This window comes from Dokdonia pacifica (genome assembly GCF_900188275.1).
Classification (GTDB): domain Bacteria; phylum Bacteroidota; class Bacteroidia; order Flavobacteriales; family Flavobacteriaceae; genus Dokdonia; species Dokdonia pacifica.
This window is the reverse complement of sequence record NZ_FZNY01000001.1, coordinates 1,557,131-1,614,801: the sequence shown is the minus strand read 5'-3', so window position 1 is coordinate 1,614,801 and position 57,671 is coordinate 1,557,131. Positions and strand designations below refer to the sequence as shown.

General features: G+C 34.1%; 54 protein-coding genes (1 of these 54 cut by a window edge). 29 read left to right on the top strand and 25 right to left on the bottom strand.

Going from position 1 to position 57,671, the window contains the following annotated elements; genetic code table 11:
* Both CHB80_RS07255 and rseP read right to left on the bottom strand, forming a co-directional pair.
* Positions 1 to 1,280: part of an Ig-like domain-containing protein coding region (locus CHB80_RS07255; RefSeq protein ID WP_143337064.1), annotated on the bottom strand (this coding region is incomplete at its 3' end). 1,683 nt of the annotated region lie to the left of the window's left edge; the window shows 1,280 of its 2,963 annotated nt.
* 827 nt (positions 1,281 to 2,107) lie between these two features.
* The gene (gene rseP / locus CHB80_RS07245) at positions 2,108 to 3,418 is read right to left on the bottom strand and encodes an RIP metalloprotease RseP (RefSeq protein WP_089370726.1); all 1,311 of its coding nucleotides are present in this window, start codon (positions 3,416 to 3,418) and stop codon (positions 2,108 to 2,110) included.
* 156 nt (positions 3,419 to 3,574) lie between these two features.
* Between rseP and CHB80_RS07240 the strand changes: the two genes are divergently transcribed.
* From CHB80_RS07240 to CHB80_RS24585, 5 genes are all read left to right on the top strand, one after another.
* Entirely contained in the window at positions 3,575 to 4,276 is a 702-nt protein-coding gene (locus CHB80_RS07240) for an SCO family protein (RefSeq protein WP_089370725.1), read from the top strand.
* An 88-nt stretch (positions 4,277 to 4,364) separates the two neighbouring features.
* Positions 4,365 to 4,595: a FeoA family protein gene (locus tag CHB80_RS07235; RefSeq protein WP_089370724.1), complete on the top strand. Its 231-nt coding sequence runs from the start codon at positions 4,365 to 4,367 to the stop codon at positions 4,593 to 4,595.
* A gap of 4 nt (positions 4,596 to 4,599) precedes the next feature.
* Positions 4,600 to 6,699, top strand: coding sequence for a ferrous iron transport protein B (feoB, locus tag CHB80_RS07230; RefSeq protein ID WP_089370723.1), 2,100 nt, complete (start codon positions 4,600 to 4,602; stop codon positions 6,697 to 6,699).
* A gap of 56 nt (positions 6,700 to 6,755) precedes the next feature.
* Positions 6,756 to 6,899 carry a hypothetical protein gene (locus CHB80_RS24870; protein ID WP_194410393.1) on the top strand — a complete coding sequence of 48 codons (144 nt, stop codon included), beginning with the start codon at positions 6,756 to 6,758 and terminating at the stop codon, positions 6,897 to 6,899.
* Positions 6,900 to 7,133 (top strand): hypothetical protein, encoded by a 234-nt coding sequence (locus CHB80_RS24585; RefSeq protein ID WP_089370722.1) that lies wholly within the window; start codon positions 6,900 to 6,902, stop codon positions 7,131 to 7,133.
* A gap of 9 nt (positions 7,134 to 7,142) precedes the next feature.
* On the opposite strand, the gene CHB80_RS07220 is transcribed toward CHB80_RS24585, so the two are convergent.
* The 11 genes from CHB80_RS07220 to CHB80_RS07170 all read right to left on the bottom strand — a co-directional run bounded on the left by CHB80_RS07220 (position 7,143) and on the right by CHB80_RS07170 (position 16,429).
* Entirely contained in the window at positions 7,143 to 7,547 is a 405-nt protein-coding gene (locus CHB80_RS07220; protein WP_089370721.1) for a hypothetical protein, read from the bottom strand.
* Positions 7,548 to 7,598: 51 nt separating this feature from the next.
* The gene (locus CHB80_RS07215; RefSeq protein ID WP_089370720.1) at positions 7,599 to 8,759 is read right to left on the bottom strand and encodes a metal ABC transporter permease; all 1,161 of its coding nucleotides are present in this window, start codon (positions 8,757 to 8,759) and stop codon (positions 7,599 to 7,601) included.
* A complete protein-coding gene (locus CHB80_RS07210; protein ID WP_089370719.1) occupies positions 8,759 to 9,871 on the bottom strand; it encodes a metal ABC transporter permease in 1,113 nt (370 codons plus the stop codon). The genes CHB80_RS07215 and CHB80_RS07210 overlap by 1 nt, the downstream gene beginning before the upstream one ends.
* A gap of 49 nt (positions 9,872 to 9,920) precedes the next feature.
* Entirely contained in the window at positions 9,921 to 10,289 is a 369-nt protein-coding gene (locus CHB80_RS07205) for a four helix bundle protein (RefSeq protein WP_089370718.1), read from the bottom strand.
* A gap of 39 nt (positions 10,290 to 10,328) precedes the next feature.
* Entirely contained in the window at positions 10,329 to 11,063 is a 735-nt protein-coding gene (locus CHB80_RS07200; RefSeq protein WP_089370717.1) for a metal ABC transporter ATP-binding protein, read from the bottom strand.
* Between the two features lie 44 nt (positions 11,064 to 11,107).
* Positions 11,108 to 12,025 carry a metal ABC transporter solute-binding protein, Zn/Mn family gene (locus tag CHB80_RS07195; protein WP_089370716.1) on the bottom strand — a complete coding sequence of 306 codons (918 nt, stop codon included), beginning with the start codon at positions 12,023 to 12,025 and terminating at the stop codon, positions 11,108 to 11,110.
* Positions 12,022 to 12,810, bottom strand: coding sequence for a transporter (locus CHB80_RS07190; protein ID WP_089370715.1), 789 nt, complete (start codon positions 12,808 to 12,810; stop codon positions 12,022 to 12,024). Before CHB80_RS07190 ends, CHB80_RS07195 begins: the two co-directional genes overlap by 4 nt.
* A gap of 26 nt (positions 12,811 to 12,836) precedes the next feature.
* Positions 12,837 to 13,490, bottom strand: coding sequence for a metal-dependent transcriptional regulator (locus tag CHB80_RS07185; protein WP_089370714.1), 654 nt, complete (start codon positions 13,488 to 13,490; stop codon positions 12,837 to 12,839).
* A gap of 69 nt (positions 13,491 to 13,559) precedes the next feature.
* A complete protein-coding gene (locus CHB80_RS07180; RefSeq protein ID WP_371874984.1) occupies positions 13,560 to 14,039 on the bottom strand; it encodes a regulatory protein RecX in 480 nt (159 codons plus the stop codon).
* A gap of 77 nt (positions 14,040 to 14,116) precedes the next feature.
* On the bottom strand, positions 14,117 to 15,661 hold the full coding sequence (locus CHB80_RS07175) for an Rne/Rng family ribonuclease (protein WP_089370713.1): 1,545 nt from the start codon (positions 15,659 to 15,661) through the stop codon (positions 14,117 to 14,119).
* A 480-nt stretch (positions 15,662 to 16,141) separates the two neighbouring features.
* The gene (locus CHB80_RS07170; RefSeq protein ID WP_089370712.1) at positions 16,142 to 16,429 is read right to left on the bottom strand and encodes an HU family DNA-binding protein; all 288 of its coding nucleotides are present in this window, start codon (positions 16,427 to 16,429) and stop codon (positions 16,142 to 16,144) included.
* 130 nt (positions 16,430 to 16,559) lie between these two features.
* Here CHB80_RS07170 and mutY point away from each other — a divergent pair, with 130 nt between their 5' ends.
* Complete coding sequence (gene mutY / locus CHB80_RS07165; protein ID WP_089370711.1) at positions 16,560 to 17,603, top strand: A/G-specific adenine glycosylase; 1,044 nt, start codon at positions 16,560 to 16,562, stop codon at positions 17,601 to 17,603.
* Here the strand turns inward: mutY and CHB80_RS07160 are convergent.
* Positions 17,590 to 18,462, bottom strand: a complete 873-nt coding sequence (locus CHB80_RS07160) for an AraC family transcriptional regulator (protein WP_089370710.1) — start codon at positions 18,460 to 18,462, stop codon at positions 17,590 to 17,592. The genes mutY and CHB80_RS07160 overlap by 14 nt on opposite strands.
* Positions 18,463 to 18,677: 215 nt before the next feature.
* On the opposite strand from CHB80_RS07160, the gene CHB80_RS07155 reads away from it, so the two are divergent.
* The 5 genes from CHB80_RS07155 to CHB80_RS07135 all read left to right on the top strand — a co-directional run bounded on the left by CHB80_RS07155 (position 18,678) and on the right by CHB80_RS07135 (position 22,710).
* The gene (locus CHB80_RS07155) at positions 18,678 to 19,037 is read left to right on the top strand and encodes a hypothetical protein (protein WP_089370709.1); all 360 of its coding nucleotides are present in this window, start codon (positions 18,678 to 18,680) and stop codon (positions 19,035 to 19,037) included.
* 192 nt (positions 19,038 to 19,229) lie between these two features.
* A complete protein-coding gene (locus CHB80_RS07150) occupies positions 19,230 to 19,700 on the top strand; it encodes a single-stranded DNA-binding protein (protein ID WP_089370708.1) in 471 nt (156 codons plus the stop codon).
* 27 nt (positions 19,701 to 19,727) lie between these two features.
* A complete protein-coding gene (gene gldE, locus CHB80_RS07145; RefSeq protein ID WP_089370707.1) occupies positions 19,728 to 21,050 on the top strand; it encodes a gliding motility-associated protein GldE in 1,323 nt (440 codons plus the stop codon).
* Entirely contained in the window at positions 21,047 to 21,613 is a 567-nt protein-coding gene (gldD, locus tag CHB80_RS07140; protein ID WP_089370706.1) for a gliding motility lipoprotein GldD, read from the top strand. Before gldE ends, gldD begins: the two co-directional genes overlap by 4 nt.
* A 212-nt stretch (positions 21,614 to 21,825) precedes the next feature.
* Positions 21,826 to 22,710: a DMT family transporter gene (locus CHB80_RS07135; RefSeq protein WP_089370705.1), complete on the top strand. Its 885-nt coding sequence runs from the start codon at positions 21,826 to 21,828 to the stop codon at positions 22,708 to 22,710.
* A 384-nt stretch (positions 22,711 to 23,094) separates the two neighbouring features.
* On the opposite strand, the gene CHB80_RS07130 is transcribed toward CHB80_RS07135, so the two are convergent.
* A complete protein-coding gene (locus CHB80_RS07130) occupies positions 23,095 to 23,772 on the bottom strand; it encodes a YiiX family permuted papain-like enzyme (RefSeq protein ID WP_089370704.1) in 678 nt (225 codons plus the stop codon).
* A gap of 3 nt (positions 23,773 to 23,775) precedes the next feature.
* Complete coding sequence (locus tag CHB80_RS07125; protein ID WP_089370703.1) at positions 23,776 to 24,408, bottom strand: SanA/YdcF family protein; 633 nt, start codon at positions 24,406 to 24,408, stop codon at positions 23,776 to 23,778.
* 87 nt (positions 24,409 to 24,495) lie between these two features.
* Between CHB80_RS07125 and CHB80_RS07120 the strand changes: the two genes are divergently transcribed.
* On the top strand, positions 24,496 to 24,639 hold the full coding sequence (locus CHB80_RS07120) for an SsrA-binding protein (protein ID WP_089370702.1): 144 nt from the start codon (positions 24,496 to 24,498) through the stop codon (positions 24,637 to 24,639).
* Positions 24,640 to 24,942: 303 nt separating this feature from the next.
* Here CHB80_RS07120 and pckA read toward each other — a convergent pair whose 3' ends face one another.
* Positions 24,943 to 26,556, bottom strand: coding sequence for a phosphoenolpyruvate carboxykinase (ATP) (pckA, locus tag CHB80_RS07115; protein WP_089370701.1), 1,614 nt, complete (start codon positions 26,554 to 26,556; stop codon positions 24,943 to 24,945).
* A 74-nt stretch (positions 26,557 to 26,630) separates the two neighbouring features.
* The gene (locus CHB80_RS07110; protein WP_089370700.1) at positions 26,631 to 27,020 is read right to left on the bottom strand and encodes a DUF423 domain-containing protein; all 390 of its coding nucleotides are present in this window, start codon (positions 27,018 to 27,020) and stop codon (positions 26,631 to 26,633) included.
* A gap of 63 nt (positions 27,021 to 27,083) precedes the next feature.
* On the opposite strand from CHB80_RS07110, the gene CHB80_RS07105 reads away from it, so the two are divergent.
* The 17 genes from CHB80_RS07105 (at position 27,084) to CHB80_RS07025 (ending at position 48,992) form a co-directional block, all read left to right on the top strand.
* Positions 27,084 to 28,460, top strand: coding sequence for a saccharopine dehydrogenase family protein (locus tag CHB80_RS07105; protein ID WP_089370699.1), 1,377 nt, complete (start codon positions 27,084 to 27,086; stop codon positions 28,458 to 28,460).
* Between the two features lie 83 nt (positions 28,461 to 28,543).
* Positions 28,544 to 30,292: an FG-GAP-like repeat-containing protein gene (locus CHB80_RS07100; RefSeq protein WP_089370698.1), complete on the top strand. Its 1,749-nt coding sequence runs from the start codon at positions 28,544 to 28,546 to the stop codon at positions 30,290 to 30,292.
* A 64-nt stretch (positions 30,293 to 30,356) separates the two neighbouring features.
* Positions 30,357 to 32,450: a DNA helicase RecQ gene (gene recQ / locus CHB80_RS07095; RefSeq protein ID WP_089370697.1), complete on the top strand. Its 2,094-nt coding sequence runs from the start codon at positions 30,357 to 30,359 to the stop codon at positions 32,448 to 32,450.
* A gap of 133 nt (positions 32,451 to 32,583) precedes the next feature.
* Positions 32,584 to 33,246 carry a Crp/Fnr family transcriptional regulator gene (locus CHB80_RS07090; protein ID WP_089370696.1) on the top strand — a complete coding sequence of 221 codons (663 nt, stop codon included), beginning with the start codon at positions 32,584 to 32,586 and terminating at the stop codon, positions 33,244 to 33,246.
* A gap of 623 nt (positions 33,247 to 33,869) precedes the next feature.
* Entirely contained in the window at positions 33,870 to 37,418 is a 3,549-nt protein-coding gene (locus CHB80_RS07085) for a metallophosphoesterase family protein (protein ID WP_089370695.1), read from the top strand.
* A 34-nt stretch (positions 37,419 to 37,452) separates the two neighbouring features.
* Entirely contained in the window at positions 37,453 to 39,060 is a 1,608-nt protein-coding gene (locus CHB80_RS07080; RefSeq protein ID WP_089370694.1) for a glutamate synthase-related protein, read from the top strand.
* A gap of 4 nt (positions 39,061 to 39,064) precedes the next feature.
* Positions 39,065 to 39,805 carry a hypothetical protein gene (locus CHB80_RS07075; protein ID WP_143337063.1) on the top strand — a complete coding sequence of 247 codons (741 nt, stop codon included), beginning with the start codon at positions 39,065 to 39,067 and terminating at the stop codon, positions 39,803 to 39,805.
* A 50-nt stretch (positions 39,806 to 39,855) separates the two neighbouring features.
* A complete protein-coding gene (locus CHB80_RS07070) occupies positions 39,856 to 40,248 on the top strand; it encodes a hypothetical protein (protein WP_089370692.1) in 393 nt (130 codons plus the stop codon).
* Between the two features lie 5 nt (positions 40,249 to 40,253).
* On the top strand, positions 40,254 to 42,203 hold the full coding sequence (locus CHB80_RS07065) for a thiamine pyrophosphate-dependent enzyme (RefSeq protein ID WP_089370691.1): 1,950 nt from the start codon (positions 40,254 to 40,256) through the stop codon (positions 42,201 to 42,203).
* Positions 42,204 to 42,207: 4 nt separating this feature from the next.
* The gene (locus tag CHB80_RS07060) at positions 42,208 to 42,426 is read left to right on the top strand and encodes a hypothetical protein (RefSeq protein WP_089370690.1); all 219 of its coding nucleotides are present in this window, start codon (positions 42,208 to 42,210) and stop codon (positions 42,424 to 42,426) included.
* Positions 42,423 to 42,842, top strand: coding sequence for a hypothetical protein (locus tag CHB80_RS07055; RefSeq protein WP_089370689.1), 420 nt, complete (start codon positions 42,423 to 42,425; stop codon positions 42,840 to 42,842). Before CHB80_RS07060 ends, CHB80_RS07055 begins: the two co-directional genes overlap by 4 nt.
* Positions 42,833 to 43,864: a Rieske 2Fe-2S domain-containing protein gene (locus CHB80_RS07050; RefSeq protein WP_089370688.1), complete on the top strand. Its 1,032-nt coding sequence runs from the start codon at positions 42,833 to 42,835 to the stop codon at positions 43,862 to 43,864. The genes CHB80_RS07055 and CHB80_RS07050 overlap by 10 nt, the downstream gene beginning before the upstream one ends.
* A gap of 10 nt (positions 43,865 to 43,874) precedes the next feature.
* The gene (locus tag CHB80_RS07045) at positions 43,875 to 44,672 is read left to right on the top strand and encodes a hypothetical protein (protein ID WP_089370687.1); all 798 of its coding nucleotides are present in this window, start codon (positions 43,875 to 43,877) and stop codon (positions 44,670 to 44,672) included.
* A 51-nt stretch (positions 44,673 to 44,723) separates the two neighbouring features.
* Positions 44,724 to 45,965, top strand: coding sequence for a cation:proton antiporter (locus CHB80_RS07040; protein ID WP_089370686.1), 1,242 nt, complete (start codon positions 44,724 to 44,726; stop codon positions 45,963 to 45,965).
* A 6-nt stretch (positions 45,966 to 45,971) separates the two neighbouring features.
* Positions 45,972 to 46,853 (top strand): DUF6268 family outer membrane beta-barrel protein, encoded by an 882-nt coding sequence (locus tag CHB80_RS07035; protein WP_089370685.1) that lies wholly within the window; start codon positions 45,972 to 45,974, stop codon positions 46,851 to 46,853.
* Between the two features lie 4 nt (positions 46,854 to 46,857).
* On the top strand, positions 46,858 to 47,493 hold the full coding sequence (locus CHB80_RS07030; protein WP_089370684.1) for a Pycsar system effector family protein: 636 nt from the start codon (positions 46,858 to 46,860) through the stop codon (positions 47,491 to 47,493).
* A gap of 56 nt (positions 47,494 to 47,549) precedes the next feature.
* On the top strand, positions 47,550 to 48,992 hold the full coding sequence (locus tag CHB80_RS07025; RefSeq protein ID WP_089370683.1) for an SLC13 family permease: 1,443 nt from the start codon (positions 47,550 to 47,552) through the stop codon (positions 48,990 to 48,992).
* 37 nt (positions 48,993 to 49,029) lie between these two features.
* On the opposite strand, the gene CHB80_RS07020 is transcribed toward CHB80_RS07025, so the two are convergent.
* The 7 genes from CHB80_RS07020 to CHB80_RS06990 all read right to left on the bottom strand — a co-directional run bounded on the left by CHB80_RS07020 (position 49,030) and on the right by CHB80_RS06990 (position 57,626).
* Positions 49,030 to 50,784, bottom strand: coding sequence for an FG-GAP-like repeat-containing protein (locus tag CHB80_RS07020; protein WP_089370682.1), 1,755 nt, complete (start codon positions 50,782 to 50,784; stop codon positions 49,030 to 49,032).
* A 123-nt stretch (positions 50,785 to 50,907) separates the two neighbouring features.
* A complete protein-coding gene (locus tag CHB80_RS07015) occupies positions 50,908 to 51,375 on the bottom strand; it encodes a hypothetical protein (protein ID WP_089370681.1) in 468 nt (155 codons plus the stop codon).
* A 449-nt stretch (positions 51,376 to 51,824) separates the two neighbouring features.
* On the bottom strand, positions 51,825 to 53,078 hold the full coding sequence (locus CHB80_RS07010; RefSeq protein WP_089370680.1) for a hypothetical protein: 1,254 nt from the start codon (positions 53,076 to 53,078) through the stop codon (positions 51,825 to 51,827).
* Between the two features lie 136 nt (positions 53,079 to 53,214).
* Entirely contained in the window at positions 53,215 to 55,167 is a 1,953-nt protein-coding gene (locus CHB80_RS07005) for a tetratricopeptide repeat protein (RefSeq protein WP_089370679.1), read from the bottom strand.
* Positions 55,168 to 55,602: 435 nt separating this feature from the next.
* Positions 55,603 to 55,857, bottom strand: coding sequence for a peptide methionine sulfoxide reductase (locus tag CHB80_RS07000; protein WP_089370678.1), 255 nt, complete (start codon positions 55,855 to 55,857; stop codon positions 55,603 to 55,605).
* 4 nt (positions 55,858 to 55,861) lie between these two features.
* Positions 55,862 to 56,572, bottom strand: a complete 711-nt coding sequence (locus CHB80_RS06995) for a LytR/AlgR family response regulator transcription factor (protein ID WP_089370677.1) — start codon at positions 56,570 to 56,572, stop codon at positions 55,862 to 55,864.
* Entirely contained in the window at positions 56,565 to 57,626 is a 1,062-nt protein-coding gene (locus tag CHB80_RS06990; RefSeq protein WP_089370676.1) for a sensor histidine kinase, read from the bottom strand. Before CHB80_RS06990 ends, CHB80_RS06995 begins: the two co-directional genes overlap by 8 nt.
* Between the last annotated feature and the right edge of the window lie 45 nt (positions 57,627 to 57,671).

Below are 57,671 nucleotides of genomic sequence, written 5' to 3'. Positions count from 1 at the left end.
CCTGCACCATCTGGATCAAAGCTATATAAGTCGCTCTGAGAAACAAATTCTGTACTGTTTAAATCAAATGTTTGTCCTAATGCCACAGGATCTGGAGAACAATTAAGTTCGTCTACATCTAAAATCCCATCGTTATCATCGTCGTCATCAGCATAATCAAATACACCATCACCATCAGAATCTGTAACAACTGTAATTTCTAATAAAGCAGTATTTGAAGAAGTTCCTAGATCATCTTCGACTCTAAAATTAATATTAGCAGAACCTGTATAACCCGTTGCTGGAGTATAGGTTACATTACCCGTAGCATCTACTACATAAGTACCAACACCAGGTATTACTAAAGGACTTCCAACCGTACCAATATTTGTAGGGTCATTAGGATCTATTAACGTTACAGAAGAAACATCCAAATTCCCATCAGGATCTGAAGAGCCCGTTAATACATTTATAGGCGTATTTCCTGTAGAGTTTACTTCTACAACATTTCCAAAATTATCTACAACCACTGGAGGCTCATTAGTAACAACAACTGCAGGGTTTCCAAATACGACTTCTCCTAAAAATCCAATAGAGATTTGTCTTGTTGTAAAAGGATCAGCATTTGTTCTTCCTAATGTAAAATTTATCGTATTTGTGTTTACATAATTCAAACGTATTATAGATCTTGTATTTAATTCACTAACCCCTGGATCTGTAACATTAAAACTATCAAATCTTATCGTTCCTCCTGTTGGTGCTCCAGCCACAATTATAGAATTAGGAAATCCTCCAGCTTCTAATTCATAACTTGCAGGGGTAGTTGCAATAACAAATTCACCAGCATCATTATCTATCACCTCCATGGTAAAAGAATCTAGAGGTATTGGAACTGCATCTGCCAGATTAGGCTCTGAAGAATCTGCCACAATAAATTGGATACTCCAACTTACTGCTTCATTAGCTGTATCATATGTTATAGAAGGTTCAAATCTATTTAGAATAGCTGTCGTTCCATCTACCGTATTTACGGTAGGTGTTCCTGTAAAGCCTACAAGTGTTACAAGAGCATCTACATCTATTGTCCCGCCGTTTACTGTTAAAGAAACATCAGAGAACCTATAAACAGATCCTGGCTGGTTTATAGTACCAGATACCAGCACTTGATTATTAGGAAAAATAGGTGTTTCTTGACTGTACGCAGGTATAGTCGCAAACAATGTTAAAACACAAAGCACACTATACGTATATATAGTATGAATTTTGTTTAAAATGGTTGAGAATCGAGTATTGATTTTCATACGCTTCTTCTTTTAACACTTGAATTAATCAAGTGTATATTATTTTGATGTTGGATTAGTGTATATATATTGTATGTACGTAAAAAAGAACTCAATAGCCTTTTGAACGTATTAGCATTCATTTCAATAAAAATTAATAAAGCACCAAGTACACTTACAGCAAGGAAATTGCTGTTTTGTTGAAGAAAAATTAGAAACACACAATTGAATAGCAGTATCAATACTGATATGCTTTTTAGGATTGCGGACGTTTCTGACAACAAGGCGAGGGCAACCTTATTATTCATAGCTTTTTTTTGGTTTGATTATTACTTATTCAAATTTTAGGGATCTCTTATACAGTAGGGAACTATATAAAAGAATGAACATTCTAATCATCTAGCTAAAATAAAAATTAACATTTTAACTAATTTTTAAGATTTTGAAAAATCGAACATGATCGATGAAAAGCTTAAAAACATCGGCAAAATACATAATCTTATTCACATAGTTATTAACAATGCATATTTTTTTATGGAAAAACCGTAAAAATCACAGATTTAACCGTAAAAAAATATATTTAAATAAAAAAGTACAAGTAAAAAGTATTCAATTAGAAATACTCAAAAAAGTTTATCCGATTTTTAAGAAAAAAGATAAATCCAAAATTAAAGACGTTTTAAGAGGTTTATTTTAGTAAAAATATAGTAGAGGCAACCCCTATTCAAAAAAAGGTCTTAAACTCACATTAAAAAGAGCTGTAAATTTACAATCATAATAAAAAATTATAATTATAAGTTTTTAGATAAGATTTTACTATTATACGCTTTCGCGAAAGCAAAAGAAGTTTATTTAAACAAATTCCAGATATCGTTCCCAAAAATAACGAGCATTAGTCCCATCACAATGATAAATCCAATTATTTGTCCACGTTCTAATGTTTTTTCTGAAGGTGCTTTTCCAGAAATCATCTCATATAGCAAGAACATCACATGTCCTCCATCTAATGCTGGTATAGGTAAAATATTTACAAATGCTAACCAAACCGAAAACATTGCAGTGAAAGACCAAAAAGCAGTCCAGTCCCAAGTAGGTTCCATCATTTCTACAATACCAATTGGGCCTTTTACATTTTTGTACCCTTGCACTTCGCTATTGAAAATAAGTTTAAACTGTTTTATCTGGTTTTTAAGAACACCTATAGTCTGGTTCCACCCTTCAGGAATAGATGAAAAAACGCCATATTCGTCAGTTTTAGAATACCCCTTCGTATCTGCAAAGATTCCAAAAGTTCCATTTGTTGGTAGATGAACAAACTTATGAGAGAAATTTCCATTAAGTGTATATTTAATTTCTAGAACACCTCCCTTACTATCTTGTATAGCATTGTGCACGTCACTCCAGAAATTAACTTTCTTATTATTCATACTAATAATCTCTGAGCCAACTTGTAGTCCCAGTTTTTCAGCAATACTTTCTTCATCTATATCTCCTACTTTAGGTGCGAATGCTGGAGCGATAAATCGTCCTCTTTCAGCATTAAGTACTAGTTTCTTTCCAGAGTCTTTAATCGGAAACGTCATTTCTTGATCTCCTCTTAACACCGTTACCTCATCACCCAAAAGCACATCCATTGGTAAAAACTTATCAAATCGCTTTACGGGTTTTCCATCTATAGCAAGAATCTGATCGCCATTTTTAAAACCTAGGCCTTCACCAGCTTCACTTACATCAATTCCATACTTTAAATTATTAGCTGGGATATATGTATCGCCATTTACAACAAGCATTGTACTATAAATAAGCCAAGCTAATAGCACATTTACTGTCACTCCTCCTACCATTACAATAAGACGTTGCCAAGCTGGTTTTGATCTAAACTCCCATGGTTCTGGATCTTTTTTCATTTGCTCTTTGTCCATGCTCTCATCTATCATCCCAGCAATTTTCACATAGCCTCCTAATGGCAACCACCCTACACCGTACACCGTTTCACCTATTTTCTTTTTAAAAAGGGCAAACTTCACATCAAAAAACAAGAAAAACTTCTCTACTTTAATTCCAAACCAACGTGCTGGCAAGAAATGACCAAACTCGTGTAAGATTACTAAAATAGAAATGGCAAGAACAAATTGTGATATCTGTATAAATAGCTCCATGGCTGTTGTAAGTCAAAATTTAAAACGCACAAAAGTAACCTTTTCACATGGCATAAGAAAGCAATTACTACTTTGTACGTGCCTTTTCACTTTTTTTTAAGGTAAAAAAGCATATCAACTCAAATTCCAGTCGTAATTTTGCAAAAAATGAGTTGTATGCTGCACTTTTTTAAGCGATATAAAATATTTGCCATTGTAATGGCTGTTTTATCTGTCATTATTATTACGATGATTTATACGTTATTAAAAGTTCCTAAAAAATTACCCATTTATCAACCAGAAATGGTAGATAAAGAACTTGTAGATAGCACCATTCAATATGTGAAAAAATATCACAAAATTGCCCCTTTCAAACTCCTTAATCAAAATGGAGATACTATTACCCAAGACGATTATAAGGATAAAATTTATGTAGCAGATTTCTTTTTCACCACTTGTCAAGACATTTGTCCTATAATGACAGAACATATGGTAGAAATACAGAAAGAACTCAAGGAAGATAATGAGGTACTTTTACTATCTCACTCTGTTATTCCAGAATACGATACTCCAGAAATATTAAAAGCATATGCCCTTAAGAAAGGGGTAGATGATACACGATGGAATCTTGTTACAGGATCTAGAAAAGAAATCTATACGCTTGCGCGAAAAAGCTATCTGGCTGTTAAAGATATTCCAGGGGAAGAAGATGCTATGGTTCATACAGAAAACTTTATGCTCGTAGACAAAAAAGGACAAATAAGAGGATATTATGACGGAACAGATTCCGATGCCATAGAAGTCCTTCTAGAAGATATTGAAATTCTGAAAACAGAATATGAACCCAAACAAGGATGGCTCAAAAAACTATTCAATTAATCCCATCTATTTTCTTAACAAAAATTATCTTTTCACTTTAATAGAAATGGCGTACTTTTGCCTTGTTTAAATTTAATCTAAATAAGCATTGAAGAAAACAGTCGCTCACTTACAGAAAGGAGAAAAAGCTATTATTAAAGATATAGCTACAGATAATGTTCCTCTAAAGTTATTAGAAATGGGCTGTCTTCCTGGTAATGAAGTGCAACTTTTACAATTAGCTCCCTTTTCTGACCCGATGTATATTAATGTAAATGGCAGTCATCTTGCTATACGTAAAGAGACCGCTTTACACATCTTAATAGAAACGCCATCGTAACATTATGGCAAAACAACTCAATGTAGCACTTATAGGAAATCCAAATACAGGAAAGACCTCTGTGTTTAATCATCTTACAGGACTTAATCAGCAAGTAGGGAATTATCCTGGTATAACTGTAGAAAAAAAGGAAGGAATTTGTAAGCTAGCAAGAGGTGTAAAAGCCCATATCTTAGATCTTCCAGGCACCTATAGTCTTAATGCTTCTTCACTAGATGAAAATGTAGTCATTGAATTATTACTCAATAAAAAAGATAAAGATTTTCCAGATGTTGCTGTCGTCATATCTGATGTAGAAAATTTAAAAAGAAATTTACTTCTCTTTACCCAAATAAAAGACCTTGGTATTCCTACAATTCTAGCTATTAATATGGCTGATCGTATGAAACGAAAAGCTATCAGTTTAGATATTCCAAAAATGGAAGAACATCTAAATACAAAGATTGCTTTAATAAGTAGTCGAAAAAACCAAGGCATTGATTACCTCAAACAACTTATATCTGACTATAAAACTATCTCTACAAAACCTTGTGTAAATGCCTCTGTGATTGCACCAGAATATTTTGATAGATTACGCAAAGCATTTCCAAATCAAGACTTATATAAATTATGGCTTGTCATTACACAAGATGTAAACTTTGGAAAAGTAGAACGTAATGAGATGAAAACCATTGCTTCTTTTAAAACAGAATCTGTTAGCAATCTTAAACGCTTACAGCAAAAAGAAACAATTATACGGTACAAATTTATCAATGATGTTTTAAAAGAAACATTAACGATAGATACTGCTAATGCAAAAGACTTACGAACTCGTTTAGATAGAATATTAACCCATAAAGTTTGGGGGTATGTCATTTTCTTTGCCATACTCATGCTTATTTTTCAAGTGATCTACAATTGGTCTCAATATCCTATGGATTTTATTGACGCTAGTTTTGCCTCTTTAAGCGAATGGGTGAAAGATACACTTCCATCGGGAGCGCTTACAAGTCTTATAGCCGAAGGGATCATAGCTGGATTAGGAGGTATTGTTATTTTCATACCTCAAATAGCCTTTTTATTTTTATTTATTTCTATTCTAGAAGAAAGCGGTTATATGAGCCGTGTTGTATTTCTTATGGATAGAGTCATGCGACGTTTTGGATTGAGCGGAAAAAGTGTTGTCCCTCTAGTTTCTGGGACTGCTTGTGCCATTCCAGCTGTAATGGCAACACGTAATATAGAGAGTTGGAAAGAACGTCTTATTACCATACTGGTTACTCCATTTACGACCTGTTCTGCTCGATTACCTGTGTATCTTATTATTATATCATTGGTTATTCCAGATGAGAAGTTTTTATTCTTTAATTTACAAGGACTCACGCTTATGCTGTTATATCTTCTAGGGTTTGGAACAGCTATAGGATCTGCATGGTTACTCAATAAGATTTTAAAGATTAAGAGCAAGTCATTTTTTGTAATAGAAATGCCTAACTACAAACTTCCGTTATTCAAAAATGTTGCGATCAATGTTTTAGAGAAGACAAAATCGTTTGTCGTAGATGCTGGTAAAATCATTCTTGCCATTTCTATTGTTTTATGGGTGCTCGCATCGTATGGCCCTACCAAAGAATTTTCAAATGCAGAAGCTATTGTGACTGCTCAAATGGAGGAGGGCGCTTTCGCGAAAGCAGATTTAGAGAAACAAATTGCTTCGTATAGGTTGGAAAAAAGTTATATCGGACATCTTGGAAAGTTTATAGAACCCGCTGTAGAACCTTTAGGGTATGATTGGAAAATAGGGATTGCCCTTATCACTTCGTTTGCTGCCAGAGAAGTTTTTGTAGGAACACTCGCTACTATATATAGCGTAGGAGATGATGAGGAGGAGACTATAAAAAAACGCATGGCACAAGAGGTACATGCAGACTCTGGTAAACCTAGGTTTAATTTTGCAAGTGGTCTTTCTTTGCTGTTATTTTATGCTTTTGCCATGCAGTGTATGAGTACGCTTGCTATTGTAAAACGTGAAACAAACTCTTGGAAATGGCCTATGCTTCAACTAGGAGTAATGAGTGGTTTTGCGTATCTTGTAGCTTTGGTAGCGTACCAAGTTTTTAAGTAAAGAAAACGTATCTATTACGACTAGACTAAGGCACTTATTAAAAAAGAATAGTATTTATGGATCAATTTCAAAACATCGTTGTCTTTTCTATTTTTCTAATAGCTGTTTGCTATTTGGTATCAAAATTTGTTTGGACACCTTCTTTTTTAAAAAGAAAATCTAAAGATGGATGTGGCGATGGTAATTGTGGTTGTCACTAAATGGGTTTACTCTTTGTTCTTATCGGATATATTCTTGACTTCAAAAATGACAAAGAGAACTTTATAAAGGAGCTAGCTGTAGGTGTAGCTTATTTTGTTGGTAATTTTATTCTTGCTCTTATTCTTCACTATATATTTGGTATTCATTATCTCCTATGCATTTTTGCTTTTGCCATAGAGATTGTACTACTTTTTTCTATTAAAGCATATATACAAAGTAAAGAAGCCTCTTAGGCATTTACATTATACTTGCAACTTCAGGTAATACACACGATTATGTACAGCAGTCGTTGTTTTAGGATAAGGAGATAGATGCACTGCTTTTATAACTACATCATCAGAAGTATGTAGGATATTATTTTTCCCAGAAGCGTCAAAAATCACTTCTTTTTCAATAGGTTTTAATCCTTTTTCTACAATTCGAACCTTTATCTTTGCTTGTCCTGCCCAAATACAATCTACATCTTTTGGACATCTAGAGTCTTCCATTACTTCTAAAAAAGTAACTTCTACAGCATTAATTTGCTGATGCTCTCCTAAGCCAAGTTCAAAGGTAATCTGATCTGCTGCTTTTGTGGGTGATGCATTTTGTGCTTTCGCGAAAGCGCAAAAAGAAATAAGAACAAATACAATACGTAAGATTTTCATACTATCTAATTTATTACATAAATACGACAAGAACGATGCCATGTTACAGGTTTATCCTCTAAAAAGAAAGAAGTCATCCTTCATGTGTTCTATTTTCTCATCTTTATTAGTGATGATATACTCCAATGCAAGATCTGTAAATTCTTTTCCTTTAGGAGTTAAAGAAACAATACTATCACTAATTGTAATCATATTATTTTTTTGAGCAAGATCTAATACTGTTTGCGATCGCACTCTTTGCCAATTTATATGCTCATTTAAGTGGTTTATATGACGCTCACTCTCTTCGGTATGATTATTAAGGTGTAGTAAAAATGTAAGCAAGGAAACTTCTGTACGCTGTTGTTTTTGTCTGTACATCACAGCAATCAACCCTTTACTAGGGGCAAATAAGTATACCATTAAAAATACTATTCCCAATACGGTAGTCATAGATCCAGAAATAGAAGCGTCTAATATATGTGCCATCCAATATCCTATAATAGCCGAACTCACTCCAAAAAGAATGGATAAACCTATCATCTTTTTTAAATCTGAGGTAAGCAAATATGCTGTTGCTGCTGGCGCAATCATGAGTGCTACTACTAGCACTGCTCCTACAGCGTCAAAAGCACCTACGACTGTAACTGATGATACAGACATTAGCCCATAATGTAAAACAACAGGCGAAAATCCTAATGCCGAAGATAGGCCCGCATCAAATGTACTTACTTTCAGTTCTTTAAAAAACGCAACAAGCAATCCTATAGTAACGCTCAAAATAATGCCCATAACCCATAATGATTTGGGACCCATATCGACTTCTCCTAAAGCGATACGATCAAAAGAAGCAAATGTGAGATCTCCTAATAATACTGCATCTGTATCAAGGTGAACATCATTTGCTCTTTGAGCAATTAAGATAACGCCAATACTAAAAAGTGCGGGAAATACAAGTCCTATAGCGGTATCCTCCTTAACCAAGCCTGTTTTCTGAATCGCTTCTACTAAGACAACAGTAATGACTCCTGTAACTGCTGCTAATAGAATAAGCCATGGAGAATTTAAATCTTCTGTCAAAAAGAATCCTATCACAATACCTGGTAAGATAGAATGGCTTATCGCATCACTAATAAGTGCCATTTTACGCAATACTAAAAACACACCTGGAATTGCGCATGCAATGGCTACGATAGCTGCAATTAATTGTATTTCTAATTGAGTACCTGTCATTATTCTTGAGTATATAAATTTTTGGCTGCATTATAACCATCTTGGGTTAATGACCATTTTTGTCCTTGTAACGCTACCCAATTTTTTTCTTCCATTTTCTTGAGCGACCCTTTTGTAAATCCTTGAAAGTTATTCAAAATCTTAATGGCATGAGGGTGTGATATATCCTCATGTGTTTTGGCAATATCAAACATAAACTGTAATGTTTTTTGAAGCTTTAAATCTCTTCTATTTTGCCAGAATCTAATTTGCTTAAAAAGAATTCCTCTTCCTGGAGAAAAAATAAATGAAAACAATACAAATACTGCTGCTACTAAAACAATTACAGGACCTGTAGATAAATTATTTTGACTTGCGCTAATAGCGGTTCCGAATACTCCTGAAAAGGCACCAAAAATAGCCGCAAGTACGATCATGACACTTAACTTATTGGTCCATTGTCTTGCTGCAGCGGCAGGTGCTAATAGCATAGCACTCATCAAGACCACACCTACTGTTTGAAGTCCCAATACAATAGCTAGCACAATAAAAAAAGTGATCAGTATGTCTATAAATCTCGTATTAAACCCTAATGTCTTTGTATAATCTGCATCAAAGAGTAATATTTTAAATTCTTTCCAAAACAATAAAAGTACGACAAGGCATATCCCTGTTACTATTGCCATAAGTGTCACATCCTTCTCTATTAAGGTTGCAGCTTGTCCAAATAAGTACTTATCCAAACCTGCTTGATTTGCATTAGGTTGTTTCTGAATATACGTTAGTAACAACATCCCAAATCCAAAAAATAAAGATAAAATGAGCCCTAAAGCTGTATCGCTTTTGAGATGTGTTTTTGTAATCATTCCTCGTATCCAAAAAGTACCTATCAAACCACTTACAAGCGCTCCTATAAGCAGTAGGTTTGTATCTTTTGTACCCGTAATAATAAATGCCAATGCAATACCTGGTAATGCCGCATGAGAGATGGCATCTCCTAAAAGACTTTGTTTCCGAAGTACTGCAAAGCTTCCCAACATACCACATATAGCACCAAGAATAGCTGTACCAAGTGTAATAGTACGCAAGGTATAATCCGAAAATACGAGACTAAAATATTCTTTGATGTCCATGGTTTTAGTAGTCTGTAGTTTATAGTCTTTAGACGGTAGTTTTTATAAATTAATTATTCTTTCTTAAGTACTTCTTTAAGGATGTTATCATCTTTGCCATTTCAGAAAGTTTTACTCTTGCCTCGTTATCTTCTTCTGGTCTTATAAAACCTTGTCTTTTAGCAATGCTTGAGCATACAACACATTCTTTGACAGAATCCCAAGCCATTTGCAAATAACGATTAAACTGAGCATCCGTATCACCAGCTCCTTCTGCAATATTCAATGGAATAGACATTGAAGTTCTTTTATATTGAGAAGACAATCCGTAGACTTCTTCTTTAGGAAACTTATTTGTAGTTACATATACATAATCCACAAAATCTAATGCTTTCTGATATACTTTTAAATCTTCAAACTTAAATTTAGGTTTTTCCATATTTTATTTTATACTGTCTAATCGACTAAAGACAAACGACTATTGATTAACCGCTACTTTATAATTAATTCCGTAGGTTTTTGTCAAATTATCATCATTAAAAATATCTTTCACGGGGCCGGTAGCGATCTTTTTTACATTTAAAAAAGTCACCCAATCAAAATACTCTGGTACCGTTTGTAAATCGTGATGTACTACAATGACTGTCTTTCCTGCTTTGCGGAGTTCTTTTAGAATATTAATAATTGCTATTTCTGTTGTCGCATCTACTCCTTGGAAGGGTTCATCCATAAAATAGATAGATGCATTTTGCACCAAAGCTCTTGCAAGAAAAACACGTTGTTGTTGCCCACCACTTAACTGACTAATTTGTCGATGCTTAAAAGGAAGCATTCCTACTTTTTCTAATGCTTCAAGAGAGGCTTTTTTTTCTTTTTGACCTGGTCGTTTTATCCATCCAAGTTTTCCGTAAGTTCCCATCATTACGACATCTAATGCTGTGGTTGGAAAATCCCAATCAACACTTCCTTTTTGAGGCACATATGCTACTAACTTGCGTTGCTTACTATAGGGTTTATCATAAATGGAAACACTCCCTGCAATAGGGTCTATAATACCTAAGATTGATTTAATCAAGGTAGATTTTCCTGCCCCATTTGGACCTACAATAGCCATCAACACGCCTTCTGGGACTGTTAAATCAATATCCCACAACACAGGCTTATAATTATAAGCTACCGTTAAATCATCTACACGAATGGCTATTTTTTTCATTTATCTATTATTTCATTGTTTGCTTTCGCGAAAGCGTATACACGCTACTTAAGCGAGTTTACAATCGTATGCACGTTATATCTAAACATCCCTATATACGTTCCCTCTTCTGTACCCGCATCTCCCAGAGCATCACTATATAGTGAACCTCCAATAACCACTTCGTGGTCTTTTGCCTTTACAGCAGCCTCCAACGCCTCTATCGTACGTCTTGGCACCGAGCTTTCAATAAAAATGGCTTTCACATTATTATCTATAATAAATTGAGATAAACGTTGTACATCCTTTACACCAGCTTCTGTTGCAGTAGATAATCCCTGCAAGCCTACTACATTAAAGTCATAGCTCTTTCCAAAGTAATTAAAAGCATCATGCGCCGTCACTAAAATTCGTTTTTCCTTAGGAAGCGTTTCTATGACTCCTTTTATTTCGCTTTCAAGCGCATCTAATTGTTTTAAATAAGCGTTGGCATTTGCAGCATAACGTTCCCTATTTTTAGGGTCATTTGTAGAGAGTACTTCAACGACTGCATCTACAAATTGCTTAAAATATTGAATATTAAACCACACATGTGGATCATAATTTGAAGCAAAGTAATCAGATCCTATTAGTGTTGATTTATCTAGTCGTTCTCCTAATGCTACTTGTGTTTTTGTAGCAGATCCCATTTTTTCAAAAACTTCTACCAATTTTCCTTCTAGATGTAATCCATTATAAAATATAATATCTGCTCTAGAAAGTTTTGTAACATCACCAGCACTTGCTTTATAGAGATGTGGGTCTACCCCTGCTCCCATTAGCCCTTGTACCTCTATCATATCACCTCCTACATTTTTTACTAGATCTGTAATCATGGTTGTAGTGGTGACTACATTTAAGCGATCATTGGTTGTTGACTTTTCATTTTTACAACCAAGTACACTTAAAACAAAAAGGAATACGAGTATTTTTTTTATGTTCATTTTTTATCAATTCTAAAACTAACACCAGCACTAAGCAATATATCTTGACCTTCTGTAATACTCTGCCCCACGGTAGCATCTAGCTGAATAAGTGGTGCAATAGCATACGTAAGTCCTGCATCCCAAAAATGATTTGCACTACTATCTTCTGGCAGATCTCCATATACCTCTACATAAGCTCCTAATTTATCAGTAATTGAATATCCATAGGCTAGTGTATATATATAAGCAAACTCAGCAGATTCTCCTCCTAATTGTCCTCCTAGATTATAAGCAATACCTGAGCGCTCACTTAACGTATGATTAAAGGAAAATCTAAAATCGGCTGCTGTAAATTCTGGTTTAAAATCAGAACTCGCTGTAAAAGGCAAGAATATATGACCAATTAATCCTATTTCTGGAAACCATCCTTTTTCTTCCGTTATAGCAACTTTAGCACCAAATAACAAAGGAGACAAACCACTCGCAACATCATTAGATTCCATGCCGTTAATGGTAGTTTGTACCTCTTCAAAATTCCAACCTATTCTCAATTCTAGATTATCTAAAATCCCATAGCGTAATAGAGTTGTATTATAGGTGAAGACTTCTTCTTTTATACCGTTATCTTCAAATGATGTCGTCAATGCTCCCGTCTCTACTTGTAAACTTCCTACTGGCACCACTGTAGGCGCTTCTGTAGCATCAGGCCGATCTGTAACCAAATCTGGTGTTGTTTCAGTTTCTTGAGCTACTAGCTGTATACTAAAGCCCAAAAGGCACATTATAATTATTGATTTTTTCAAAAATTGGATTTTTTAAGATTTGTATATTATACTTGGATATATAAGTTTTCGGCTATTTTTTTGGAGATAAAAAATTGTTCTCGCTTTACTTGAATAATCATAGAACCATCAAAAAACTCTTTTCCAAGCACTTTGATTTTAGTTCCAATAGCGATATTACGCTTATCTAAATATTGCAAAAACTCACCACTAGTTTCTCGTACTCCTACTAAAATACCATGTTGACTTTTACTCATTTCTGACAACACCTTCTTCTCAGTTTTTTTAATATTCCCATCTTTATCTGGTATAGGATCTCCGTGAGGATCGTAATCGGGGTGGTCTAAAAATTTATCAAGTCGTGTAATTAACTCTTCAGATTGGATATGCTCTAATTGTTCTGCTATTTCATGAACTTCATCCCATTGAAAGTTTAGTTTTTCAACTAAAAACACTTCCCAAAGTCTGTGTTTACGTATGACTGCAACTGCCACAGCAATACCTGATTTTGTAAGTGTAGTTCCTTTATATCTACGATAGGAAACGAGTTCTTTATCAGCAAGACGCTGTATCATATCTGTAGCAGACGACGCTTTAGTGCTCATCATTTGAGCAATTGCGTTTGTCGCAACAGCGCCTTTATGCTCTTGTTCTAAATGGAAGATACATTTCAAATAATTTTCTTCTGCTCTTGTATACATACGGCAAAAGTAAATTAATTATGTTGGTTAGTAAAAAACTTATTTTAGACTAAGCTAAAAATAGTACTATTACGGGACTAATTCTTTCACTTTTTGATACACCAAGTCTCCCTCCCAACCTCTATAAATAAGATAATCAGCTAGTTTTTTTCTTTTTTTGTATTTGTCTTTTTCTGATGATAATTGCTGTATACGCTTTCGCGAAAGCGCATCAAAAACCTTTTCATAGTCTTCATCAGTAATTTCTAACAACCCCGTTTTGATTGTATATGCTGAGAGTTTTCTTAATTTTAATTCTCTTACAAGACGTTGTTTTCCCCAAGATTTATGATTGAATTTTCCTCGTACAAAGGCTTTTGCAAAACGTTCTTCATTTAAAAAATCATGTTCGATAAGATGCCCAATAATTACATCTATGGCATCAGGAATCATACGCATCTCTACCAGCTTTTTACGCACTTCCTGATGGCAACGATCTTGATATGCACAATATCGTTCTAACTTGCGTTTTGCTTCTTCTACTGTATACGTTTTTATGGGTTGTATCACGGGTTAAAAATACTATTTCCATTTATTTTTGGGCATAAAAAAACCCCATTCCTTTTAGGGAACAGGGTTTTATAATTCTATATTTTAATTTCCTTACCGCTTTTATCTGTAAAGCGATATTCAAGATACGTGTAAGCGTCTCTGGGCATTACTTTTACCCATTTTTTATGTTCTAAAAACCATTTAGAACGAATAGATGGAAATCCTTTGGTTAGAAAAGCTGCAACAAATGGGTGTGCATGAAGCGTCACCTTATTGTTACCGTTTTTAAGAATTTTATCGAGTTTACCTTCCATCTTTTGCACCATTACAATAGGCGCTTCTATCTCTCCGTTTGATCCATTAGGATTTTCTTCGCGGGTTTTGATATTCATTTCTGGTCGTACTCGCTGTCTAGTAATTTGGATTAATCCAAATTTACTAGGCGGTAATATTTTATGCTTTGCGCGATCATCTTTCATTTCATCTTTAAGATGATTAAAGAGTTTTCTGCGATTTTCTGCATTGTTCATGTCTATAAAATCAATCACAATGATACCTCCCATATCTCGGAGGCTAAGCTGGCGTGCAATTTCTGAAGCGGCAATCATATTCACTTCTAGCGCAGTGTCTTCTTGACTCTTTGCTTTATTTGATCTGTTACCACTATTTACGTCAACTACATGTAGGGCTTCTGTGTGCTCGATTACAAGATACGCTCCTTTACTCATAGATACGGTTTTTCCGAAAGATGTTTTAATCTGTCGTTCTATCCCGAATTTTTCGAAAATTGGCGTATTATTCTTGTATAATTTTACAATGCTCTCTTTTTTAGGAGCGATCTCGCTTAAGTATTCTTTGATTTGATAATAGAGCGCCTCATCATCTACTGTTATCCCCGTAAAAGAATCGTTAAAGATATCTCTTAAAATTGAGGATGCTCGGTTCATTTCACCAAGCACTTTACTTGGATGATGTGCGCCTTGAATTTTTTTACTCATGGTAGCCCATTTGTCTACCAAATTTTGAAGGTCTTTATCTAGTTCGGCGACCTTTACTCCTTTTGCAACTGTGCGTACTATCACACCAAATCCTTTAGGACGGATGCTTTGTACTAATCGCTTAAGACGCGCTTTTTCTTCTTTGCTTTCTATTTTTTGTGAAATAGAAATTCTATCAGAAAAAGGCACGAGAACAATATATCTACCAGCTATAGAAAGCTCACTGCTTATTCTAGGGCCTTTTGTAGAAATAGGTTCTTTGGCAATTTGTACCAGTACACTTTGTTTTTGTTTCAAGACATCGGTAATCTTACCGTTTTTATCTATGTCTTTTTCAAAAGGAAAGTTGTTTAAAGAATAGTCTTTTAATTTACCTGTGCTTACACGTTTTATGTAACTTAGAAGTGTTGGAAGTTTTGGACCTAAATCATGATAATGCAAAAAAGCATCTTTTTCATATCCTACATTTACAAATGCAGCATTTAGTCCAGAAACTGTTTTTCTAATATTTGCGATATAAATATCACCAACATTAAATTTATTTCCATCTTCTTCTTTGTGAAGTTCTATAAGTCTTCCATCTTTTAGTAAGGCAAAATCAACTACCGAGGAACTAGATCTTATAATCAATTCTTTATTCACTCTTTAGTAATTTTTATCCATCATGCACATAGTGCGTGACAAATGGATTATACAATAATTTATCACAGGTATCATAACGTATAACTATGTATACAAAATGTAATAAATACGTTGTAACATACAAACCTCAAGGTATTAGGGTTTTTTTGTTACGATGTCAAAGAACTAAATGAATTATACAAATGCTATCTAGACAAAACGAGCCTAAAAAAAGAATCACTTTACTACCTATTTTACAATAGAGAATACCCTCTGTAAAATTTAAGTGTAATCATTTTATACGCAAATTTTTATAGCTCTAGATATCAGATGTTTAATGATATATGTATAATTCAAAAGAAAAAGTAGTCTTAGACTACTTTTTCTTCTTGTGACGGTTTGCTCTACGTCTCTTTTTACGTTTGTGCGTTGCTACCTTGTGTCTTTTTCTTTTTTTACCACTTGGCATAAAATGATTCTTTTATTAGGTTACTTAATAAATTATACTGCAACGTTCGTCTTTACTCCTTCTACAAATACTTTTGCAGGTTTGAACGCAGGTATGTTGTGCGCTGGAATTTTGATAGTCGTATTCTTAGAAATATTTCTACCTGTTTTTTCCGCTCTTGTTTTAATAATAAAGCTACCAAATCCTCTTAAGTAAACGTTATCACCACCTTCTAAAGAAGTTTTTACTTCACTCATGAATGATTCGATAGTTGCTTGTACGTCATTCTTTTCGATACCTAATTTTTCAGATACCTTTGCTACAATATCAGCTTTTGTCATTTTAAAAATTGTTTAGGGGTTAAAATTTCAAGTTCGCAAATATAAGCATTAAAAACTCAAACTTTCAAGCATAATCTTTTAAAATATAAGAAGATAAGTATATATTTTAGCAAAAAACCTATATTTCCCTTTGAAATTCTCTAATAAACTTATATCGTGGTACATAGAAAACAAGCGCGAAATGCCTTGGAGACAAACTACTGACCCCTATCGTATTTGGCTCTCTGAAATCATTCTTCAACAAACTAGAGTTGCCCAAGGATTACCCTATTATTTGAAGTTTACAGAAACTTTTCCAACTGTACATGATCTAGCCAACGCTTCTGAAGAAGAAGTGTTAAAATTATGGCAAGGACTAGGATATTATTCTCGTGGAAGAAATTTACACGCAGCTGCAAAATATATTGTGGAAGATTGTGAGGGCATTTTTCCTAATACATATAAAGAACTCTTAAAATTAAAAGGTGTTGGAGATTATACCGCCAGTGCTATAGCAAGTATTAGTTTTAATGAACCCACAGCCGTAGTAGATGGAAATGTATATCGTGTATTATCTCGATATTTTGGGATTGATACTCCTATTAATAGCACACAAGGTATTAAAGAATTTAAAGCTTTAGCTCAAGAGCTTATCGATATAGAGCAACCTGCAAATTTCAATCAAGCGATTATGGAGTTTGGTGCTATACAATGCAAACCTCAAAACCCTTATTGCTTGCATTGCATTTTTAATGATTCTTGTGTTGCACTTCAAAAAAATAGTATTAACACATTACCCGTAAAGCTCAAGAAAATAAAAGTTAAAAATCGCTATTTAAATTATCTTGTGTTTAAATCATCAGATCATAAAACTATAATTGAACGGCGTACAGGAAAAGGAATTTGGCAAGGTCTTTATCAATTCCCTATGATTGAAGGGGAGTTTGACGTTTCCCGCTTTCGCGAAAGCGAACTCTTCCTAAAAAAAACAGCAGCTTACACAATAAAAAGCATAGAGCAACATAACATAAAACCTATTGTGCATAAATTATCCCATCAGCACTTACACACTATATTTTGGATTATTGATGTAGAAAAACTAGATGATACTGCTTTAGAAATCAAAACATTAACATCGCATCCTGTTCCTGTGCTTATTGAAAAATTTATAGTAGCATATTTTAATCTAAAATAGTTTTAATTTGTTTTCTATATGCAGAAGGACTCTGTCCTGTAAATGCTTTAAATCTTTTATTAAAGTGTGAGAAGTTATTAAATCCGCTTTCAAAACACACATCAGTAATTGTCATAGCGTGTTCAGAGAGCAACTTTGAAGCATGCACTAAGCGATATTCATTGACAAACTGCGTAAATGTCTTATTTGTTATTTTCTTGAAATAACGACAAAAAGAAGGAACTGTCATATGCGTTAGTTCTGACATCTGCTCTAGAGGGATTTCTTCTTTAAAGTGGTTTTTTACATGATTGAACACTAAATTAATTCTATCATTATCGTGTACATTAGATAATAAGGTAAATCCATCTGCATTAAGTATTCTAAATTCTTTTGTAGTAGCAAGTCTATTAAGGACCTTTAAAAAAGATAGTAATCGCTCAAAATCACTTTGCTGATCCATGCTCTCCATAAGAGCACCTACTTCTGTTTTTGTGACTCCAGAAAATACAACCCCGCGTTTTGATACTTGTAAAAGCTTTTTAATATGAGACATTTCAGGAATATTAAAAAAATCATCTCCAAGAAAATTAGCTTTCATTTGTATGACGGTTTCAAATTTATTGCCTGTTTGATGATCTGTAAATCCACAATGAGGTAAGTTACTACCAACTAAAATTAAAGTACCCCATGTATAATAAGAAAGGTTACTTCCTACAAGTCTTCTCCCTGTGCCTCCATTTACATATACAAGTTCTAACTCAGGATGGTAATGCCATACCGTATTATCATTCCTATTTTCCTTATCAAATTTTTGATATAGAAAGGAATTTCCAAAATTAGGGGTGATCGCTTCTAAAGTAGGTTTCTGTAAAATCATATCAAGCTTTTATGGCTAAAGTTAAAAACGCTTTTGAAGTTAAATCGTTAGAAAATTACCTTAAATATGTGCTAAATTAACATAATAATAAATCATAAATTTAACAGAGGGTAATTTAGAACATTAATATGAAAATAATGTAATAGCAACGGGTAGCATTCTGGTGTATGTTTGTGTCATAATAATTTAGTCATCAATCATTTAAATCGAATATTATGAAAAACACATTAAAATTATCACTGCTTTTTGCACTTTTAATCACTAGTGTACATGTAAATGCTACAACATTGGAAACATTTGTAGAGACAAAAGAATCAAATCCCAAAACCATTACAGATGATTTAGTCATTAGAGAAAAAGATGAAAAAGTATCTGTAATTCTTTTAAACTTGGATTTAAATCCAATAAAGATTACCATCAGAGATGGTTTTGGGCGTATTGTATTTTCTGAAACAATCAAAGACAATAAGACTATTCATAAGTCATTTAACTTTAAAAAGGCATATAAAGGAAGTTACAGTATTAAAGTAAGAAATGGTTTAACTACTTACAATAAAGAAATAAAAATCATCTAAATACTTATTTCTTTCATTTAAAATTAAGTTTGCTTAGTGAGGCCTCTTTTAGATAATTCTAACGAGAGGCCTTTCTTATATTTTCTATTAAAGTTACAGATCAGGTTCCCTCTATAAAAATCAACATCTTGTAATAGTTGTTTATCTATAAGTTTATAGATTACAGCTTAATATTTTCTTATATTTGATACTATGGCAGGAACTATTAATAAAGTAATTCTAATTGGTCACACGGGAGACGAGGTAAAAATGCACTACTTTGAAGGAGGTAATAGCATAGGGCGTTTTCCATTAGCTACCAATGAAGAATACACCAATAGAACAACAGGAGAGCGCGTAAGTAATACCGAATGGCACAATATAGTTGTACGAAATAAAGCTGCCGAAATTTGTGAAAAATATCTCAAAAAAGGAGATAAAGTATATATAGAAGGTCGTTTAAAAACTCGAAAGTGGACAGATGACAAAGGTCTTGAGCGTTATAGTACCGAGATACAGTGTGTAGATTTTACGTTTCTTACTCCTAAAGGAGAAGGGCAGCAACAAAGCAATACACCTGCACAAGCATCACAACCCGTTCAATCATCACAACCAGCTCAACAGCCACCATCGACTCCAGCTCAAACAAATCCTGCAGAGGATGTAGATGACCTTCCATTTTAGAATCACGTTTAACGAATTTAAATACGATTGGATCCTGACCCTGAACCCTTGCTTATACTATTAGCTTTTGATAGTACCATTCTTATTAGTAGTATTCTATTAATAGCATTATTTATATGCTCTGCCCTTATAAGCGGTGCCGAAGTTGCTTTTTTCTCATTAACACCTACAGATATAGAAGAGCCCGATGCAACAGATCATCAAAATCCTAAGCTAAAAACAGTTGCCAAACTTCTACAAAAACCTAAAAAACTCTTAGCCACCATATTAGTAGCAAATAACACTATTAATATTGCTATTGTCCTTCTTTTTGCTAGTGTAGGAGATATTTTATTTAGTGATATCACTACTACATTTCTTGGTATTTCAGTACGATTCATCGTTGAGATCATCATCATTACGTTCTTGATTTTACTTTTTGGCGAGATTTTACCTAAAATTTACGCAAGCCGCAACAACATTAAGTTTGCGAGTTTTATGGCAACACCGCTTAGAGTATTAGATATTATTTTTACGCCATTAAGTGGCCCCATGCGCTACATTACTTTGCAAATACATAATACGCTAGGAGATCAAAAATCAAATTTTAATGTAGACCAACTATCACAAGCATTAGAACTTACTAGTGAAGGCGACACCACCAAAGAAGAACAAAAAATACTACAAGGAATCGTAGCCTTTGGAAATACCGATACTAAGCAGGTTATGCGACCTCGTATGGACGTTTTTGCCCTTAATAAAGAAGATTCCTACACTGATATACTGGCACAAATAAAAGACAGAGGATATTCTCGTATTCCCGTATTTGAAGATAGTATTGATACCATTGTAGGGATTTTATATGTAAAAGACTTATTACCTCATCTTTCTGATAAAAAATTTGAGTGGACATCTTTATTGCGAGAACCTAATTTTGTGCCTGAAAATAAAAAATTGGACGATTTACTTGCCGAGTTTAAAGAAAAGAAAAACCACCTTGCAATTGTGGTAGATGAATACGGAGGTACTAGTGGGATTATTACACTAGAAGATATTATTGAAGAAATAGTAGGTGATATCAGTGATGAATTTGATGATGAAGATATCATTTATTCTAAGATAGATGAACACAATTATGTCTTCGACGGAAAGACATCGTTAAAAGATTTTTATCGTATTATACATCTTGAAAATGATAGTATTTTTGAAAATCAAAAAGGAGAGGCCGAAACTATTGCAGGTTTTATACTAGAAATATCCGGCGGTTTTCCTAGAAAAAATGAAGTAATAAGTTATGACCAATATACGTTTACTATTGAAACCATAGATAAGAAACGCATAAAACAAATTAAATTCACCATACGATCTTGACCTTACGCTATTATATCCAAATTCTAATCTGTTGTGCAGTACTTGTTTCTTGTGGAGATGATGTATTACCAAAACCAGAAGCCTATCTAAGTCTTACATACCCAAACCCCAATTATGTCACTACCCCTTCAAATTGTGATTATAAATTTGAAAACAATTATATAAGCACTGCTGTTTTTAAAGATAACTGCTCTGCAACTATTAATTACCCTGGACTCAACGGCACCTTATTTTTGACGTATCGAAAAGTAGATAATAATATAAATTCCTTATTAAGAGATGCCCAAAAGCTCACCTATGAGCATGTCATCAAAGCAGATGATATTATTGAAGAAAAATACATCAATGAGCTACAAAATGTATACGGTATGTTTTATGACGTGCGAGGGAATGCAGCTTCTCAGTCACAGTTTTATGTAACAGATAGCACAAAACATTTTATTACGGGTTCTATTTATTTTAATGCAAAACCAAACTACGATAGCCTTTATCCCGCTGCTGCATATCTTAAGAATGATATTCGTCATCTTATGGAAACGATCACTTGGTCTACAGAAGATTAGTACGCATTCGTATTTCGGCAAGCTCCATATAAATTTCACTTTCGTGAAAACATACCCAGCATCAAAACAACTTATAAGAATCATATCATTTCCTCACTACGCTCTATAAACAGAAGTCATTACCATTATTTATAGAAAGCAATTTATTTTAAACTCATAAATCGATAAACTCACCAAGGAATTTCCGAACTTTGCATATCTAAAATTTTGCAATGCAAAACAGCACATTAAAATGGATATATCTCGTGGTATTATCCATTATTTGGGGAAGTTCTTTCATACTCATAAAAAAAGGACTTGTAGGCTTGACGCCTATTCAACTTGGAGCTTTACGTATTTTATTTACTGCATTTTTCTTATTACTCATCGGCTGGAAAAGTTTACGCACTATCAAAAAAGCAGAATGGAAATGGATTATTATTTCTGGAGTTTTAGGAACTGGTCTTCCCGTATTTCTATTTGCCTATGCCGAAACAGAAATAGATAGTGCGATCGCTGCCATATTAAACTCTAGTGTTCCTTTACTGACACTTCTATTAGGCTTGACATTATTTGGCGCTACATTCTTAAAACGTCAATTACTAGGTGTTTTAGTAGGTTTGAGCGGTGCCACAGCATTAATTCTTATTGGAGCAAGTATCAATCCTAGTCAAAACTACTGGTATGCATTACTTGTTATATCTGCAGGGGTTATGTATGCATTTAATGTAAATATTATCAAAAAATATATGCAGGATATTTCTGCTATCGCTATTGCGACAGGGAACTTTATTTTTTTAATTCCTCCAGCATTGGTTTTATTGGTGTATTCTGATTTCTTTAATCAAGAATTATTACGTTCTCAGGAAGTACAACTATCATTAGGGTATATTGTCATTCTAGCCTTATTTGGAACCGCCATGGCAAAAGTGATGTTTAATAAGTTAGTACAAATAAGCAACCCCGTATTTGCCTCATCAGTGACTTACCTTATGCCCATCATTTCCGTCATGTGGGGAGTATTAGATGATGAAAAGTTTACCATCTGGCAATTTTTTGCTTCTCTGGTTATTATTGTTGGTGTATATCTTGTCAATAAGAAAACGAAAACTACATAACTACTATTGGGGTGGTTGTTTGTTGATTTTTGTAAAATGCGAAGCACAAAAATCCAACAAACTTTCCGTAACACAACTATGCTGAAAAATTTACTATTTGGCAATTTTTTGCTTCTCTAGTTATTATTGTTGGTGTATATCTTGTCAATAAGAAAACCAAAACTACATAACTACTATTGGGGTGGTTGTTTGTTGATTTTTGTAAAATGCGAAGCACAAAAATCCAACAAACTTTCCGTAACACAACTATGCTGAAAAATTTACTATTTGGCAATTTTTTGCTTCTCTAGTTATTATTGTTGGTGTATATCTTGTCAATAAGAAAACGAAGACAGCATAGCTACAACAATTACTAATTATCTCTAGCAAAGTAATAGGCATTTTTTAATGTTGCTTAATAGTTATTAATGCATTTGAATTGAACATTGCAGCTGGTGAAATCACTTTTTCATGTATTGGAATACTATCACCATAACGTTCTTTCATTTTAGCACGAACCACATCATTATTTAAATTAAAATCAGAAAGCTGTTCAAGTTCTCCTATCTCTATCCCTGTAGCTTCTTTGTAAATTTTCCATACAAGTTCAGAGCAATAAATTTTATCATCAGACCATTCAAAATAGAGATCATAAGGCTTTCCTCTATATTGTTCTCCTACTTGTTTCATTTTAGCAATTACTGAATTTGTAAGTATTTCATTAGCATTTTTAAGCCTCTTAATTACATAATGCTTGTTTTTTCCTCGATTTATCCAATCCTGTAAAGGAGTTATCATTACTGGTTGGATAGCTTCGTATACAAAAAACTGTTCATCTATATTATAGATAATACCCATATGACTATACTTCGAGTTTGTTGCTAATTGAATAGCTTTACTCTGGCTTGATTTTGAGGTTTGAAAAATAATATCGCCATTCTGGATTTCCTTATAAGACTCAAATTTTTCAAGTTGTACTGAGTCATTTTTGACCCCATGAGCAAATTGACTCATTTCAATCCCCCAATAGGTGAGAAAGCCTAAAATAAATACGAGCAATATGGCAAAAACTATTTTTTTCATCCCTTACTTAATCTCTATTTTCTCCCCTAAAAACTTAGGCTCTACACCAAATAGTATATCTAAGAACACCTTTGTTCTCGCTAGATATTCTCTAAGTTGCACTTTTAAACCATAACGTCTAGAGACATCTCGTGCATTAAAACCAACTGCTTCTATATCATTCTTACCTGCAAGGTAAATAGCACGTTCATTGTGGAATTCTTGAGAGATAATAGTAATTTCTTCTTGCCCAAATATTTCTTTAGCTCGTATTACAGAATCTAATGTTCTAAATCCTGCATAATCTAGAAATATTCGATCTTCAGGAATCCCTCTTTTCACAAGTTCTTCCTTAAAATCAGTAGGTTCATCATAGAGCTTGGTACTATTATCTCCACTCACTAAAACAAAGTCAATTTTATCTTCTTTATACAACGCTACAGTTGCTTCTATTCTATATGTAAAATATAAGTTAGTACGTCCATTTTGTAAAAGTTTAGAGGTTCCTAATACCAGTCCTACCTTATTTTTTTTAATATCAGAAACAGCGCTAAACGTTTTATCACTTGCATAAGACTCTATAGAATAATTAGAGACAACTATTACCAATAAAGTAATAGCTATTAAAAGGACAAGTGCTTTTATTTTTTTGCGCATCGTATTTATGACTTTCAATAAAAATAAATAATTCAAAGGCTATACTTAACATTTTATAGTTTATTTAGTATTATTTATTTTTACCACATGACTTTTTTCAAAATTTTAGCCAAACTAAACAAAGCTTTACTTCCATCATTTTCTAAAAAAGAACTTGATTTAGCGAAAGCAAAAAAATGGCAACTTGCCATTATTGGTTATCGAGCATGGGTTACAAAGAGAGCGTTATAAAAAGTGTCGTTTTCTACAACAAAAAAATAATCTTCTAGGGAAATCTTAATATGCTTTCGCGAAATCGAGCTCGCGAGATTCACGACGAAAAAGGGAGAGCGTAGCGTTAAAGCGAGAAAAGATAAAAACAACAAGTGATTAATGTTTGTGAGGATATTTAAAAAACTCTGACCACTATCTTTTAAAGATAAAAAGCGATTGTTTTCACAATCGCCTTTCATCCCTAAACAAACTATCAAGAGATCTTAATAGTTTTTGAAAAAGAGATCTTTATATAATCCCCTTACATTATATATAACATTACTAGCCTAATGGTGGCTGACCGTTCATAATTTCTTCATTAGCATACGCTTCAAACTTTTTAAAGTTCTCTTTAAAAGACTTTGCTAGTTTATGCGCTGTTTCATAATATCCTTCATCATTATTCCAAGTAGCACGAGGAGATAATACTTCTGTAGGCACCCCTGGACATGTTCTAGGTTGCGCTACTCCAAATACAGAATGTACATGATAATCATCATGTGTAACTTCAGATGGCAATTCTCCATTCATTGCAGCAGAAATCATTGCTCTTGTATACTTTAATTTCATACGTGATCCAACCCCGTAAGGACCGCCTGTCCAACCTGTATTTACTAACCATACATTTACGCCAGCTTCTTGCATCTTCTTACTTAGCATTTCTGCATATTTTGTAGGATGTAATGGCATAAAAGGCGCTCCGAAACAAGCAGAAAAAGAAGGCTGTGGTTCTGTCACTCCCGCCTCAGTACCTGCTACTTTTGCGGTATACCCACTTATAAAGTGATACGCTGCTTGCCCTGGTGTTAATTTTGAAATAGGAGGCAGTACTCCAAAAGCATCGGCAGTTAAGAAAAATATATTCTTAGGATTGGTTGCCAAAGAAGGCACTTGAATATTATTGATATGATTAATTGGGTAGCTTACACGTGTATTTTGAGTAATAGAAGTATCTTCAAAATCTACATCACCATTGGCATCCATAATCACATTTTCTAAAATAGCCCCTGGCTTTATAGCATTATAAATATCCGGCTCATTCTCTGCAGATAGATTAATTACTTTTGCATAACACCCTCCTTCAAAATTAAAGATCGTATTTTCTGCTGTCCATCCATGCTCATCATCTCCTATTAATTTACGGTTAGGATCGGCAGAAAGTGTTGTTTTTCCAGTTCCAGAAAGCCCAAAGAATATAGCGGTCTCTCCATTATCACCTACGTTTGCAGAACAGTGCATAGGCAGTGTGTTTTTATCTACAGGAAGAATAAAGTTCAAAGCAGAAAAAATTCCTTTTTTAATTTCACCTGTATATCCTGTTCCTCCTATAATAATAGTCTTTTCTGTAAAACTTAAAATAGCAAAGTTACTTTGACGAGTTCCATCTACTTCAGGATCTGCAAGAAATCCTGGAGCATTTAAAATAGTCCATTCTGGATCAAAATTCTCAAGCTCTTCAGAAGTAGGTCTTAAAAACATATTGTATGCAAACATATTAGACCAAGGATATTCGTTTATTACACGAATATTTAATCGATACTTATCATCTGCACATGCATAACTATCTCTCACATATAATTCTTTACCTGAAAGATAATCTGTAATCTTGTTTTTTAATTTCGCGAAAGCGTCAGCTTCAAAAGGGATATTAATAGATCCCCACCATACTAAATCTTCGGTTTTTGCATCTTTTACAATAAAACGATCTAGCGGTGATCGTCCAGTAAACTTTCCTGTATTAACCGCAAGTGCTCCACTAGAAGCTGTCTTACCCATATCATTCTTTACAGAAATAGCATGTAAGTCTTGAGGTTCTAGCTGATAATGGGCGGTTGCGTTATCAATTCCATAAGGTTTTAACGAAATCGTTTTCGTAACTGAAGTGTCAGAAGCCATAAAAATGGTATTTGTTGTGTTGTTTTTAAAGCGCAAAGGTAAAAAAACCTTGGAGTTGGAGCAGTATTTTTATATTATTTCTCTTTCTTCATTTGGAAGAATTTAACAATAAGCAGTCCCCATGCTATAATTAGAAGCGTCCCACCTATAGGTGTGATGATCCCAATCGTTGTAAAATCAAAACCTGTAAGTGCATTTGTTGCAAGTCCATATATAGATCCTGAAAATAGTATAACGCCAGTAAGAATAAGGATGTGAAGCGTTTTTTTTGTTTTTTCGCTTAAAGCGAAAATAGCCACTAACAGCATTAATAATGCATGATACATTTGATATTTAACACCTGTTTCAAAAGTTGCTAGAGCATCGGCATCTAAAGACTTCTCTAAACCATGTGCTCCAAAAGCACCAATCACTACTGCCAGAAATCCTAAAATACTTCCAGTTACTAAAAGTCGTTTGTTCATAAAATAACTTGTTATATAATTAATCAAATAACTACATTCGTACTCCACAAATTTACAACCAATATGTCTACAAGAACAATCTTAGTTATAGGAGCTGGAAAATCTACTTCTCAACTAGTAAATTACTTTCTTAACAAAGCAACTTCAGAAAACCTAGAAATTATTGTAGGCGATATTTCGATAGAGAATGCACAAAAACTTGTAGGCGATCACCCTAGAGGAAAAGCTATAGCTCTAGATGTATTTAATGAATCTCAACGTGCAAAAGTAATTCAAGAAGCAACTATTGTTGTATCTATGCTTCCTGCTCGTTTCCATATAGAAGTAGCCCGTGATTGTATCACGTATAATAAATCTATGGTGACAGCTTCTTATATCTCTAAAGAGATGCAGGCATTAGACAAAGCTGCCAAAGAAAAGGGACTTATCTTCATGAATGAAATAGGACTTGATCCAGGTATTGATCATATGAGTGCAATGCAAGTCATAGATCGCATACGTGATAATGGAGGTAAAATGATTCTCTTTGAAAGTTTTACTGGAGGTCTTGTCGCTCCAGAAAGCGACACTAACTTATGGAACTATAAGTTTACTTGGAATCCTCGCAATGTAGTACTTGCTGGACAAGGAGGGGCTGCAGAATTCATACAAGAAGGAGCTTATAAATACATTCCATACCAACGTCTTTTTAGACGTACAGAGTTTTTAGAAATAGAAGGATATGGTCGTTTTGAAGGATATGCAAATAGAAATTCGTTAAAATATAGATCGGTGTATGGTCTGGATGATATCCCTACTTTATACCGAGGTACTATACGTCGCGTAGGATTTTCTAAAGCATGGCATATTTTTGTGATGATGGGTATGACTGACGATAGTTATACACTTCAAGAAACAGAAAACATGAGTTATAGAGATTTTCTAAATCTCTTCCTTCCCTACTCTCCTACTGATTCTGTAGAGTTAAAATTACGTCACTATCTCAAAATAGATCAAGATGACCTACTTTGGGATAAATTGGTAGAATTAGATATTTTTAATCCAGATAAAAAATTAGGCTTAAAAAATGCTACTCCAGCAAAATGCCTACAGCGTATCTTAGAAGATAAATGGACCCTAGCTCCAGAAGACAAAGATATGATTGTTATGTACCATAAATTTGGATACGAACTTGACGGAAAACGTAAACAAATAGATGCTACGATGGTAAACATAGGAAATGATCAAATCGAAACTGCTATGGCAAGAACGGTAGGTCTTCCTGTTGCAATGGCAACACTTCGTATTCTAAATGGAGATATTATTACACCTGGTGTCCAGCTTCCTATACAAAAAGAAGTATATACTCCTATTCTAAAAGAATTAGAAGAATATGGCATTACGTTTAAGGAATATCAAGTCCCATACTTAGGTTACAATCCTAATAATGTAGGCGGGTAAATTACGTGTTGTTTTTTCTTAGACTTCTCTTCTCAATTTTTTAAAAAAGTTTTAGTACTTTGAGATACTAAAATTGCTTTCACATGAGGAGATTACTATTCTTTTTTATTCTTATAGCACATCAAACGTTTGGTCAGATTGAATTTAGGAATGATGAATCTATACTTTTTGATGAAGAGACGATATATGGTTCAAGTGTATTAGGCCCCAGTATTTCTTTCTTTGATTTTGATCAAGATGGATGGGATGATATCACGATTCCTGCCTCTGCAATTCATGATTTTCAATTCTTTAAAAATGTAAACGGCAATTTTCAAGCTGTAGATCTAGGCATCACTGGTAATAATATTCAAGCTAGACATGCTATATGGGTAGATATCGATAATGACGGAGATCATGATTTTTTTGCCACAAGTGATCTTGGGTATATATGGCTTTATAGAAATGAAGGAAATAATACATTTACTAATATAACAGACACTTCAGGATTACCAGACACAGATATTCCATATTGGGGTTCTTCTTGGGGAGATTATAACAATGATGGCATTTTAGATGTCTTTATAAGTATAAGAGATGCCGATCAAATACAAGGCAATTTATTGTTTCAAGGTAACGGAGATGGCACATTTACAGACACAACAACAAGTGCTGGAATAGATGCAGCAGGTTATATTACATTTTGTTCTTCCTTTTTTGATTATGATAATGATGGAGACCAAGATATTTACACTGCTAATGATAAATGCATCACACCTAATACCTTATATAGAAATAACGGTGATGGAACATTTACAGATGTAAGCATCGAAAGTGGTACAGATTTGTATATGAGTGCGATGTCTACCACCATAGATGATTTTAATAATGATGGATGGTTAGATATTTATGTAACTAATTTTTATCCTCCTTTTGAAGAAGATGTTACTGTTGGGAATGCTTATTTACTAAATAATGGGGATGGCACATTTAGTAACGTAGCTTTAGAAAATGGTACTCGCTTTGATAGTATAGGATGGGGAACCGTATGCATAGACACAAGCAATAATACCTATAAAGATCTATATGTAAGTGGTAGTGTAGATGGTGAAGATGGCAGACCTTCTGCAACGCTATATCTTAATGATGGGACAGGTAATTATACAGTAAGCACAGGCACTGGTATCGAAGAAGATAATTTTATAAGTTATTCAAATGCTATAGGAGATATTCAGAACGATGGTTTACAAGACATTGTTGTCATTAATGCAAATAATGCCCCTATCTCCCTTTGGAATAACACAACGACTACAGATAACAATTGGGTTAAAGTAACACTAGAAGGGACTACAAGCAATAAAATGGGCGTAGGTTCAAAAATTAAAGTAGGTGCTGGAGATAACGTATATTATGGATATACACTCTGTGGAGAGGGATATATGAATCAGAATAGTGACGCTGAGTTGTTTGGCATGGGTAACGCTACCAATATTGATTACATTGAAGTTACTTGGTTAAGTGGCATGATAGATCGCATTGAAGATATCGACGTTAATCAAACTATTCATATCGTTGAAGGATCTAACCCTTTACGCATTGATGAATTTACAGTAAATGACATTACACTTTATCCAAACCCAGCAAAAAACAATATCCATTTTACCTATCCTGAAAACCAACAAGAAATCACTATTTCTATTATTGACATGCAAGGAAAAGTAGTCAAAACACAACGCTTTGACAGTCCTAGTCGGGATCACACTATTGATATTTCAAATATGGCCGGAGGCGTTTATTTTATATCAATAAATAATAACACAACAACTTTTATTAAAAAAATGGTTGTTATATAAAATCATTTTTTATCTATAGAATCACTTTGATTACACTGCATATTTAGTAGCTTGCACTTTGCCTATGACTCCAGAGAAAGATAATCTACACAAGCTACTTAAAACCCATTTTGGGTATGATCACTTTCGTGAAAACCAACTCGATATCATTCAAGATATCATTTCAGGAAAAGACACGTTAGTAATTATGCCTACTGGAGGTGGAAAATCTATGTGTTTTCAGCTTCCTTCTCTTGCATTATCTGGCACTGCCCTTGTAATTTCACCGCTCATAGCATTAATGAAAGACCAAGTAGATGCCTTAAAAGCAAATGGTATCAGAGCGGCATACTACAATAGCACACAAGCTCCAGAAGAAATTGAAAAAGTTACTCATGATTTGCGAGAAGGACACCTTGACCTTATCTATGTAGCTCCAGAAAGTTTATCATTACTAGACACCTTATTACAAGAAATACAAGTAAACCTCATTGCTGTAGATGAAGCACATTGCATCTCTTCTTGGGGGCATGATTTTAGACCTGCATATACTCAATTAGGATATCTTAAAAAAAGATACCCTGAAACGCCTTTGGTCGCTCTTACAGCAACCGCAGATGTCTCAACGCAAGATGATATTGCAGAACAGCTTTCCATCCCAAAAGCAAAACGCTACGTAGCATCTTTTGACAGACCCAATTTATTTCTAGATGTACGACCTGGACAAAATAGAATACAGCAAATCCTTGCCTTTCTAGACAATCATCCTTTTGAGAGTGGTATTGTTTATTGCTTAAGTAGAAAAAGCACAGAACAACTCGCGCAAAAATTAAGAGATGCAGACCATACAGCAAAAGCATATCATGCAGGCCTTGATGCAAAAGAACGTGCAAAAATTCAAGAAGATTTTATCAATGACAAAACGCCTATCATTGTTGCTACAATAGCCTTTGGAATGGGAATCGATAAAAGTAATGTACGCTGGGTAATACATTACAATATGCCTAAAAATATAGAAGGCTATTATCAAGAAATCGGTCGTGCAGGTAGAGATGGGATTCCATCTCATACGTTGCTTTTTTATAGCTATGCAGATACTATACAATTACGCAAGTTTATAGAAAACAGCGCTAATATTGAATATCAAACTGCAAAGCTAGAACGAATGCAACAGTATGCAGAAGCTTTAAGCTGTCGCAGAAAAGTACTGCTCAATTACTTTGGTGAGTTTTTAATAGAAGACTGTGGTAATTGTGATATCTGTAAAAATAATCCTGAGTATTTTGATGGTACGACCATTGCCCAAAAAGTACTATCTGGTGTGACTCGATTAAAAGAGCAAGAAGCCTTGGGTATGGTTATAGATGTACTAAGAGGAGCTCATAATGCTTCGGTATACGATAAGGGATATCAACATATTAAAACATTTGGTGCAGCTAAAGATATTGCCTGGAAAGATTTACAACAGTATATCATTCAAATGATTAATCAGGGGTTATTAGAAATACGCTTTCGCGAAAGCGGAAGACTCCTCCTCACATCTCTAGCTAAAGAAGTGTTATTTAAGGGTAAAAAGGTACAATTGGCTAACCTAGTGCAACCCATCGTTGAAATTCCTAAAGAACGAAAACCTAAAAAACCAAAAGGAACTTTATTTGAAAAGCTTCGTGAGTTACGTAATGAATTAGCACGAGATGAAAATGTGCCTGCATATATCATTTTTAGTGATGCTAGTCTAAAGGACATGGAAGATCAAGAACCAACTACAGAAGCTGAGTTTCTTCAAATAAGTGGTGTAGGACAAGCAAAATTAGAACGATATGCTACTGATTTTCTCAATGTCATTAAAGCACACACTAAAAAACCTAAAAAAACCAAAATAGGTAAAACCCATGAAGAAACGAGAGTTTACATTGAGGAAGGACTCTCTATAGAAGAAATTGCAGAAGCACGAAATTTAACCACGGGATCTATATTTAATCATGTTTTAAAATTATATGAAGGCGGTATGCATATAGATTTTGATCAATTTATAACGACACAAGAAATAGCGCAAATTGAGAAAGCACAAGAAGAGATTGAAGATGCTTCTAGTCTAAAATCATACTTTATGCACTTCGAAGAGCAAGTTCCTTATTGGAAAATAAAATTGGGATTATATCTACTGCAAAAAAGATGATACGTACACTAAAAATCAATTAACTCAAAAAAAAATATACCATAAGTGTCGTCTGTAGTAACTTCTATTTTTTTAAAACTATTTCCTAAAGACGCATTTATTTATTTTTGAGCAACCATAATATTTTAAATTATTGAAAACACTTACTAAGTATTGGTTTTTAGAAGAATTTAATCTCTTTAGAAAATTAGGCATTGTCACGATGATGTCCATTTGTGAAATTCTGGAAATGGATAATATAGATAAAGGCTCTGTTATTAATCTTCAAAGCGTCGATAAAAAATGTATTTTCTTTCTAAAAAAAGGAGTCGTAAAAATTGTAGATAAGAATACCCATACAGTAAAATATGTTGCAAAACGTGGTAATATATTTGGAGAACTCTCACTATATGATGAAGAAATGGCTTCTGAAGAAGTTGCATATGCACTTGAAGATTGCGTGATATGTTATATTGAATCAGGGCAAATGGAGGCTTTAATGCAAAAACACAAATCACTTAAAAATGGTGTTTTAAAAATATATGGCACACGTATAAAGCGCTTAGAGCGGAAATTACACGATCTTTTATATAAGGATAGTCATGTGAGAATTAAAGAATTTATAGCAGATTATGTAAGTGAGTTTGGAACACCGAATGAAGAAGGTAATCTAGTCGCAAAAAATCTACTTACACACAAAGATATTGCTGGACTTACAAATACATCGCGACAGACGGTAAGTAATGTATTAAGCTCAATGCGCAAGGATGGAGATATTCAATATGACACAAAATTTATTATAAAACTTAAGAAATAAATGATTCATAAACATCTAAATAGCACTATGTATCATGATGTTTTTTGAATATTTTAAATTTTTTGTGAAAGGAATTTTAGAACACTTCGACAGATGCAACAACAACAACTAATCAAATCATGAAGCTACATAAAACACTAGGCTACTTATGCCTTATTGGATTTATTCTTGTGCTCTCAAGCAAATACCCAACACAGTACTTATTATATATTTTAGGAAATTCTGACAATTCTGAATTTACCAAATTTGTATCTTTAAATTACTTACAAATTGTCACTCTATTAACTATCAGTAGTTTTCTATTTTATTTTATTAGACACAATCTCCTCTATAAAGTACATACGCCGAAGAAGCTATTATTAGTATACAACAACTAAAAAAGAAGCATCAAAACAAATTATAGTATCTTAATAGGATCAAATTATAAAGTACCATTATTGGCTGAAAATGCCCTAGATGTAGAATCATATATTAAGGATAAATTTTATTGATGATTCGTTTCCCCTTAACCATCAATAACTAATAACATATTATTATAAATTTCATTTTCAGAGGTATTCCTACTATGCTTCTGCAAGGAGAACTATTTTAAAAATTAACCACTATCAAACATAAACTCGCAAATGATTAATTCTAAAAACCATATTTACAAAGCCTTCTTTGTTCTTATACTTTGCATAACATCGTATACATATGGACAAGAAAAAGAAATCTCTGTATACATTACCGGAAATACAAATACAACAGAAGGAATAAATACACTACGCACCATTGTAGAAGACGCTTCTGAAAACTCTAAGCTGCTCTTATTGGGGAATACAACTCCTGAAAATGGATTTGATGATACTGCAATATCTGTAGTAGATGATCAACTCAATATTGTCTCTTCATTAAAAAAGAATGTCATCTTTACATCTGGGCATAATGAATGGGAATTTAATGGTTATAAAGGTGTAAAAGCTTTTGAAAAGTATATCCAAAAAAATAGCGATGCCAAGTTTTACCCAGATAAAGGATGTCCTATCAAAAAGACAAACCTTACTGATAATGCAATCCTTATCACTATAGATTCTCAATGGTATCTAGAAGATTGGGATAAACAAACGTATCTCAATGAAGATTGTGATATCAAAAACAGAAATGATTTCTTTTTAGAGTTTGAAAGCATTTTGAAAAAGGCGCAAGCAAAAACAAAGATCATTGCCATTCATCACCCAATGCTCTCATTATCTAAAACTGGATTTTTTGCAAGAACAGGTGGTTTTTCTCAAGAAGATTTTCAGCATACGCAATACAGGAGTTTACGCAATAGATTACTCACTATCGCTCAAGAAAACGATAAGATTGTATTTGTTTCTGGAAGTGATAAAAACCTGCAATATATCAATGATTTTGGCGTGCCACAGATTATAAGCGGCGCTTCTGGAGACACTCAAAATGTTAAAAAGGTAATTAAAAATAGTGGCGATTTCGCTTCAAGCGAAAAAGGATACGCACGTCTTGATATCCATACGGATGGTAGCCTTTCTGTACATTTCAAAAATGAAAATAGCGTGTTATTTACAACAACACTTTTCGAAAATACACAACAGACATCTTCCATTTCTTTTGAACCTAAAAACACCTACCCAGAAACTAAAAAGGCTGCTGTATATGCTAGTGAAGAAACTGAGAAAAGCAAACTCTACAAAGGGCTTTGGGGAAAACGCTATCGCGAATTTTACAGCAAAGAAGTAGAAGCTCCCGTTGCATTTATAGACACTCTATTAGGGGGGCTTACTCCTGTAAGACGTGGCGGCGGACACCAATCTAAATCACTACGACTAGAAGACAAAGATGGTAAGCAATATGTGATGCGTGCGTTACGTAAAAGTGCCACCAAGTTCTTACAAGCAACTGCTTTTAAAGAAACCTACGTAGAAGAAGAGCTTGAAGGCAGTTTTGCAGATCGTTTTGTGTTAGATTTTTATACCGCAGCACATCCTTATACTGCTACTACAATAGGAGATTTGGCAGATGCTGCAAAGGTATATCATACCAATCCCAATTTATATTACATTCCTAAACAAGAAGCCTTAGGAGAATACAATGATGAATATGGTGACGAATTATATTTACTAGAAGAACGTGTAGAATCTGGACATAAAGATGCTAAAAGCTTTGGATATCCTGAAGATATTGTAAGTACCGCAGACGTACTTCAAGAAATTCATAAAAATGGTAAATCTGCTGTAGATGAATCTTCTTATATCAGAGCACGTCTTTTTGATATGCTTATTGGCGATTGGGATCGTCACGAAGATCAATGGCGATGGGCTGTATTTAAAGAAGATGGTAAAAAAACATACAAACCTATTCCAAGAGATAGAGATCAGGCTTTCTCTGTATTTGATGGAAGTATTTTTGGATTTTTACGTGTAGCAGTACCAGCTTTACGAATGATGCAATCTTTTGACGATGAACTAAAAAGTCCAAGATGGTTTAGCTTTGAACCCTACCCTTTAGACGAATCATTTATCAATAAATCAGATTGGGCTGCTTGGGAAAAAGAAGCCAAATATATTCAAGATAACGTTACAGATGAAATCATAGCAAAAGCCTTTGAAAATCTTCCTGAAGAAATGAAGGGGGAAACCATAGAAGAAATTAAATCAAAATTAAAAGGAAGACGAGGCAATCTCTTAACCATTGCAAAATCTTATTTTGATTATGTAAACAAGCATGCTGTATTAATTGGAACTCAAAAAAGTGATGTTTTTAATATAAAAAGACTTCCTAATGGACAAACACACGTAGCCATTATGCGTAAAGACAATGGTCTTTTTGAACGTACATTTAACGCATCCGAAACAAAAGAGATCTGGATTTATGGCCTTGAAGGAAAAGATACTTTTAATGTTACAGGAGAAGGAGATCATCTTATTAAAATTAAAGTAATTGGTGGTAAGAAAAATGACACCTATGATTTTAAAAACACAAAAAAGATAAAGATTTACGATTATAAAAATAAAGAGAATACCATCGTAAATAAACGATCAAAAAAATGGCTAGTAGACGACTATGAAATCAATAACTATGATTACAAAAAAAGAAAAGAAAATGTAAATCAGTTACTACCTATTATTGGAGCAAACCCAGATGATGGACTTAGAATAGGGTTTACAAATACATTTACCACTCACGGTTTACAAAGCAATCCATTCACTTCAAAACACATTATAACCGCATCTTACTATTCTGGAAATTCAGGATATGATGTAAGCTATAGTGGAGAATTTGCAAACATATTTCATAATTGGAATTTCGGTGTTGAATTCAAATACAACAGCCCTAATTTTGCTCAGAACTTCTTTGGATTTGGTAATGATACAGAATATGACAGAAATGAAGTAGAACTAGATTTTAACCGTGTACGTATACGTCAATTAAGAGGAGCCATATCCCTCATAAGAAGAGGAGATAATGGCGGATATTTTGAAATCAAACCTCACATAGAATCTTTTGAAGTAGCAAATACCGCAGATCGTTTTATTGCTACAGATGATCTAGCAGGAATAAATGCACTCACTTTTGAAAACCAAACTTATGCAGGAGCAGAAGTCTCTTATGGTTTTAAAAACAAGGATAACGCTGCCTTCCCTACTTATGGATTAGATACAGAAATCACAGCAGGATATAAAACCAATATTGACGGAGGTAATAGCGACAATAAATTCGGATATGTAGAATCCCATTTTGCCTTTGACTATAAAATTTCTAAAAGCGGCAATCTCGTATTTGCTACAAAAATAGGAGGAGAAGCCATACTAGGCGATAACTTTGAATTCTTCCACGGAGCTACTTTAGGAGGTAATCATAGTTTAAGAGGTTTTAGAAATGAGCGTTTTATTGGTAAATACGCTTTTTATCAAAACACAGACCTACGTTTAAAACTAGGAAAATTCAAAAGTAGTTTTATCCCTTTAAATTATGGAATTACGGGTGGTTTTGATTACGGAAGAGTATGGGAAGGCAATGAAGCTGCTGCTATCATTGATGAATCTAGTACCATAAACACGAGCGCTGGAGGATCTTTCTGGATTAGTGGTCTTGACACATTTACAGCAAACGTAGGATATTACGGAAGTAATGACGGAGGGCGAATTGTATTCGTACTAGGGTTTGCATTTTAAACATATATTTTAACTAACAACAGTACTAAAACCTATGAAAAAACCAATTTCTATTGCAAAAATTTCTCAATTAGAAAACAAAAAACCTGAGCATGCACTCGTAAACGGACTTGATTTAGTAATTGTAAAATTTGATGATGATATTTCGGTATTATACGGTCGCTGTCTTCATAGAGGCGCCTTAATGTCAGACGGTCATGTAGATGGCCATAATCTTATATGTGGAGTTCATGGCTGGGATTACCGTGTAGATTCTGGCGTTTCGGAATATAACAATAAAGAGGTTTTACATAAATTTTCTACAAAAATTGATGGAGACGATTTACTTGTAGACGAGTTTGAAATAGATGCATACTTAGTAAATCACCCACAGCCTTTTAATCGCGATCAATACCTAGGAGCCTATGCAGATACGCATCCTGAAGAGACAGAACCTTATACCACCTATATTAAAGAACTGGCTCAAAACGGATTGAAAAATATTGGGCATCACGGATTTTCTGCATCTATGGGAGTAGATAGAAATACTCTTCCTAAATGGAATGATATTCAGTTTTTACCTGCACAATTAGCATCACGCCCTTTACTCGATGAAGATGATGTAGCGACCAAAGTAGTGATCGGTAAAAAAGCAAAAAAACCACTCCATTTAGACATTCCATTGTTTGTAAGTGATATGAGTTTTGGAGCACTATCTCGTGAAGCAAAAATTGCTTTATCTAAAGGAGCCGAGTTAGCAGGAACAGGAATCTGTTCTGGAGAAGGAGGAATGCTTCCTGAAGAGCAAGCCAATAATTCTAAATATTTTTATGAACTCGCTTCCGCGAAATTTGGGTTTTCATGGGACAAGCTTGATAACGTTCAAGCCTTTCATTTTAAAGGTGGCCAAGGAGCCAAAACAGGAACAGGAGGTCATCTTCCTGGCGCCAAAGTAAGTAAAGAAATTGCAGAAGTACGTGGTCTTAATGAAGGCGAAACAGCTATTTCTCCAGCAACCTTTCCAGATTTTCATGGGGTAGAAGATTTTAAAGCCTTTGCCACCCAAGTAAGAGAACGCACTGGCGGAATCCCCATTGGATTTAAACTCGCTGCTAGTCATATAGAAAAAGACATTCAGTTTGCACTAGATGTAGGTGTAGACTATATTATACTTGATGGTCGCGGTGGCGGTACAGGGTCTGCTCCTACTATCTTAAGAGATCATATCAATGTTCCAACAATTCCTGCTTTGGCAAGAGCTAGAAAATATTTAGATAAAGTAGGTGCGACAGATGTGACGCTTATCATTACAGGAGGATTGCGTGTTGCAGAAGATTTCGCGAAAGCGTTAATGTTAGGAGCCGATGCTATTGCCGTATCTAACTCGGCATTGCAAGCCATAGGATGCTTAGGAATGCGTGCTTGTGGTAGTAACAACTGTCCTGTAGGAATTGCTACCCAAAAAGAATCATTACGTAGTCGTTTAATTATTGATAGCTCTGCTAAGCAATTACACAACTATTTTGATGCTACAAACAACTTGATTAAAGTAGTAGCGAGAGCATGTGGATATGATGATATCAGTAAGTTTAATCATGATGATCTATCCACATTTAACAGAGATATGCACAAACTAACAGGAATTAACTATGCCGGAATTTAAATCAATGAAAGATCAATTACACCTAGCATCTCAATATTTAGCTGCTGCAAACATGAGCTTTCTAGAAAAGAAAGCAGACGATAGTCATACCAATGTAGGCTTTGATACAGATACCATGAAAATGGAAACCTATGATTTGTCTCCTTCTGGAGACAGGTTAGCATTAAACTATAGACGGTTTTCTTTAGAATGGATCTCTAAAAATGGCATGATTTCACTTTCCCTTGACGGGAAAACACATAATGAGATATTACAATGGTTACAAGAATGTTCTCAAAAACATCTTGGAAAGGAATATGTATATGAGTTTCATTATGAATTACCATATACAATTAATGATGCCTATCAGTATAAATTAACTGATGCTGCTGCATTAGAGCATCTATGTAACTTAAGGATTCTTGCAGAGTATACCCTAGAAAGTATTGTAGAAACACATCATCTGGATTCGCCTATACGTATATGGCCTCACCATTTTGATACGGGAGCCTATGCACCATTAAATGACACTGGTATTTCTATTGGAATAGGAATGGCAATTCCTGATACACTTTCTGACGAACATTATTTTTATATCAGCGGCTATAAAGATGGCAAAGCAATACTTCCTTCTTCTTCTAGTGATTTGAGTTTAGGAAAATGGGTAGATCAAGGTTTTACCGGAGCTATTCTCCCTGCTACAAACCTAGTAGAATCTGAAACTGTCCAGTTCTTTCAAGAAACTATACATCAGTTTAAAAAGTAGTACTGTATCGCTTTATAGATTGCTTAACAGCATATTAAAACAAAAATCATATGGACAACTGGTATATCCCTATCACAATTATTCCAGGTATAGGATTATTAATTCTATCTACCTCAAATTTAATGGTCACATTATCTACAGAGATCAATACACTTATCCATAATACTGATGAAAATGATGTGATTATCAATAAGAAACTAATTCAATTAAAATTATTGAATAGAGCTATGGTGCTCTTTTACATTGCTATTTCCTGTCTTGTAACCGCAGCACTCATTGGAGGTATTAGCTTAAAATTAGATATAGAAACAGCACTTGCATTATATGTAATTATTCTAGGAATTATAATGCTACTCCTAGGGCTTTTTTGGCTCATTAAATACTCATATAGAGCCGTAAGTATCCGACAAGATCAATTCAAAATAAAATTCAACAAAAAATAAAACGCATGGCAACAACTAAAAAATGGTATAAAGTTCTCGAAAACAAAAAAGTATTACCAGAAGGGCGTGTTCAAACAGTAACTGCTGGTCATCAAGGTATTTGTTTGACGCATTATGACGGGAAGTTTTCTGCATTGGATAACAAATGCCCACATCAAGGGGGTCCGCTTGGAGAAGGGTCTATTGAAAATGGAATGCTACGCTGTCCTTGGCATGGTTGGGATTTTCACCCATGTACAGGATTACCTCCTGGAGGCTATGATGATGGGGTGAAAACATTTGAAGTTAAAGAAGAAGGGGATGCCATTCTTGTTGCTGTTGAAGAAGAAGATACACATGAAGAGACTATCTCTGATGTCATGATAGAGACCATGGTAAATTGGGGTGTAGATACTGGTTTTGGAATGGTAGGCCATTCTAATCTTGCCGTCGCCGATGCCATGAGACGACAAGAAGAAAAAGGGAGGTTCCAATTTTATGGTATACGCCATGAAGGAGCTGCCGCTTTTGCGGCCTCTGCTTATGGGAAATTAATGGGCAAACCTGCTGTTTGTTTTGGAATTGCAGGACCTGGATCTACCAATATGTTTACAGGAATGTGGGATGCAAAAGTAGACCGCGCTCCCCTATTAGCACTGTCTGGACAAGTAAATACACAAGTATTAGGTACTGGAGCATTTCAGGAAGTAGATCTTGTAGGTGCATTTCAAACGGTAGCACATTTTAACCATAGCGTACAGCAAAATTCTAAACATAGTGAGTTAATGAGCCTTGCTATAAAAAGTGCATTACTCAACAGAGATGTATCACATATCACCTTCCCAGATGAAGTGGCATTTATGCCAAAAACAGAAGGTGAAGAAGCTCAAACTCCTGAGAATAGAATCACACCTATGAATATTTCGCCGCCAAGGCAAATGGTAGCAAAGGCAGTAGATATGCTAGCTGCTTCAGAAAAGCCTGCTATTATTGTAGGTCATGGAGCTCGTTTTCATATGGAAGCTATTACCGCTTTCGCGAAAACGTTAAACTGCCCCGTTATTACTACATTCAAAGGAAAAGGTCTTATTGCCGATTCTCATGAATTAGGGTGTGGGGTTCTAGGAAGAAGTGGTACTCCTATCGCTTCTTGGTTTATGAATGAAAGTGATTTATTAATAGTATTTGGCGCTTCGTTCTCAAATCACACAGGAATTACTCCTAAAAAACCAATTATTCAAGTAGATTACGATCCTACAGCCTTGAGTAAATTCCATAAAGTAGATGCTGCACTATGGGGAGAAATATCTGAAACACTTACCATTATTGAAGAAGAAACTAAAGGAAAATTAAATACCATAGACAGACGCCCTGAAATTGCTGAGCGTTGGGCCATTTGGAAAGAAGAAAAACAAAGTAGACTGGAAGACGAAAGTGCAATCGGGTTAAGCTCTATAGCTGTATTTGAAGCCATGAATCAAGTAGTTCCAGACAATGCAGTCATTGCAGTAGATGTAGGAAATAACACCTATTCTTTTGGACGCTACTTTGAGCCAAAAAACCAATCGGTCTTGATGTCTGGGTATTTAGGATCTATTGGATTCTCTTTACCCGCAGCTATGGGCGCTTGGGCAGCACAAGGGAAAGAAAGACCTATCTGGTCTGTATCTGGAGATGGAGGATTTGGACAATATCTAGGAGAAATGATGACCCTTGTTAAGTATAACATGAACATCAAACATGTGTTACTTAATAATTCAGAAATTGGAAAAATTTCTAAAGAACAAAAAGCAGCAGAATTAGATGTTTGGAAAACTTCTTTGCATAATGCAAATTTTTCAAAATTTGCAGAAAACTGTGGCGCTCTAGGTATTAGAGTCACAAAAAGAGAAGAGCTCATCCCTGCTTTAGAAAAACTAAGAGCGCATAATGGCCCCGCTTTATTAGAAATCATAACAGATGCAACTTTAATATAAACATATGGATATACTAGTTCAGATTATTCCAACCATCATTCTGATCTATCTAGCCATAGGCCTCGTATTTGGAATTTATTTTTTTATACGAGGCGCTGCACAGCTAGATGCGCTTATCAAAGACAGTAAATGGACCGTGCGGCTTTTACTGGTACCTGGAGCTATAGGCTTATGGCCTCTCCTATTATCAAGATTACTAAAACCTTCAAAAACAAATCTATGACTTCTGGATTACGAAAAACCCACAAGATAATGTGGATGGTTTTAGGTCTCCTAGGCGCCGTACTTATTGTATTATCAATAAACAGTGTAAAAGAACCATTAGGAATTGATAATGAGATCATTACCTCCAAAACACAGAAGGGAGCAGTTCCTGTTGAAAATAACGCGCAGTTATATGCAAGTATAGAAGAACTAGCAACTGTCAATAAGTTACAAATTGTTATAAAAAAACCATTAAAAAGTGCCGCTACAAGTGTATATACCGTCGATGAAAATCAAGAACGAAGCACATTTATAGGAAGCATAGATAACAAAGGCTTGTATACTTTTGATATTGAAAAAACAGTGAAAAAGATCCAGCTATACGACGGAATAAAAAAGAGTGTCATCTATAACATCGATCTATCATGGGAGTAAATTATCAACCTGTGCTTTGGAATAAGCATAAGAAAACATACGACAAATGGATTGCCATAGGGATGCTGTTATATCTCGTAAGTTTTATTGGAATTACTATTCTCACTAATGGAGAAACTAGTCCGGAAACACTCATTATTAGAGCTTTTGGAACGCTAGCTATTGTCTTATTACATATTATCTTAAGTATTGGTCCTTTAGCTAGATTAAACCCTAGATTATTACCCATCTTATATAATAGAAGACATTTAGGAGTGAGCATGTTTATTGCGGCACTTATTCATGGTGGGTTCTCGTTATTTCAATTTCATGCCTTAGGAAATGTAAACCCCATTTATGCATTGTTTACGTCTAATATGGAATATACCTCTTTAGCTAATTTTCCTTTTCAAGTATTAGGCTTTTTTGCATTGGTTATTTTATTTCTAATGGCCGCTACCAGTCATGATTTCTGGTTAAAAAACCTCTCTCCAAAAACATGGAAACGATTACATATGCTTGTATACGTAGCGTATATATTAGTGATACTTCACGTATTCTTAGGAGCCTTTCAGCAACAACCATCTATTATGGTAATTGCATTTTTAGGAATCGGATTTTTAACGATTACCTCTTTACATATCACCACTGCTTTTAAAGAATCTAAAACAGATAGTATTCAAACTACAGAGAAAGAAGAAGGCTGGGAATATGTATGTGAAATTGATGAAATCTCTGAAGACAGAGCAAAGATTTTTGTAGTAGGAAATGAGCGTGTTGCTATTTTCAAATATGACAACAAGCTCTCAGCTATTTCAAATGTTTGTAAACACCAAGGAGGCCCTTTAGGTGAAGGTAAAATTGTAGATGGTTGTATTACGTGCCCTTGGCATGGATACCAATACTTACCTCATAATGGACAATCGCCACCACCATTTACAGAAAAAGTAGCTACCTACCGTATTAAAAATAAAAATAATCGCATCTATATACTTCCTGAAGCTATGGCAGAAGGAACCGAAATAGAACCCGTTACATTTTAATCAAAAAGTTATGAAAGAAGAAGAAGACGATTTTTACATTGGGTATCTAGATACGGTATCTCCCAAAACAAAAAAAGGAATCAAATCATTTGTACTCTTTGGAATACTATTATTAGTAGGTGGTGCTCTCCTATTTGCCCTTACTCAAAACACGTTCAAAAACAGCACATTTGAGCTAACAACAAATACAAAAATAACAGGGGTTTATCATGAGATGCCGTATCCTATGTTACGTGTTCAAACTGACGAAAATGTATACAAAAACATCCTATTATTAGGCTTTGGAAAATCAAGCGCCAATCCATTTTTACAAAAAATAAGAAATGAAGCAGGTCCATTATCAGGGAGTGTATTACGTATAGAAGGAAACCTCATCTACTACAATGGGAAGACACTTATTCAAATTACAAGTGATGAAAAAATCTCACTGATTGAAAAAGCAAATCCAAGTCGACTTCCAAAAACAGAACCTCTAGTTTCAGGAATGGAATTAAAGGGAGAGATTATTGATCCTAAATGCTACTTTGGCGTAATGAAACCTGGTAAAGGTAAAATTCATAGAAGTTGTGCTACCTTATGTATTTCAGGAGGAATTCCACCTGTATTAGCAACTACAGACAAAAACAATATTGCTGAATATTACTTACTCACAGATACGGAAGGTAATCCTATAAATGAGCAAATATTACCTTATATAGGCAAGCCATCTATACTCACAGGAAATGTAGTTAAGATACAAGATTGGTATCAATTGCGTATTAAAACAGAAGATATACAAGATCTCGATTTACCTTCAAAAATATATTAATGCTTGGTACGCTTTCGCGAAAGCGTACTACGGCACAAAAACAGCAACGCCATGTTCGAATCATTTAGTATCATCTTTACCATTGCCGTTTTATTTAATTACATCAACAGTAAATGGATAAAGCTTCCCTCTACTATAGGGTTATTACTATTGAGTTTAGGTTTAGTAATTATTATCACTATAAGTGAATCTATTGCTCCTGCTTTTTATAAGTTTTTCTGTGATATTATTGTCAATGCAGATTTCAAAACACTACTGCTAGATGGGATTTTAAGTTTTATGCTATTTGCTGGGGCTTTACATGTTGATTTTGGCGCACTTGCTGAGCAAAAAAAATCAGTACTCTTATTTGCAACTATTGGTGTCCTTATCTCTACGTTTATTGTTGGAGGGCTTGTTTTTGGGGTTGCTATGTTAATAGGATTAGAGCTTCCATTTATTCATGCATTATTATTTGGAGCTTTAATATCTCCTACAGATCCTATTGCAGTGATGGCTATCTTAAAAAAGGCAAATATTGCAGAAAGCTTAGGGATCAAAATAGAAGGTGAATCATTATTTAATGATGGTATTGGAGTGGTTGTATTTTCTGGAATTTTATTAATTGCTACAGCAACAGGCGAGCATAGTCAAACTGAAATTGGAGCAGAAATAGGCACTTTATTTCTAGAAGAAGCTGTAGGAGGTCTTTTATTTGGACTACTCATTGGCTTTTTAGGTTTACAGCTTATAAAGAGTCTGAAAGATAATTCTAATCTCGCCGTTATGATTAGTCTTGCGGTGGTAATGGGAGGATATACGATTGCTTCTATGATTCATGTCTCAGGACCATTAGCGATGGTGGTAGCAGGATTATTTATTGGAAATAAAGTACACATCAATGAAAATAAAAACAAATTACAGATGTCTCTTAATGAGTTTTGGGAAATTCTGGATGATGTCTTTAATGGGATTTTGTTTGTTTTGATAGGACTAGCTATTCATTTGTTAGCATTTAATATAGATTATTTAATCCTTGGTATTATTACAATTATTATCGTATTATTATCGAGATTTATTTCTGTATTTGTCCCGTATTCTTTATTAAAACACGAAGAAGAAAAACCGATAAAGACAATAGCTATTTTAACATGGGGTGGTTTACGAGGTGGCATTTCAATTGCACTTGCATTAAGCCTTCATGAGTCTTTATCTAGTGAATTAATTGTATACATCACCTATGTAGTTGTTTTATTCTCTATTATTGGTCAAGGATTGAGTATTGGAACTCTTGCAAAAAAACTATACAAATAATACCCTATGCCGAAACAGTTTAAAAATGCATCTTTTATCTTTCTACTCATCAGTAGTTTTACATATGCGCAACTCTCTGATCTTGCTCGAATAGAATATATAGGGCTTCCTGAAGGGAGTGACAATGGTTCTTCTTTTAATAGATTTAGAGCACTCGTTAATTTTCCTATAGAGCTTAAAGAAGACACCTATTTGTTTGTTGGATTAGATTATAGTTATATCGATTATAATGTAGATGAATCTCTAGTGAGTTTTGACCCTCGAGAAATTGATGAATTTCAATTGTTTGATCTCAATATTGGGTACACATTCAAATTGAATGAAGATTGGCGTTTTGGTGCAAGAATTCAACCTGGATTTAGTTCTAATTTAAAAGCACGTAATCTTTCTTTTGAAGATGCTATTCTTTCTGGAGATGCCGTGTTTATAAAAGATAAAAAAGACAATGATATCCCATACCGACTTATCTTAGGTGTTTCTGTTTCTGGAAAAGGAGGGTTTCCTATACTCCCTTTTATAAGTTATTATCGCAAGTTCCATCCTAAGTGGTCTTATAATGTAGGAGTACCTAAAATAAACTTACAATACCATGCTTCTTCAAAGCACAGATTTAAATTAGTAGCACGTCTAGATGGGTTTAGAGCTAATTTACAACGCGGTATTGAAGTAGGAGAAAATCAAGAAATTGCGCGAAGATTTAGACAACAACTCGTTGTAGGAGGACTTCGCTATGAATATAAATTTACCGATCATATTGAGTATTATATCAATAGTAGTTACATCCTGAGTAACTCGGTAGAATTTAGAGATAGATCTAGAAATACACTTGCAGAAATATCTGAAGATAATAATCTATATATAAAAACAGGTATTCGATTTAAGCTATAGTCTTATGGAAGCATCAAAAAAAGAAATTGAAAAAGAGAAAGACAAAATCTTAATGTCAGATCTAAATATCAATAAAGACGAACTAAAATCTCTTAAGAAGAAGCTCTCTAAAATTGAACCTCGACCTGAAAAAGGGGTCGAAACATTATTTAGATTACTATCAAAAAATCAATATACGTTGAATGCTATGATTGATCGGAAATCAAACATTTTGATCTCTATCAATGCGCTTATTTTATCTATTGTTTTAGGAACTGTATTAGACCAATTAGATAAAGATCCACATTTGATTTATCCAGCTATCTTAATTTTGATGACCAATCTTATATCGATAGGATATGCTGTCATTGCAACACGACCAGAAAAAAAACACGGAAGTAGAAGCACGAATAACCTTATGTTTTATGGTAACTTCCATGATATGGAAGAAGAAGCATATGTCAATCAGATTTCGGATTTAATGAATCAAGGTGACGAGCTCTATAAGACGATTGCCAAAGACACGTATTACTTAGGAAAAACCATCAATAGAAAATTTAAACTCTTACGATCTTCTTTTACGATCTTCCTAATAGGAATTATTCTTTCTGTAATTGCCTTTCTATTATGTCATTTACTTTTTGGAGGCTATTTTGGATAAGAACTGTTGTATAGAATAGTTGACAAGCGGAATCTTTTTCCGTAGCTTTAATCCCAATGAACACATTTCCAATTTCTAAAAAAATAGGGTTTTTATCGGGGCCTTTATTGTGTATTCTAATTTTAGTAATACCCTTTGATATTATAGACCCCGCGATAGATCGGGTCATAGCTATTGCCGCTTGGATGATTGTATGGTGGATCACCGAGGCTGTTTCTATTTCTGTAACGGCGCTAATCCCTCTTGCTTTATTTCCCTTATTAGGAATAGGTGATATTAAAAGTGTTGCAAGCAACTATGCAAATCCTATTGTGTATTTATTTTTTGGAGGTTTTGTGATTGCTCTCGCCTTAGAAAAAGTACAATTACATAAACGCATTGCGCTTTCTATTCTTAAGATTACTGGCACCAAGGCCAACGGAATTGTCTTAGGGTTTATGATTGCCACAGCCCTAATGAGCATGTGGATTTCTAATACTGCCAGTACGGTGGTCATGCTTCCTATTGCAGTTTCTGTGATTCAATTACTCATGGATGATGCTGATGGTTTTACTAAAAACGATAAGAATTTTGCACTTTCTATTATGTTAGGAATTGCTTTTGCTGCAAATATTGGAGGAATGTCTACCTTAATTGGGACACCTCCTAACTCGGTGATGCTTGCTTTTTTAAATGATAGTTACAATATTGATATAGGCTTTTTTCAGTGGATGAAAATGGGCGTTCCTTTTGCTATTTTGATGTTAACCATTACGTATTTCTGTATCACGCGTATTTTCTTTCCTAACAGACTTGGGAATATAGGTGGTTCGGGTGCTATTATTCAAACAGAACTCAATAAGCTTGGGAAAATGAGTCGTGGAGAAAAGATTGTATTAATCATTTTCTTATGTACTGCCATTGCATGGATGTTGCGTAGTTACCTCAACACGCTATTACCCAATATCACACTTACCGATACCACTATAAGTGTCATTGCAGCGCTTGCCATGTTTATTATTCCTTTAGATCTAAAAAAAGGGGAATTCCCTTTAGATTGGAAAGACACCTCTCGATTACCTTGGGGAATTCTAATTTTATTTGGTGGTGGTCTTGCCCTAGCATCTGGTCTAAAAGATGCTGGATTTATTGCAATGATAGGTGATTATATTTCTGGTCAAACCGACTGGAGTATGTGGGTCGTTACTGCTGTACTGATCTTTTTAATGTTATTTATGACAGAATTGATGAGTAATGTTGCCTTGGTTACCATACTCATTCCTCTGGTTGTTGGAATTGCTCTTGGTATGGATGTTCCTATTTTACAAATGGTTATTCCTGTGACCTTAGCTTCAAGTTGTGCCTTTATGCTTCCTATGGCAACACCTCCTAATGCCATTGTTTTTGCTAGTGGTCATGTACGAGTAAGTCAAATGGCACGTATCGGGATTGTACTAAATTTAATTTCTGTAGGATTACTCTTTGCGATTGCTTATTGGATTGTACCGTTGTTGTTTTAAAGGGTATACGCTTTCGCGAAAGCGTATAGTAACAAAACTACATCTTCAGTATTTTCTTATACTCAGATAATGTTCCAGAACGCATTTGTACGATGTACATTCCTTTGGTAAGAGAAGAAATATTTATCTCCATACTTACATCAGTAATGGCTTGAGTTTGTACAACCCTACCCGACATATCTATGATTTGCAAAGCGCCATTTACGTAATTGTTCATCCCTGAAATGTGTAGCGTTGAAGTGCTTGGATTAGGGAATACAGTAATTTTTTCTTGATCTATCTCTTCAAGTCCAAGTTGAGGATCCCCTTCTATTACAGTAAGTGTCGTATTAATTTCCGGATTAGTAACCACATCTTCAATGCCGCTCGGCCAGTAGATTGTTATAAAATCTATTGCTGTATCTTCTCCTATTCCAAAAAACTCATATGATGAATTTTGACTTAAATATCCTTCACCACAGAGCACATAATTGTATTGCTTTTCATCATTATAAGATAATTCAATAAGAGCCCCTACCCCCTGTCGATTACTTTCTGTTCCCTGCAATTTAACCTTGATCCAATTGTTTTCATTTTCAGATTCATTTTTCCATAAAAAGACATCATCTGGCAAACAATTCAACACAGCAATGTCATACTTTCCGTCATTATCTATATCACCAATAGCATTCCCATAACTAATCGCAATATCTTCATCTAATCCCGCATTATTGGGTATGGTGTATAATCCATTTCCATTATTTTGATAAAATGCAGCGCTTAATTGTCCCGAATCTACATTGGTCACACTGGCGCTTACATATAAATCTAAATCTTTATCATGATCGGCATCTAGGAAGACAGAACTCCAAGCAACAGATTGAAATAAGGTGCCATTATTGGGAGCAACATCCGTAAAAGTGCCATCTCCATTATTTTTTAAAAAGGCATTTCCAGCTTGCGTATTGGCGATATAAATATCTAACCAACCATCGTCGTTATAATCTCCAATAGTTGTAGACATCGCATCTATAGCTACATCGGCGCCAGCAGCTTGTGCAACATTGGTAAATGTACCATCCTGATTGTTATGATAGAGTATATTTTTATTCTGGGTTTTATCATTTGAGATATAAATATCCTGCCACCCATCTTTATCATAATCAATCCATGCGCTACAAAACGACAGGCTGTTTTCTTGGATAAGGTGAGCCTCTACAGAAACATCTGTAAAAGTGTGATCTCCATTATTTTTATAAAGTTTATTGAACTGTGTGTCGCTATCAAAAAATCGAGAAACAAGAAACAAGTCTAAAAACCCATCTTTGTTATAATCTCCCCATGATGCTCCAAAAGATTGGTGACCTGGATTTGATAATCCTGCGGTTTCTGTGATATTTACAAAAGTAAGATCGCCCAAATTTTCATAAAGTCTGCTATCACCATCGGTTTGATTACTACTCGCAAAAAAATCATAATCGCCGTCATTATCAATATCTACCCATTGCACTGATTTGGTTTCAAAAAGGTCGTCATTGATGCCTGGCATATTCAAAAGCTCAAAGACTCCGTTATTATTTCTATAAAAACGTATAGGCAAACCCTCATTAGATGACACCGTCAAGTCATCCCAACCATCATCGTCAAAATCAAAAAAAGAAATCCCGCCTCCAAAATTCTCATTTCCATCTTCTCCCCAAGAACTGCCTGCAAGACCCAATGTCTGACTTTGCTCATTAAAAAACACTTGCGCATTGGTAATTGAAAACGAAAAAATGAATAAAAGACAAAAGATATAGATTCGATTTTTCACTAGATCTATGATTGATTACTCTATAAATATAGTCATTGTAGCTTTAACTAAACCCATAAGGATGAATGTATACGCTTTCGCGAAAGCGTATAAAGAAACTTTTATATATACTTAATAACGTATTTACTCCTTTACTATAGTAATCAGAAAATCTCCTCCAAAATCCTGAAGTTCTCTAGATACTCCATTATATATCGCCGAGTTTAATTGAAAAACAAATTGAGCACACGGTCCTTCTGTTTCCATTCTTGTAAGATCAAGAACAAGAGTATCTGTCTCCATATCGGAAAGGCTGATCTCAAAAGTATTATCGCCATTATTTCCAGAAACACCTACGGTCACAAAATTTTGTATTCCTTCTACTCCAGTAATCACGCCCGTAAATGTATTTCCATTAAAATCTATTGTAATATTATTGGGGTTATACGTTCCGTTTTCAATAAGATTTTCACCTTCTGCATTGACTAGTTCTATAAAGAGATTGCTCGATATAGCATCTATAAGATCACAAGCTATTTCTGGTTCATTATCATCATTAGCACAAGAAAACAAGAAAAAAGAGAGTAGTATATAAAGAGAGATTCGTTTCATTAAAGTTGATTTTATGACGAGATGTAATCATAGCTTTTAGTTGCGTAAGAAGCAACCATGATACTAGGTACAACATCAAACTATGTACGCTGTATATGCAGTTATCTTTACTTTCTGTATATATAGTTCTTCACAACTATAATGGATATTCTCATAGAGACGATCTATCGAGAAGGTGTTGTCATCATCTGAAGGACAATAAAACACAAACAGAGAAATAAATATATAGGTATGTATATGATATATTTCATAAGGTGGGTTTATTATGTAGATACAGTGATGTCGTTTTGGTTGCGTAGAAATGCCAATTTTTTAACATAAAAATGTTAAAATTGACACTATTACTATTCTTGGTTTTCCCTCACTTCCGTTTCTCCTTGTGGTAGAAACGATTTAATTTTTTGTACTCCTGTCTTCTAGCGAGCAGATTTGCAAAAGCATCTATCCTATTATTCCATTTCTTCTATGGGTACACTAGCATCTGAGTTAGAAATCAAAATGGCATAATCTAAAAAAGCTGTTGTTGATTTTCCAGCAACTAGGTTCCCATTAGATGGTTCTGATTTCATAATGACCTCAATCAAATCGGGTTCATTATTACTATATGGTGTCTCTATATCGTTGAGTTGAAATAAGGTCATATCAGAAATTTTTGCATCTTTTAAATGTTGAATCCCTCTAAAATATTCATCTTCATAATCACCTATCCCAAATCCAGCTTCTTTGGTGTATCCTGTATAGTTTCCTTTTTCATCATATAGCTGATCCCACAGCACTTCACTTTGGGTTAAATAGCCTATCACCGCAATAACTTCTTCTCTTTTATATATATTTTTCTCTATCAACTGTGTAAAAAATGAAGCATTTTTCCCTTCTCTTTCTTTTTCTAGATGTGCAAAACCGATACGCATATATTGAGGGTTTTCTTTAAAATCATATACCTCATTTAATGCTATGTAATTATTAAAAATAGTTGCTTCTCGTTTTCCTGTAAATACACCTAATGTAGTTCGGATATTGCTAAGGATATGATTAAAAACTTTGTGATCTTTAATAACCTTATGATAGACTTCTGGTTGTGCATCTACATCAGTAACAAATGCTTTTACTGCTAGTTTACCAGGACTATCGTAATAGGATACAAAATCAGTATCAGGGTTTTCCATTGCTTTTTTTAATGCTTTAACAGCAGGAAATGCATGCCCTTCTTCTTTCAATAAGGATAGGATATGTTTTACAGAATAACCATACGTCATAATAATATCAATGCCTATAACCGTAATTTGATTTTCTTTAGGTAGTGCATCATTCAATACTTTTAATTGCTTCCACATTTTATAGACTTCTATGGTACGTTCTTGCGGAACGGTCACACCTGAATGATAGACAAGATCTTTCAACAAAGTTTCATCACCTGTTTTAAGATAGGTATTGAAATAGTGTGCCGTGCTATAATCTGTTTCTGGGAAGTAATATTTTATCTTTCCTTCTTTGGTTAAAGCTTTCAGTAAGTTTAAAGAAACTTCTTCAGTTTTTACACTTCCATGGTAGGCACCAAAACCTATGATTTTAAAATCAGTTTCTGGAAATGAAAACCCAGCATCTCGTACATCATAACGATGTGTTTTTAAATAAGCGGGTTTAGACTGTGCTTGTATATGAAATGTGGTAACTGTAAAAAGGAAAATTAAAAATAGACGCATGTTGATTTGTTTTCACTAAAGAGTCTCTCTAATGAAAAGTGTTACAGTTTTTGAAAAATAGTATACGTTTTATAACCCTCAATTTAAAATAGAGCAGTGTTCTATTTTAGAGTAGTATTCTATTGTTCAAAAGGAGTTATGGGGCTTTCTTCTTTTCCAAATTATCAATTGTTTTTAGAAGTTTTTTTGCTTGGGGAACTTCAGCATATCGCTGTAAAATTTCTTTTATTTCTTCTATACCACTGGTATCTTTTTTGAATAAAAAAACCCCCATGAGAAATGATTGTGCATAAATAACGTCATAAACTTTTTCATGTTTTTCAGCTAAGCTCTTATAGAGTCTTAATGATTCTTCATAAGATTTCAAAGCTAATTGAAATTCATTTCTAGCTTTATGTAAAACAGCTAAATTATTTAATGTCATAGCTACATCAGGCAAGTATGAATTTGGATTTTCTTTAGCCAAATTTCTACGTATTTCTAAAGCTTCTTTATATGAATCCAAGGACAATGATAAATCATCTTTAGCAGAATACAAATTGCCTAAATTATGTAGTGTTTGAGCTATTACAGGTAAATGTATACGTGGGTTTTCTTCAACCAAATCCCTACGTATTTTTAAAGCTTCTGTATATGAATCTAAGGACAATGATAAATCATTTTTAGCAGAATATAAATTGCCTAAATTATTTAATGTAGTAGCAACATAAGGCAGATATATATGTGGATTTTCTTTAGCCAAATTTCTACGTATTTCTAAAGCTTCTATATATGAATCCAATCCCAACGAAAATTCATTCTTAATCGAATATAAATTAGCCAAGTTGTTTAATGTAACAGCAACATCGTGCAAGCATATATTTGGATTTTCTTTAACCAAACCTCTACGTATTTCTAAAGCTTCCTTATGCCTATCTAAGGCTTGTTGAAATTCATTTTTAGTCTTGTGTAAAATAGCTAAATTATTCAACGTCGTAGCAACATCTGGCAAATACGTATATGGATTTTCTTTAGCTAACGCTCTACGTATCTCTAAGGCTTCTTCATATTTAACTAAAGCTTTTTGAAATTCTTTTTTATAATGATATAAAACAGCCAAATCATTTAATAGATTTGCTACATAAGGTAAGAATACACGTGGGTTCTTTTTCGCTAATCCTCGAAGAATTTCTAGAGCTTTTTTATATTGTTTTATAGAATCCTCAAAAAAATTAAAATCGTGTAAAAACTTTCCATATAAATAATGATTTTGAGCAGAAGGTTCTATTTTCAACAATTCTTTATAAAACTGTTTTACTTCTTCATATGCAAATATGGCTTTAGAAGAATCTATTAATTCTTGTAATAATTCTATTTTCTGCTCTTTCTCTTTTTGAAGATATGCTTCATAAATCGCTGTTAATACATCTGGTTTTCGTTGTTCAACAGCCTTTTTGATTTGTTCTAAAACACCAGCTAAATATGTGTCTCCTTGAGATTTTAACTCTTTAATTTCTTGGTTTAACTCATTTGTTCGTTCATAAATCTTTTTAGTTGCTAGTAATAATACTTCCCGTAACTCGAGTTCTATATCTTTTTGAAAATACCAATTTCGTATTATCTCTATCACCTTTTCTTGTCCTTCTTTAAAGTCAATTTTATCTAACCAATCTCCTACATCTCTGGCATCTATATTTCCTTTTTTAATTTCTTCTTGAATTTCAGAAAGCTGCTCTTTTATAGTAGAAAACTCTAAAACAACCTCATCATGGCGTTGTTGATCGATAATAGATTTTAAATAATCATATGCTTGCGTATGCTCTGCCAATCGCTTTTCAAAATGATCTAGAAAATCAAGGGTTTCTGGATTCACCACCTTAAGAATACTAATTTCTTTTGTTTCAATATGCGATTGTAGTAATGATCTAAATTCACGTTCCTTTTCTGTTCGTATATCTTCATTTACAGACCAATCATTAAGTGCTTCATTAAAGGCCAATTTGATTTGTTTATCTATACCTTGTTTACGAAAGTTCTTCATAGCTGGATAGATTTCTAACGCAACACCCGCAGCTATACTAATGGCAAAAGAAGATAATGGTTCAATCATAGATGATCAGTGAAATTTATAAAGCATTAATATACAGCTATATTAGTCATTAGAAAAGGATTTTTGTCACGGGAAGTCGTATGGTTTCCACTAAACAGCTTTTCTCCCTATGAGAGAAACGGGAATGAGGGATTTGTGCTACAAATGAGCCGCTCCCCTCCGTCTGTATCTCGTACCTCGACACAGCCACCTCCCCTCTCCAAGAGGAGGAGCTTTTTGTTAGTAGGATATGACAAAATCTAGATATTGAATCAAGAATTACAAAAATAGAGTATTGCTCTATTTTAGAATGTTACTCTATTTGAAAATGATAGAGCCGGTCATTTCGATACAATTTGCTTCTAGCAAATCACTCAATGATCTATGAGTAGAAATATCTTAGTAAGGTGATTGAATGATTTCAAAGCATGAGAAATTGTATTAAAATGAGCGAGTTCAAATTACCATCTCCCTCAAAAACCGAATGACTTTCTCCGCAGGCATTTCACAAGGTTTTAATAATTCAGAAGCGCTAGTGATATAATAATTTAAACTTATAAAATCGGTGCCTTGTAATTCTTCAGCATAGATTTTATATGACTTACCGTTGGTAAATGTGATTTTGGTGAGACCGTATTTCTTATTTTCAAATAGTACCGTACTATAGCCTTCATGAATTGTATCTATAATATGGAGTAATGAATCTTTCATTACTCTAGCCTTTTAAAACAGAAATTACATGCTCCTTATACTTCCCTCCTATGGGGATTTCTAACCGCCCAATCTCAATATCTTGTTGCGTAAACGCTGTAATATGATCTCGATGTACAATATACGATCGGTGTACCCGTAAAAACTGATCATTAGGAAGTTGCTCTATAAAGTGACTGATCCTCTCTTTAATCACTAAAGTTTCTGTCAGGGTATGGATTTTCAGGTAATCTTTAATACTCTCTATATATTGAATAGAAGATAGGATTACTTTGATGTGTTTCTTATTTATCTGCACAAAAATATGAGCAGGAGATGTAGGAGTCTCTGGAGGTATCGTAGTTATAGGTAATGAAGGTGTAGGAGTTGCAACTTTTAATCTACTTACTGCCGTAAAAAAACGTTCAAATGTGATAGGTTTTAATAAATAATCATGTGCTTGCAATTCATAACTTTCAACAGCATACTCTCGATACGCCGTTGTAAAAATGACCGTAGGTGCTTGTGATAGTGATTTTAAAAAATCAATCCCTGTCAATTTAGGCATTTGAATATCCAAAAATAGGACATCTACTGTGTTGGTTGCCAAAAAATGAGATGCTAACAAAGCATTTTTAAATGATCCCTTATGTTCTAAAAAAGGGACATCAGCAATATGCTGCTCTAATAAAGAGCGTGCCAAAGGTTCATCATCTACAACAATACAACTAATCATTTTTTATATCTGTATTTATACGTAAAGCTACACAATACCACCCATTTTCATCCACTACATCATACGAATAATCTGTGTACAATAAAGACAATTGTTTCTTAACATTAGACACTCCAATTCCTTTCGTGTACGAAGTTTCATCAGATTGTTGAATATCATCTTTGGTGTTTTTTACCGTAAAATATAGCTGTGTTCCTTCTTGTTTTAGTTCTATATAGATTTTAGGAATATCAATACTTCCACTCGCTCCATGTTTAAAAGCATTTTCTACAATAGATAATAAAATTAAAGGACCAATTTTCATTTCTTCATTTATCGCTTTCGCGAAAGCGATCTCAATATCATCACCATATCGTAATCGTTCTAAAGCAATGTAATTTTCCAATAAAGCCACTTCCTTTTCTAAAGACACCAACCTATCATTACATTGATACAACATATAATCTAACATAGATGAAAGTGTAGCAACCGTTTCTGGCGCCTTATCTGATTTTTGAAGCGTAAGTGCATAGAGATTATTAAGCGTATTGAATAAAAAATGAGGATGAATTTGTGCTTTTAAAGCACCTAACTCTGCTTTATTTTTATCTCGCTCTAATTGAAGTAACGCCTTTTCATTTTTATTTTTTTGAGTAATAATGCGATCTATAGTCATGGCAAATGTGGCCATTAATAAAGGTAATAAATACCCTTCCATCAAAAACTCCCAATCTCCAAATATTTGCGCAAGTGATTCTTGTACAAATGGAGGTTTTCTAAAAATAGGCTCATATACATATACCGTAAACACACGATCTAAAGCACTTGAAATGTAAAAAAGACCTATAGAAAAGATAGCAAAAATTACATATCTTCTTTCTTTATAGTAATATTGCAATAATACATAATTAAAAACATACGCTGCTAAAAGATATCCTGGTAAATGCTTTAAATTCTGGGCAAAAATAATCCAAAATGATTGTGCGTTACCATCTTGAAAAAACTGTATCAATGCAAAGCTAAAGAGCAATACTCCCCAGAATATAATATGATCTTTTATTGTTTTTTTAGACACCAATTTTAGGTTGTTATATTTTTAAATATTCTTTCTTTTGGTTTG

What these genes read in the sequence shown, in the direction of transcription:
- CHB80_RS07025 (WP_089370683.1), top strand. Translation starts at nt 47,550, where the DNA reads ATGAACACATTTCCAATTTCTAAAAAAATAGGGTTTTTATCGGGGCCT.
- CHB80_RS07155 (WP_089370709.1), top strand. Translation starts at nt 18,678, where the DNA reads ATGAAAAACACATTAAAATTATCACTGCTTTTTGCACTTTTAATCACT.
- CHB80_RS07185 (WP_089370714.1), bottom strand. Translation starts at nt 13,490, where the DNA reads ATGTATACAAGAGCAGAAGAAAATTATTTGAAATGTATCTTCCATTTA.
- CHB80_RS07160 (WP_089370710.1), bottom strand. Translation starts at nt 18,462, where the DNA reads ATGATTTTACAGAAACCTACTTTAGAAGCGATCACCCCTAATTTTGGA.
- CHB80_RS07015 (WP_089370681.1), bottom strand. Translation starts at nt 51,375, where the DNA reads ATGAAACGAATCTCTCTTTATATACTACTCTCTTTTTTCTTGTTTTCT.
- CHB80_RS07240 (WP_089370725.1), top strand. Translation starts at nt 3,575, where the DNA reads ATGCTGCACTTTTTTAAGCGATATAAAATATTTGCCATTGTAATGGCT.
- recQ (WP_089370697.1), top strand. Translation starts at nt 30,357, where the DNA reads ATGACTCCAGAGAAAGATAATCTACACAAGCTACTTAAAACCCATTTT.
- CHB80_RS07170 (WP_089370712.1), bottom strand. Translation starts at nt 16,429, where the DNA reads ATGACAAAAGCTGATATTGTAGCAAAGGTATCTGAAAAATTAGGTATC.
- CHB80_RS07035 (WP_089370685.1), top strand. Translation starts at nt 45,972, where the DNA reads ATGCCGAAACAGTTTAAAAATGCATCTTTTATCTTTCTACTCATCAGT.
- CHB80_RS07215 (WP_089370720.1), bottom strand. Translation starts at nt 8,759, where the DNA reads ATGACAGGTACTCAATTAGAAATACAATTAATTGCAGCTATCGTAGCC.
- CHB80_RS07065 (WP_089370691.1), top strand. Translation starts at nt 40,254, where the DNA reads ATGGCAACAACTAAAAAATGGTATAAAGTTCTCGAAAACAAAAAAGTA.
- CHB80_RS07045 (WP_089370687.1), top strand. Translation starts at nt 43,875, where the DNA reads ATGAAAGAAGAAGAAGACGATTTTTACATTGGGTATCTAGATACGGTA.
- CHB80_RS07050 (WP_089370688.1), top strand. Translation starts at nt 42,833, where the DNA reads ATGGGAGTAAATTATCAACCTGTGCTTTGGAATAAGCATAAGAAAACA.
- CHB80_RS07205 (WP_089370718.1), bottom strand. Translation starts at nt 10,289, where the DNA reads ATGGAAAAACCTAAATTTAAGTTTGAAGATTTAAAAGTATATCAGAAA.
- CHB80_RS07100 (WP_089370698.1), top strand. Translation starts at nt 28,544, where the DNA reads ATGAGGAGATTACTATTCTTTTTTATTCTTATAGCACATCAAACGTTT.
- CHB80_RS07060 (WP_089370690.1), top strand. Translation starts at nt 42,208, where the DNA reads ATGGATATACTAGTTCAGATTATTCCAACCATCATTCTGATCTATCTA.
- CHB80_RS07000 (WP_089370678.1), bottom strand. Translation starts at nt 55,857, where the DNA reads ATGAAAGATTCATTACTCCATATTATAGATACAATTCATGAAGGCTAT.
- CHB80_RS07135 (WP_089370705.1), top strand. Translation starts at nt 21,826, where the DNA reads ATGCAAAACAGCACATTAAAATGGATATATCTCGTGGTATTATCCATT.
- CHB80_RS07085 (WP_089370695.1), top strand. Translation starts at nt 33,870, where the DNA reads ATGATTAATTCTAAAAACCATATTTACAAAGCCTTCTTTGTTCTTATA.
- CHB80_RS24585 (WP_089370722.1), top strand. Translation starts at nt 6,900, where the DNA reads ATGGGTTTACTCTTTGTTCTTATCGGATATATTCTTGACTTCAAAAAT.
- CHB80_RS07040 (WP_089370686.1), top strand. Translation starts at nt 44,724, where the DNA reads ATGTTCGAATCATTTAGTATCATCTTTACCATTGCCGTTTTATTTAAT.
- CHB80_RS07055 (WP_089370689.1), top strand. Translation starts at nt 42,423, where the DNA reads ATGACTTCTGGATTACGAAAAACCCACAAGATAATGTGGATGGTTTTA.
- CHB80_RS07220 (WP_089370721.1), bottom strand. Translation starts at nt 7,547, where the DNA reads ATGAAAATCTTACGTATTGTATTTGTTCTTATTTCTTTTTGCGCTTTC.
- CHB80_RS07125 (WP_089370703.1), bottom strand. Translation starts at nt 24,408, where the DNA reads ATGCGCAAAAAAATAAAAGCACTTGTCCTTTTAATAGCTATTACTTTA.
- CHB80_RS07030 (WP_089370684.1), top strand. Translation starts at nt 46,858, where the DNA reads ATGGAAGCATCAAAAAAAGAAATTGAAAAAGAGAAAGACAAAATCTTA.
- CHB80_RS07005 (WP_089370679.1), bottom strand. Translation starts at nt 55,167, where the DNA reads ATGATTGAACCATTATCTTCTTTTGCCATTAGTATAGCTGCGGGTGTT.
- CHB80_RS07105 (WP_089370699.1), top strand. Translation starts at nt 27,084, where the DNA reads ATGTCTACAAGAACAATCTTAGTTATAGGAGCTGGAAAATCTACTTCT.
- CHB80_RS07070 (WP_089370692.1), top strand. Translation starts at nt 39,856, where the DNA reads ATGGACAACTGGTATATCCCTATCACAATTATTCCAGGTATAGGATTA.
- CHB80_RS07120 (WP_089370702.1), top strand. Translation starts at nt 24,496, where the DNA reads ATGACTTTTTTCAAAATTTTAGCCAAACTAAACAAAGCTTTACTTCCA.
- CHB80_RS07195 (WP_089370716.1), bottom strand. Translation starts at nt 12,025, where the DNA reads ATGAACATAAAAAAAATACTCGTATTCCTTTTTGTTTTAAGTGTACTT.
- feoB (WP_089370723.1), top strand. Translation starts at nt 4,600, where the DNA reads ATGGCAAAACAACTCAATGTAGCACTTATAGGAAATCCAAATACAGGA.
- CHB80_RS07080 (WP_089370694.1), top strand. Translation starts at nt 37,453, where the DNA reads ATGAAAAAACCAATTTCTATTGCAAAAATTTCTCAATTAGAAAACAAA.
- pckA (WP_089370701.1), bottom strand. Translation starts at nt 26,556, where the DNA reads ATGGCTTCTGACACTTCAGTTACGAAAACGATTTCGTTAAAACCTTAT.
- CHB80_RS24870 (WP_194410393.1), top strand. Translation starts at nt 6,756, where the DNA reads ATGGATCAATTTCAAAACATCGTTGTCTTTTCTATTTTTCTAATAGCT.
- CHB80_RS07075 (WP_143337063.1), top strand. Translation starts at nt 39,065, where the DNA reads ATGAAAGATCAATTACACCTAGCATCTCAATATTTAGCTGCTGCAAAC.
- CHB80_RS07210 (WP_089370719.1), bottom strand. Translation starts at nt 9,871, where the DNA reads ATGGACATCAAAGAATATTTTAGTCTCGTATTTTCGGATTATACCTTG.
- CHB80_RS06995 (WP_089370677.1), bottom strand. Translation starts at nt 56,572, where the DNA reads ATGATTAGTTGTATTGTTGTAGATGATGAACCTTTGGCACGCTCTTTA.
- rseP (WP_089370726.1), bottom strand. Translation starts at nt 3,418, where the DNA reads ATGGAGCTATTTATACAGATATCACAATTTGTTCTTGCCATTTCTATT.
- CHB80_RS07200 (WP_089370717.1), bottom strand. Translation starts at nt 11,063, where the DNA reads ATGAAAAAAATAGCCATTCGTGTAGATGATTTAACGGTAGCTTATAAT.
- CHB80_RS07110 (WP_089370700.1), bottom strand. Translation starts at nt 27,020, where the DNA reads ATGAACAAACGACTTTTAGTAACTGGAAGTATTTTAGGATTTCTGGCA.
- CHB80_RS07130 (WP_089370704.1), bottom strand. Translation starts at nt 23,772, where the DNA reads ATGAAAAAAATAGTTTTTGCCATATTGCTCGTATTTATTTTAGGCTTT.
- CHB80_RS07010 (WP_089370680.1), bottom strand. Translation starts at nt 53,078, where the DNA reads ATGCGTCTATTTTTAATTTTCCTTTTTACAGTTACCACATTTCATATA.
- CHB80_RS07150 (WP_089370708.1), top strand. Translation starts at nt 19,230, where the DNA reads ATGGCAGGAACTATTAATAAAGTAATTCTAATTGGTCACACGGGAGAC.